We start from the raw sequence: 55,573 nt of genomic DNA, 5'->3' as shown, positions 1-55,573 counted from the left end.
CTTCCACCAAGGCGTCATGGCCGAGATCGGCGCGCCCGAGCAGCTGTTCGGCAATCCCCAGCATCCCGAAACCCAGAAGTTCCTGTCGAGCACCCGTCAATGAACCAAGACGTCACGATTGTCGGTGCGGGGGTCGTCGGCCTCTCCATCGCATTGGCCGCGCAGTCGCGCGGCCTTTGTGTCCGCGTGATCGAGCGCGAGGGGCCCGCCGCGGGCGCCTCGGCCGGCAATGCGGGCGCTTTCGCTTTTACCGACATCTTCCCGCTGGCCTCGCCCAAGATCATGCGAAAGGCGCCGAAATGGCTGCTCGATCCGCTGGGACCCTTGTCGGTGCCGCCCTCATACGCGCTGAAGATCGCGCCGTGGATGTGGAAATTCTGGCGCGCCTGTTCGCCCGCGAAAGTGCGCGCCTCGACGGTCGCGCAGACCGCGATGATGGATTATTCCAAAGCCGCGCTGGAGCCCGCTTTGGCGCGAGACGGGCTGACCCATATGCTGCGCCGCAACGGCCAGCTTGAAGTTTACGAGGGCGAAGCGGCCTTTCGCGCCTCGCTCGAGGGCTGGGATGCGCGGGCCGAACACGGCATCGCCTTCAACCATCTCATGTCGCCCGCCGAAATCGCCGAGATCCAGCCCGGCATCGCGCCGCGCTTCACCCATGCGACCTTCACGCCCGGTTGGTATTCGATCAGCGACCCCAAGGATTACACGCTGGCCCTCGCGGATCGTTTCCGCGCCAATGGTGGCGAGATCGTGATTGCCGAGGCAACCGCCTTGACCGATGACGGCGTGACCACCACGGCCGGTCACTTCAAGGGTCGCGTCGTTCTGGCGGCGGGGGCCTTTTCGCATCTTCTGGCCAAGACCCAAGGCGTCAGCATCCCGCTGGAAACCGAACGCGGCTACAACACCACCCTGCCCGCCGACGCCTTTGATCTCAAAGTGCAAATCACCTTCGGCGGTCATGGTTTCGTTGTCACGACGATGAATTCCGGCATCCGTGTCGGCGGTGCGGTCGAATTGGGCGGGCTGAAGCTGCCCCCGAACTTCAAGCGCTCCGAGGCGATGCTGACCAAGGCCGCGCAATTCCTGCCCGCGCTCAAGACGACCGGCGGCAAGCAATGGATGGGCTTTCGCCCCTCGATGCCCGACAGCCTGCCCGCGATCGGCCCCTTGCCGGGCCATCCCAACACCCTATGTGCATTCGGCCACGGCCATCTCGGCCTGACCCAATCGGCGGGGACCGCGCAGATCGTCGCGGATCTTCTGACCGGCCAAACACCCGCGATCGACCTTGCGCCCTTCTCTCCGGCGCGCTTCCGAGGCTAACATGACCCAATATATTTTTCCCTGCATCGACGGCCACACCTGCGGCAATCCCGTGCGCCTCGTCGCCGGCGGCGCCCCGCGTCTCAAAGGCGCGAACATGCTGGAACGTCGCGCGCATTTTCTGGCCGAATACGACTGGATCCGCACCGGCCTGATGTTCGAGCCGCGCGGCCACGACATGATGTCGGGCTCGATCCTCTATCCGCCGACCCGCGAGGATTGCGATGTGGCGGTGCTTTATATCGAGACCTCGGGCTGCCTGCCGATGTGCGGCCACGGCACGATCGGGACGATCACAATGGGGATCGAAAACGGCCTGATCACCCCGCGCGAGCCGGGTCGCCTGTCGATCGAAACCCCCGCCGGCAAGGTCGATATCGAATACCGGCAGGAAGGCCGCTATGTCGAGGAGGTCCGCCTGACCAACGTGCCGGGCTTCCTTTATGCCGAGGGTCTGACCGCCGAGGTCGAGGGCTTGGGCGAGATCGTGGTCGATGTGGCTTACGGCGGCAATTTCTATGCCATCGTCGAGCCGCAAAAGAACTTCCGCGACATGGCCGATTACACCGCGGGCGAGCTGATCGGCTTTTCGCCGAAGCTGCGCGCGGCGCTGAACGCCAAATACGAATTCGTCCATCCCGAATTCCCCGAGATCAACGGCCTGTCGCATATCCAATGGACCGGCGCGCCGACCGTCGAAGGGGCGCATGGCCGCAACGCGGTTTTCTATGGCGACAAGGCCATCGACCGCTCGCCCTGCGGCACCGGCACCTCGGCCCGCATGGCGCAGCTTGCCGCCAAGGGCAAACTGGCGGTCGGTGACGAATTCCACCACGAGTCCATCATCGGCTCGATCTTCAAGGGTCGTGTCGAGGCCGCGACCACCGTCGCGAACCGCCCCGCCATCATCCCCTCGATCGCGGGTTGGGCGCGCCAGACGGGTCTGAATACGATCTATATCGACACCGAGCGCGACCCCTTCGCGCATGGCTTTGTCGTCAAGTAAATGGCGCTCGGCATCCTGACGGGCGAGGCTTCGGGGGCGGTTCTGGCCTCTCCCGAAGGGCTCAGCTTCTGGGGCGGCGTCGATGCCGCCTCGGGGCGCGTGATCGACGCGCATCATCCCTGGCACGGCGAAAGCCTTGCGGGAAAAATCGTGATGATGCCGACTTCGCGCGGCTCCTGCACGGGATCGGGCGTGCTTTTGGAACTGATCCTGAACGGCAACGCCCCCGCCGCTCTGATCTTTTCCGGCCCCGAGGACGTGCTGACGCTTGGCGCGATGATCGGCGAGCGTCTCTTTGATCACGGCATCCCCGTGCTGCGCCTCTCACCCGAGGATTTCGCGCGGGTCGCAACCAAGACTGAGGCCGTGATCCACGGCGACCACCTGCGCGCGGGCGATCTTTCGGTGCCGCTGACGCGCCTGCCGATGGCCGAGCTGGCCCTGACGGCAGAAGATCACGCCAAACTTGCGGGCCGCGACGGCAAACCCGTGCAGCTCGCGATGCAGATCATCACGGCGATGGCTGCCATTCAGGGCGCGACCAGCCTGATCGATGTGGCGCAGGTCCATATCGACGGCTGCATCTATGCCAGCGACGCCAACCGCATTTTCGCCGAGCGCATGGCCGATATGGGCGCGAAAGTGGTGCTGCCGACCACGATGAACGCGATTTCCGTCGATCGCGACAATTGGGAGAAACAGGGCGTGCCGCCGAGTTTCGGCACCCCCGCCAGCCGCCTTGCCGATGCCTATGTCCGCATGGGCGCGCGGGCGAGCTTTACCTGCGCCCCCTATCTTCTGCCGAGCGCGCCGGAATACGGCGACAACATCGCCTGGGCGGAATCCAATGCGGTGATCTTCGCCAATACGGTGATCGGGGCGCGGACGGTGAAACATCCCGATTTCTTCGACCTGCTGATCGCGATGACCGGCCGCGCGCCGCGCTCGGGCGTCTATCTGGACGCTGACCGCCACCCGAGCCGCATCATCCATGTCGCAGCGCCAAAGGGGCTCGACGATTCCTTCTGGCCGATGCTCGGCTATCTCGCGGGGAAACTCGCGCCCGACCGCATCCCGCTGATCACCGGACTTGAGGGCGTGACGGCGAGCCGCGACGATCTCAAGGGAATGTGCGGCGCTTTCGGGACGACTTCTGCCGCGCCGATGCTCCATGTCGCGGGCCATACGCCCGAGGCGGGGTTAAAGCCGCGCGCCGATGCCGATCACGTCGCGGTTTCCGTCGCCGATTTCGCGGCGATCTGGCGCGAGCTGAACAATGCCCCCGACGAGATCGAGCTGGCCGCTTTCGGCAGCCCGCATTTCTCGGCCTCGGAAACCCGCGCGCTCGTCGCGTTGATGGACGGACGGCGGCCCGCGCAAGGCGTCTCGGTCGTGGTCACGGTCGGGCCGGATGTGCTTGGCGACTTACGCGCCGACGGTACGGTCGCGGCGCTGGAGGCCCTTGGCTGCAAGATCGTGTCGGATATCTGCTGGTGCTCGATCACCGAGCCGGTTTTCCCGCCCGAGGCCCGCACCCTGATCACCAATTCGGGCAAATATGCCCATTACGGCCCCGGATTGTCGGGTCGCGCCGTGCGGTTTTCCAGCCTTGAAGGCTGCGTCTTTGCCGCCTTGACCGGCCGCGCGCCCGACCTGCCTGATTGGCTTAGATGAAAGAATATCATGCGTAGTATCAAGACCATCCATGTCATTTCCGCCCATGCAGAAGGCGAGGTCGGCGATGTCATCGTCGGCGGCGTCCGCCCCCCGCCGGGCGAGACGATCTGGGAGCAGTCGCGCTGGATCGCGCGCGACAACACCTTGCGCAATTTCGTCCTGAATGAGCCGCGCGGCGGGGTTTTCCGCCATGTGAACCTGCTGGTTCCGCCGAAACACCCCGATGCGGATGCCGCCTGGATCATAATGGAGCCCGAGGATACGCCGCCGATGTCGGGATCGAATTCGATCTGCGTCTCGACCGTTCTGCTCGACGGCGGGATCATCCCGATGGTCGAGCCCGTGACCGAGATGCTGCTTGAAGCCCCGGGCGGGCTGGTCAAGGTCCGCGCCGAATGCCGCAACGGCAAGGCCGAGCGGATCTTCGTCCAGAACCTGCCGTCCTTTGCCTATAAGCTCGACCAGCCGCTCGAGGTCGAGGGGATCGGCACGCTGACCGTCGACACCTCTTTCGGCGGCGACAGTTTCGTCATGGTCGATGCCCGCGCCATGGGTTTCAACCTCACCGCCGACGAGGCCCACGACATCGCGCGGCTCGGAGCCAAGATCACCAAAGCCGCGACCGACCAGATCGGGTTCCGCCACCCGACCAACCCCGACTGGACGCATTATTCCTTCTGCCTTTTCGGCGGTCCGATCGAGAAGACGCCCGAGGGTCTGCGCGCCGGTGCGGCGGTCTCGATCCAGCCGGGCAAGGTCGACCGCTCGCCTACCGGAACGGCGCTTTCGGCACGGATGGCGGTGCTTCATGCGCGCGGCCAGATGACGACGGCGGACAGCCTGACCACGGTGTCGCTGATCGGATCGACCTTCACCGGCCGCATCGTCGAGGCGACCGAGATCGGCGGCGTGCCCGCGATCATCCCCGAAATCTCGGGGCGCGGCTGGATCACGGGGATCCACCAGCACATGCTCGACCCTTCGGATCCGTGGCCCGAGGGCTACCGCCTGACCGATACCTGGGGCGCACGCTAAGGAAAACACAAAAGGGCCGCATCGACGCGGCCCTTTTCTTTCCGATGCTTAGAGCGTCGATTTGAGGAATTCGGCGCAATCGGGCAAAGGATCCGCCGGCAGGAAACCGGGATGGTCCGCATCATAGCGGTAACGCGCGGCATAGCTGCAGGTCTGGTCCGGCTCGTCGATCAGATCGGCGGGCATGATCGGCTCGGCCCTTGCGCTGTCGTGCAGCCGGCTTGCGCCTTTGGGATAGCGTGTGGCCGAAGTCGTGACCGAAAATTCGGGGATCGCGCCTTCGACCGGCACCAGCGACAGGTCGGTCTTGAAGGCAAACTGGTCGCTGCAGGCCTCGCCGCGCCGCTCCTGATCCTCGGCATCGAAACAGGCGCGCACCGAAATGTCGCGGCTGATCGGAATGGTGCCGATATTGTTCGAGCCCGCGACCTCGCCGAGTGAGGCTTCGAAAAGATAAAGGTCGCGCGCCTCGAAAATCCCGCCGGAATAGGGCTGCTCCTCGCGGACGATGACGCCGACAAAGGCGCGTTCTTCGTCCAGACGGATCAGCTGGGGCAGAAATTCCGCCTTGGCGAGACCCTTGGGCACCTCGGGCAGATCCCAAAGATGGATCTCGCTGCGCAGGGTCCGGCTGGTCGCGAAAGGCCCGTCCTGATCGACGCCGAGGCAGAAATCCAGCGCGCTGTTGCAGTAAAGCGCGCTGTCGCTTTGCGGGGTCAGTTCCTCGATCACGGCCTGAGCCTCGGCGGCTTGGGGCACCGCGACGGCGCCGAAAACGGGCAACATCAGGGCAAGGGCGAAAAGCGGGCGTTTCACGGCAAAGATCCTGTCAAAAATGGTCCGTTCCAATCCCCGCCCCCGTCCGACGGCGGCATTGTCGAGAGCGGGTCAAAGGGGCACCATCAGTCTAGCCGACCGACCGCTTGTAGCCAATCACCGACACAAAGCCCGAGGAAGTTTCGGCGAAATTCCGGCCATCGTCGGAATTTTTCCGCCCCGCTTTCGGCGGGTTCCCTCTGGAGGCAGGATCAGGGGCGCGGCAGGCGGATTTCCGGCGCTTCGCGGCCCGCCTTCAGGCGTGATGTTGCCGGAGCCCGCTTAGTCGGCGAAGGCTTCGAGGCTTTCGGCCTCGCGCTCGGGCGTCAGGCGCTGGCCGAGATTGCTTTGCGTCAGATAATCGTCGAGGTTCTGCATCGAGCCCGAGCCGGGCAAAAGCAGCTCGCCCTCGGAGATCACCGTGATCGAGAACCGCCGGTTCCAGTCCCAGAACTCGCGGCAGGCGATCGAGATGCGCATGACGCGGTCGCGATGGGTCTCGTATTCGCGGCAGAAAATCCCGTCGCTGGTCATGAAGGACGACAGGATGTTCATCTGTCGCCCGTCGGGCAAAAGCTCGCCCTCGCCAGAGGGCAGGCGTTCGAGCACCGCGCGCTCGTCGGCAGAGGGGCCGCCCTCGTCGTCATGACCCCATTGCCACCAACCAAGCCCGATCGCCGCAATCGCAAGGCCGGTCGCGACAATCCCGAACGGCCGCGCATTCGAAGCACCCGCGGCTTTCTGTTCGCCCCCGGTTGCGGCTGCGCCAGCGTCTCGAGCTTTATCCGACGACTTATTGATCGGCATTGGTTTTTCCTGCGGCGCCGCCATGCCCCGGGTATCGGTTGGGCCGGAGGGCATCCGGTCCGGACGAAAGTACAAGGCGCAACGGCAGACTCATCTAGAACTTTGAAATCCGGTTACCATAGGCCACCTCGGGGCGCGGAGGCGACCGGCGATCAGGGGGGCGCGGCTATCTGTCGCGACCCGACGCGACCACCCCGCCGAGCCGCGCGATCCCCGCGAGGTAGCGCGCCACCGCCTGCCGGCGCGTCCGCGCAAAGCCCGTGGCCTGAGCGGGGGTGAGGGCGCGAAAATGCAGGCTCTCGTTCGGGCGCATCTGCGCCAGCGCATCGAGATCGGCATCGAGAATGGTCGCGATGCGCGGATAGCCTCCGGTCGTCTGGTGATCGGCCATGAGCACGCTCGCAACCCCGTCCCCCGCAATCTGGACCGCCCCGCGCGCCACAGGCCCCGAAGGGATGGCCAAAGCGCCTTCAGGCGTCAGATCAGGCCCCGCAAGGCGCATTCCCATCCGGTCGAAAGCGGGGGTGACGCGGAAGGGCATCGTCAAAAGCCGCGCCAAAACCGCGGGGGAAAAGCAATCCTCCTGCGGGCCGATCGTGACATGGGCCAGCCCCGAAGGGCGCGCCCAAACCGGCACGGGAAGGCGCGCGGAGGCCAGCGGATCGGGGCGCAGCTCCTCCAGCAACAGCTCCCGCCCCGCCGTCAATCTGCCGCCGCCGAAGCCCGAAAGCGAATGGGTCGAGGCGCTGCCGAGCCAAAGCGGCACCTGCAAAGTGCCGGCGAAAGCCAAATAGCACCAGCTGCCCCAAGGGCCGGGCCGAACCTCGATCCGGTCGCCAGCGCAGAGCCGGGCGCGATGCCACGACACATGGTCGCGCCCGTTGCGCCGGATGCGGAACCCGCCGCCTGCCACCGCATAATCGACGCTTCCCTCGAGGCAATCGAGCACGAGACCGCCAAGCGAAATCTCGATCCCCGTCCGGCCCGCATCCTGCCCGAGCGCGAGATTGGCCGCCTGAAAAGCCGTGCGGTCCATCGGCCCCGATTGTGGGACGCCAAAGCGCAGGAAGCCGCGCCGGCCGCCGTCCTGCACCGACACATGCGGGCCCGCCGCATGGATGCGAAGACGCGCGCTCACGACCGCTCCCCCGATGCGGTTCCCAAGGCGGAGGCGGCGATGCGGCGAAAGCGGATGCGGTCGCCGACCTCGAAGCGGAAAGGCCGCGCGGGATCGCCGGTCAGCACCGGATCGGGCGAGCGGCCGATGATCCACCATCCGGTGGGCATGGTCAGCGTGGTGATCAGGCATTGACCGGCGGCGATGATGACGCTGCCTGCGGGCACATCGCGCAGCGCCGCGGCTTTGCGCGGCAGGCTGATCGGCGCGGGCAGGCCCGACAGATAGGCGTAACCGGGCGCGAAACCATAGAGCGCGACATGGTAATCGCCCGCCAGATGGCTTTGTGCGACCGCCTCGGGTGCAAGGCCGGTCAGCCGCGCGACCTCGGCCAGATCGGGGGCATAGGGCGGATCATAGCAGACCGCGATCTCGTGGCTCCGGATGGCGCGTTGCGGCGCGTCCCGACGGGAAAGCAAGGCGCGGATCGCGGTGGCGGCGGCTGTGCAATCGCAAACCTCGGGATCGAATTCGACCATCAGGCTGGTCAGCGCGGGCACCGCCTCGCGCAGACCGGCGAAAGGTCGCGCGGTCAAGGCGGCATCAAGGGCCAGCACGCGGTGATGGGCCGCCGCCATGTCGCTCGGGTTCGGGAAATCGACCAGAAGGGCATGTTCTGCCACCGGCTTCAGGACGGGATCAATGCTCATTGGGTCGTTGTTCATGGGTCGCACTCATCGGGTCGGGCTCATCGCTTCCGGCTCACGGCTTCGGGCCGAGAAAGGGCCGGATCGCGACGCCCGCCGCCTCCAGCTTCTGCCGGATCATCGCGGCCATGGCGACCGCACCGGCGCTGTCGCCGTGAACGCAGATCGACTGCGCCTGCAAAGGGATCGGCGCGCCGTCGACCACCGGCATCAGCCCCGTTTCGAGGAAGGCCAAGAGCCGCACGGCGGCCTCGTCGGGATCGTGGATCATCGCCCCCGCCTGATTGCGCGGCACCAGCTGGCCGCTGGAGAGATAGCCGCGATCGGCGAAAATCTCGGAATGGACGGCAAGGCCCTGCGCGCGGGCCACCGTCTCGAGCGTGGTGCCCGAAATCGCCAGAACCGCGAGCCCGCCAATGCGCCCGATCGCCTTGGCACAGGCCTCGGCAACGGCGGTATCGGCGGCCGCGAGATTGGCCAAAGCGCCGTGGAGTTTGACATAGCCCACCTGCGCCCCCGCCAGCGCCGCGACGCCTTGGAGCGCGCCGATCTGGGCCGCGACAAGCCGCGCGATCTCGGGCGGGGTCATCGGAATGATGCGGCGGCCGAAGCCCTCGCGGTCGGCATAGCCGGGATGGGCGCCGATCACGACGCCTCGTCGCGCGGCTTCTGACAGGGTGCGAAACATCACCTCGGGATCACCCGCATGCCCGCCGCAAGCGATATTGGCCGAGCTGACCAGATCCAGCATCGCCCCGTCCTCGCCCATGGTCCAAGGCCCGAAGCTCTCGCCAAGATCGGCATTCAGATCAATCTCTTGCGCCATTTCCATCCCCTTTCGCATCCGGCCGGACACGATGCAGGCCACAGTATAGCCCGCATGGGCGCGCATGCAAAAGGGCCGCAAAAGCGGCCCCTTCATCCGGCATGGCGCCCGTCTTAAAAGAGCAAAAGCGCGAGGGCGAGGCTCACGCCCGAAATCCAGACCGTCGCCGCGGCGCCGAGGATCAGGGGTTTGGGCCCAAGCGCGCGGAGCTTGCGGAAATTGGTGCCGAGCCCAAGCGCGGTCAGCGCGAGCGTCAGAAGGACCGGCGTCAGCGCGACCAGCCCGTCATGGGCCACCACCGGCACCACGCCCGCGCTATTGGCCAGCATGATCACGACAAAGCCGATCAGAAAGGCCGGAACCAGCGGGGGTTTCGTCCCCGTTGCCGCGCCTTCGGGGCGGAAGCGGCTGGCCATCAAACCCATGACGATCAGGAGCGGCGCGAGCATCAAAACGCGGCAAAGCTTGATCACGACGGCGATGGTCAGCGCCTCCTCGCCGCCCTGCACGCCTGCGCCGACGACCTGCGCCACCTCGTGGATCGCGGCCCCCGACCATGCGCCGAATTGCGTGGCGTCAAGCCCGAGCGCCGGCATTGCCAGCGGGAAGCCGAACATCAAAAGCGTGCCGAAGATCGTGACGCAGGAGACCGCATAGGCCACATCCTCGTCGCGGGCATGGATCTGCGCATCCGCCGCCGCAATCGCCGACGCCCCGCAGATCGACGAGCCCGCCGCAATCAGCGCGCTCAGCGACCGCGCCACCCCGAGCCGGTCCCCCAGCCAGAGCGTGACGAAAAAGGTCGAAAAGAGCGCGGCCGCCGCAATGGCAAAGCCCGAAAAGCCCAGACTGGCCACCTGCGCAAGCGTGATCTGCAGCCCCAAAAGCGCGACCGCGAGGCGCAGCAGGGTCTTGGCGGCAAAGCGCACCCCCGCCATCGCGCTCGCGGGCAGACTTGCGAGATTGGCAAAGCCCATCCCCACCACAATCCCGAGGATCATCGGACTGAAAAGCCCCAGCCCCGGCAGGGCGCGCAGAGCATAGCCCACGGCCGCGAGCGCTCCGACCAACAGAAGGCCGGGCAGCAGTCCGGCAAGCCCCGCAGCTGCCTGCAATTTGTCCTGCGCCTTGGCGGGCGGGTCGGCGGCCGGATGGTCGGGCAGGCTGGCGGGAGAAACGCTGTGGTTGAGGAAGGCCATGATCGTCGTCTTTCGCTACTTCACGATGGAAATGGGGCGAGAGGATCAAAAGGACAAACCGAAAGGTTTTATTGTTTCCATCGGAGAAACCGATTGATAGTCGAAGCGTGGCCACATTGCGGTATTTTATCTTTTCATTTCCGCATTCTAACGCGGATGTCGCGCCGTGATCGGGAACATCCTTGACGGCGACCGGCAAAGAATTTTTTCAATCCGCGTCGACACCGAGAGGAATTTACCTCCGATGCGGCCACGAAAGGAATGTCCTTCTTCGACCTCTGCCGCCCCAGCCCGCCTTGAACCCGTCCGCGAAAAGAGCGAATCTCCGCGCGAACAAGCACAAGGAGCCGCCATGGAGCGCCCGTTCGATCCCGAACTCGAAAGCCGCCTGTTGCGCTATGCCGCGATCGACAGCCAATCCGATGCCGCCAGCGCCAGCGCGCCGAGCACGCCGATCCAGTTCGACATGCTGCATCTTCTCGAGCGCGAATTGCGCGAGATCGGGGCCTCGGATGTGCGGCTGACGGATTACGGCGTGGTGCTCGCGACCCTGCCCGCCACGATGCCGGCGACGGCTGCCGCAGGCCCCGTGATCGGCCTTGTCGCCCATGTCGATACCACGCCGCAATTCAATGCGACCGGCGTCAAACCACGGGTCATCCGCGGCTATAACGGCGGCGCGATCACCTTTCCCGACGCGCCCGATCTTGTGCTCACCCCCGAGGAATTTCCCTATCTCGCCGAGAAGCAGGGGCACGACATCATCACCGCTTCGGGGCTGACGCTGCTTGGCGCGGACGACAAGGCGGGGGTCGCGATCATCATGACCGCAGCGCGCCATCTGCTGGCAAACCCCGCGATCCCGCATCCGGAAATCCGCATCGCCTTTACCCCCGACGAGGAAATCGGGCGCGGGGTCGGGCCGGCGCTGCCGAAGGATCTCGGCGCGGATTTCGCCTATACATTCGACGGCGCGGGGCTGGGCGAGATCGAATACGAGAGCTTCTCGGCGGACGGGGCCGAAATCCGCATCACCGGCGTCTCGATCCATCCGGGGCAGGCCAAGGGCAAGCTGGTCAATGCGATCCATCTCGCCGCGAAAATCATCGCGATGCTGCCGCAGGCCAGCATGGTCCCGGAGCTGACCGAGGGGCGCGAGGGCTTTATCCACGCCACCGACATGGACGGCGGCTCGTCGGAGATGGTGATCAAGCTGATCCTGCGCGATTTCGAGCTGGACGGCCTTGCCGCCAAGGGCGCATTGGTGCGCGCGATCTGCGATGCGGTTCAGGCGACAGAGCCGCGCGCCACCATCTCTTGCGAGATCCGCCCGCAATACCGCAACATGCGTTACTGGCTCGAAAAGGACATGACGCCGGTCGAGCTGGCCCGCGCCGCCCTGCGCAAACAGGGGATCGAGCCGGTCTCGGTCCCGATCCGCGGCGGCACCGACGGCTCGCGGCTGACCGAAATGGGGGTGCCCACGCCCAACCTTTTCACGGGGATGCAGAACATCCACGGCCCGCTCGAATGGGTCTCGGTTCAGGATATGGCGGCGGCGGTGCGGCTGTGCCTTGATCTGGTACAGGAAGCCGCGACGGCGTGACGGCAGTTTCGGGATCGGCCTTGCGCTGATCCCGAACCCCTCTCAGGCGCCGGGGTCCTGTTCGTCCTTGGCCCAGAGATAGCCCACGAATGCGCCTTTGACATAGCGCAGCAGGATCAGCGTCATCACCGAGGTCAGCGCGCTCAGCACGACCAGCATCACGAAGGGGCTGAGGCGGAACCATACCCAGGTCGCCGCGATCATCGGGATCAGCAGCAGCATGATGTTGGTGATGGTGAAAAACGCCGGACCGTCGGCTGCGGGATAGCTGCCCAGAGGCTCTCCGCAATTTTCGCAGCGATCGACGATCTGGAGATAGCCGCGCATCATATGGCCCTTGCCGCATTTCGGGCAGCGGTTGGTAAAGCCGCGCAGAATGGCCTGTCGCGTGTCGCGGTGATGCTGGGGGGCGCGGCCCGCTGCGGGCTGGCCTTCGGGCGGCATTTCGTTCGGCAGGGACATTGCTGCCCTCCTTTGGATAGGGATTCGCCATGACCGCCCGGACGCGGATGCGCCGGATCGGGGCTGCCACACAGACAGTCTCTGCCTGTCGCAGGCCCCGCGCAACGCGATATTGCGCCGCAGGGAAAGGGCCGGAGGCGAAGCTGTCGCCCCGCCCCCGCGCTCCTTGCTTATTGGCCGCCCTTGGCGCGCAGCTCGACGCGGCGGATCTTGCCCGAGATGGTTTTCGGCAGCTCGGTCACGAAATGGATCCGGCGCGGGTATTTGTAGGGCGCGGTCTTTTCACGACAGAAGGCCTGGATTTCCTTGACCAGATCGTCCGAGCCCTCATAGCCCTTGATCAGGATGATATAGGCCGTCACCACCTCGCCGCGCTCGGGATCGGGCAGGCCGATCACCGCGCTTTCGGCGACGGCCTCATGTTCAAGCAGCGTGCTTTCGACCTCGAATGGGCTGATGCGGTAGCCTGACGAGGTGATCAGGTCGTCGGCGCGGCCCACGAACCAGAAATAGCCGTCCTCGTCGCGCCGCGCGGTATCGCCGGTGTAATACCAGCCGTGGCGGAAGGCTTTGCGGTCGGGGCCCTCCGGCGTGTAATAGCCCGAAAAGAGGCCCGGCGGCCAGGGATCGGTCGCGCGCATCGCGATATTGCCGACCTCGCCCGTGGCGCATTCGCGGCCCTCGTCATCGACCACGCGCATGTCGAGCCCCGGCACCGGCAGGCCGGTCGCGCCGATCTTGACGGGTTTCGAGGGGAAGTTTCCGATGATGTTGAGCGTCTCGGTCTGGCCATAGCCGTCGGCGATCAGCGTGCCGGTATGGTCCTGCCAGAAGCGGATGACCTCGGGGTTCAGCGGCTCGCCCGCGCCGAGCGAGCGGCGGATCGAAGCGAGATCATAGCCCGAAAGATCCATCTGCGCGAAAACGCGGTAAACGGTCGGCGGTGCGCAGAAGGTCGTGACGCCGAGTTTCGCGATCAGCCGCAGATGGAGATCGGCGTCGAACCCCGTGCCGTTGAACAAGATCACGGTGGTTTCGGCCAGAAACTGCGGGAAAAGCATCCCCCAAGCCGCCTTGGCCCAGCCGGTATCGGTCAGCGTCCAATGGCGGTCCGCGCGGGTCAGATCCATCCAGAACAGCGCGGTCGAGGCATGGGCGAGCGCATAGGAATAATCGCGCGGCACCATTTTCGGCATGCCGGTCGTGCCCGAGGTGAAATAGCCCATCATCACCTCGTCGCGCCTTGTGCGCGGGTGGTCCTCGGGGGCCACTTCGGGGGCGGCGGCTGCGGCCAGAACCTCGGCCGAACTCCAGCCTGCCTGTTCGGGGCCGAGCACGATGAAGACTTCGAGCGAGGGGCATTCGGCGCGGATCTGGTCGACCTTGGCGCAATGGTCGGGCGTCACGATCACGGCGCGGGCGCGGGTCGCATTGACGCGGTAGGCGATATCCTTCGCGGTGAGCTGGGTCGTGCCGGGAAGCGAGATCACGCCGCGCTTCATGCAGCCGAAAATCGCATCATACCAGCCGATCACCCGACCCGCGACGAGGACCGCGTAATCGCCCTTCTCGAGCCCCAGCCCCGACAGCATATTGGCAAAACGCGACGAGCGCGCCGAGAGGTCGCCATAGCTGTATTCCGCCACATGCTCCCCATCGCCCGAGACCGCGAGCACCGCCGTCTTGTCACGATTTTGTGCAATATCGTCAATGACATCAAAGGCGAAGTTGAAATTCTCGGGGCAGTCGAAACGGTAGTTCGCGACCGCGGTATCATAGTCGCGCGGGCTGGCCATCAGCGCCTTGACGGCGGCGCGGGCGACCGGATCCACCGCCATTCCCCGACGCCCCTGCGCGCCCCGTTCCGCTTCGCTTGCGGCATTGTTCATTGCTGTCTCCTCCCCAGAGCATTGTTGCGGGCCTTTGTCTCGCCCTGCCCCCGCGCCGGCGGCCCCGCCTCCTGAAAGGGTCGCCGAAGGGGCATCAGCCGCCCGATCCTTGGCACCATCATGCGGGGGCTCTCGGCGCGGCTCAAGCCATTCATGCGCGTTTTGTCGCGTTTTCTGCCGCTGGTCCGGCGCGGGCGATGCGCCGGACGAACGGGCTCGGGCGGGCCCTGCCAAGCGCGAAGGCCCGCCCCTTTGACGGCATCCGGCGAGCGCTCAGCGCGCCTCGTTGATCACGCGGATCTGAGTGAACTCGGCCAGTCCCTCCTCGGCGAATTCGACGCCGAGACCCGATTGCTTGGCCCCGCCAAAGGGCATGTTCGGGCCGAAATCGAGGTGTTTGTTGACCCAGACCGTGCCGCTTTCCATCTGTTCGGCGACGCGGATGTTTTCCTCGCGATCCTCGCCCCAGACCGAGCCGCCCAGCCCGAGCGGGCTGTCGTTGGCCGCACGGATCACCGCATCGACATCATCGAACCGGATCACCGGCAGGATCGGGCCGAATTGCTCTTCGTCGACAATGCGGTCCCCGTTCGAGACATCCGCGACGATGGTCGGGCGCAGGAAATAGCCCGGGCGGTCCTCGGTCGTGCCTCCGGCGATAATGCGGCCGTCCTCGCGGGCCGAGGCGATGAAATCCTTGACCTTTTCATATTGCGCGCGGTTTTGCAGCGGGCCGATGGTGGTGCCCTGTTTCATGCCGTCATCGACCACGGCGGCATCCGCCAATGCGGCCAGACGCTCGCAAACCTCGTCATAGATCGAGGCATGGACATAGGCGCGCTTGATCGCGAGACAGACCTGCCCCGCGTTCATGAAGGCCCCCGAAAACAGCCCCGGCGCGACTTTGGCCGGATCGGCGCCCGGCAAAACGATCGCGGCATCGTTGCCGCCCAGTTCAAGCGTCAGGCGCTTGATCGTGCCCGCCGCGCTCGCCATGACCTTCGCGCCGGTCGCGGTCGATCCGGTAAAGGTGATCTTGGCGACATCGGGATGCGCGCTCAGCCGCGCGCCGAGATCATTGAGGTCGCTCACGACGTTGACCACGCCCGCAGGCAGCAGGTCGGCCATGATCTCGCCCAGTTTCAGCGCGGTCAGCGGCGTCGTCGGCGAGGGTTTGATCACCACCGTATTCCCCGCCAACAGCGCCAGCGGCAGCTTGAAGGCGATGATGAGCACGGGGAAGTTCCACGGAATGATCGCGCCGACCACGCCCAACGGCTTGCGCAGCTGGCGCACGAGACGGTTGTCGTTGTCCTCGATCACCTTGACCGGCAGGTCGTAGCTCGCGAGATGGCGGATGAAGGCCGCGCTATAGGCGATCTCGGCCTGCGCCTCGGGCAGGGGTTTGCCCTGTTCCTGCGTCAGAAGGCGCGCGAAAGCATCGGCATCGGCCTCGATCCGGTCGGCGAGCGTCAGGATGAGGGCGCGGCGGGCCTCGATCGTCAACGCGGCCCATGCGGGAAAGGCCGCTTTGGCGGCGGCGACGGCGGCGTCGAGCTGTTCGGCAGAGCCGCGCGGCGCATGGGCCAGAAGCTCTTCGGTGGCGGGGTTCACGACCTCCATCTCCATCGCGCCGGCCACCAGCTTGCCGCCGATCAGCAGTTTGTACTCGGTCATCTCCGTCCTCCTCGAGCGTATGACTTGGCCCCGAAGGCGCGGCTCCTGGCCGGCGCTTTCGGGCATTTCCCGAGCAAATGACGGGAGGCCTGCCCGATTCTTGCCATTTGCGGCCACAAAAGCCGCAGGCGCGGGCGGCGGGGAAAATTGGCCGCAAATGTCATGTCGCTACGGCGGCCCGCGCCTATCATGACAAAAAAGAGTAAAAAGATAACACCGCATTAGCCGGCACATCGCGGAAAAAACGCGGTCCCCAAGCTTTCCGCGCCCTTTCGCGGGGCTGTGCTATGATGGGGTGACAGGGAGATGACGCCTGCCCCGAATGCCGCTTGCGGCGCGGGGTGGCCGATGGATTGGGTTGAGGGATGCAGACATCATGGATCCGTGCGCCGGTGGTCTCGTCGCTGCTTGGCGCGGAAGGAGAATCCTCGGCAGCCGTGCCTTTGGATTTTTTCGTCGGCCAGCTTGAAGCCAGCCGCAATGCCGCAGAAAATCCTCTGGCGCTCTGGTCGATGGGGGAAGGCATCAAGGTCGCCGCCCTCGGCTGTCTGGGCGAAGCGATTTCCGCTTCGGCCACGCTCGGCAAGGCGCTGCGCGTCTTTGCGCAGGGCTTCGGGCTGATCCAGTCCAATACCGATGTCCAGATGGAGGTCGACGAGGACGAGGTCCATATCAGCTACCGCGTCCTCGACCCCCATATCTGGCCGCGCCGCGCCGATGCGGAACTGTCGCTCGGCCTGATCCGCGGCATTTGCGAGACCTTCGCCCCCGGCCGCGACGCCTATCGCGGCGTCAGTTTCGAGCACGAGACCGCGGGCGAGCATCGCCAGTTGAGCCAGCATCTGGGCTGTCTCGCGCGGTTCGGCCAAGAGGAAAACCGCATCACCCTTGCCACTGCCGCCCTTTCGCAGCGCCGCCGCGAAACCACGCCCGACGAGGAAAAAGCCGCCCTGCGCGCGATGGAGAACGCGATGATCGCGCAGCGCCGCGAGACGCCTTTGTCCGAGCGCGTGCGCAGCGCCATCCTTGGCCAGATCGGGCGCAGCGCGATCAACCAGCAGGCGGTTGCGGTGCAGCTCGGTCTGTCGGACCGTTCGCTCAGGCGCGGACTTGCCGCCGAGGACCGGCCCTTTCACGAGATCCTCGAGGAATGCCGCCGCATTCAGGGTTTCGCGCTTCTGGTGCGCAGCGAGCGCCCGTTGAGCGAGATCGCCCTCGCGCTGGGGTATTCCGATCAGACCGCTTTCTCGCGCGCGTTTTCGCGCTGGTTCGGGGTCTCGCCGCGCGAGCTCAGGCGCAGCGGCGCGATCGAGGAAAGCGTGATCCGCTGATCGAAATCCAGCCCCCGCACCGGCCCGTTATGGGCGATGAAGATCAAAAGCCGCTCTGGGAAGCGTGTCTCCAGCGCGGCGAGGATGCGCATCGCGCCGGCCTCGTCGATCTCCGAAAAGCTCTCGTCGAAGACCATGACGGGACTCTCGGCCAGAAAGGCGCGGGCAAGCGAGATCCGCTGGCGCATCCCGCCCGACAGATCGGCTCCGGTCTCGGCGAGATCCGTGTCCAACCCCGCGCGGCTGCGCGCCCAAACGCCCAGATCGGCCTGTTCCAGCGCCTGCCATAGCGCCGCGTCGCCGGCACGAGGCGCGGCAAGGCGCAGGTTCTCGCCAAGCGTGCCGCGCATGATCCCCGGACGTTGCGGCAGATGGAGGATCAGCCCCCGCAAAGCGGCGGGGCCGAAGTCGCCGACCGCCCGCCCGTCGATTTCGGCCGCGCCGCATTCCACCGGCGCATCCCGCGTCAGCGTCGCGACAAGCCGCGTCTTGCCGATCCCCGACGGCCCGTCGAGCAGCACGCGGCTGCCGGTCCGCAGCACCGCCGATACCGGCTGATGCCGTGCCCCCGCCGCCCGCAGGCGGGTCAGCGTGATCTCCTCCATCGCGCGGGGCGGCGCGGGGCCCTCCTCGTCGCGTGCCGCGGCGAAAAGCGCATCGAGCCGCGCCACCGCGACCTTGCTGCGAGCCTGCGCATGATAAAGGCCCAAAAGGTTGCGCAAGGGCCCCTGCATCATCGCGGCATAGGCCAGATAGGCGATCAATGTGCCGAGCGGCCAGTCGCCGCGCACGACCAGCCAGCCGCCGACCAGCAGAACGCCCGCCCGCACCACCGCGCCGAGGATCTGGCTGACCGCGCCCACCGTTTCGGCCCAGAGGCGCTGCCGCATCAGTCCCGCGATCTGGCTGTGTTGCTGCTCCCCGAAATGCGCAAGTCGGGCTTGGCTCGCGCCAAGCGCCGCGAGGGTTTGGCGCAGCGACAGGGTTTCGGCGAGGGTCGAGGACAGGGCGCCGCGCTGGTCGCGGACTTCTCCGGCAAGGCTTTGGGTGCGCGGACGCGCGAGCGTCAGGAAGATCAGCTCGATCGGGGTCAAGAGCACCGGCAAAAGCACCAGCCTCCAGTCAAGCCAGGCCATGAGCGCCACGCCTCCCGCCAGCCGGAACAACGCGCCGATCGCGACCAGCACCGTATCGAAGGCGAAACGCTGGATTTCGCCGCTGTCGCCGTCGAGCCGCGCCATCGTCTCGCCCAAAGGCAGGTCCTTTCGCGCGGGATCGCGGCGGAGCGCGGCGTCGAAAGCGCGTTGGCGCAGATCGGCCAGCATATCGGCCGAGGCGCGCAGATGAACCATGCCGTTCGCGATCCCCAAGGCGACCGCGCCCAGACCCAAGGCGAAACTCAGCGCCGCATAATGGACGAGCCGGCCCATGTCGCGCGCCATGATGCCGCGGTCGATCACCAGCTTGGTCAGCATCGGCAGCGCCAGACCCAAAGCGGCCGCCAAGAGCGAAAGCGCCAGCACCGCCCCGATCCCCGGCAAGGCACGCGCCAGCACCGGTGCAAGCCAGCCGACCTCGCGCGTGCCGAAAATCACCCGCGCGAGGCGGGCGGCGAAGGCGGCGCGGCGCGGGGAAGCGGGGACGGGCTGGACAGGGCGCGGTTCGGGCATGGCCACGCTCATGGCTGCAAGATTGGCGGCGGGGAGGCCGCGAACCGTCGGCCGGCGGGCTCTTGCCGCGCCACCGCATTCGGGCTTTCGATCCGGCAGCTCTGGGGCAAACCTCCCGCCCCGCCGCGATATTCGCGCCCGCGCCAGCGCAGGCCCTTGCGCATATCGGCCAAAGCCTCCTCTGCCGTCATTCCCGCCGCAAGCCGCGCCGCGAGATGACCCGCGACCCGCGCGGCCCCCATGCTGGCACCGCCGACGCCTCCCGCTTCGGGCGAGGCATTCCACGCGCCGAAGACGCCCGTTCGCGGCTCGGACAGATCGTCCCAGCCGCAACGCGCGTCGCCCGTTGCCGCGATCACGCCCGCATAGGCCGCCGGATAGCAGGGCGCGCCCTGAGCGGGATGGGCCGCGACCAGCAAAAGCCCCGCTTCCAAGGTCAGCGCGCAGGCCGCGCGCAGGGGCGGACGGTCCTGAGCCAGGCCGAGGCTCATGCAGATCACTTCGGGACGCTCGCCCGCGGGCATGGATGCGAACCAGCGCAAGGCCGCCGCGACCCGCAAGGCGGAGGTCACGGGGCGGTCGTCGAAAATCTGGGCATGGATGATCGCGGCATCCGGACAGGCGCGGCGGATCACCGCCGCGACCGCCGTTCCGTGGCCGAGCCGGTCGGGCCGCGCCTCGACCGCGCTGCCGTCGGGCAAAAAGCCGCGGGCGCGTGCCGGATCCTGCGCCGGATCATCGGCAGGGCCACCGCTGTCGATGACGCCCACCCCGACCATGATCACTCGTCCCGATGGAAGATGCGCACGCTCGACAGCGACATCGAGGCCCCGTCCGGCAGATCGACCGCCGCTTTGCGCTCGAGCGTTTCGGCATCATAGGCCGCGATATTGCCGAGCGCGCCCGACAGGAAAATCGTCTTGTTGTCCTTGGAAACGTTGATCGAATAGTAGCTGTGGGGCAGCGGAACCCGCTTGATCGAGGCGCCCTTGGTCAGATCGAAGCTTTCGAGCACGTTGTAGACGCCATAGGCGCGGGTCTTGTCCGGGCTGACGGCGGTCGAGAAATAGAAAACATCCATCGTGCGCACATCGCGCATCACCATCTCGTCGCTTTCGAGGTCGAGCGTCAGAAGGCCGGTGCGGTAGGCCTCGGGATCGGCCGGATCCATCGCCTTTTTCGTCGTGTAGAAAGGCGTGACCATGACGCCGGAATTCTCGTGCTGGCTCCAGACATCGAGCACGTCGGGGATGTTGTAGGTCTCGGATTCCCACTGCGAAATCGTGCGCTCGTTGATCTGCTCGCCGCTCGTCGCGTCGAATGTGTACATGTTGCGGCCCATGCCGTGCAGCTTGGTGCCGTCGCGCGAAAACATCAAAAGCGTGATCTGGCGCGGCGCGGGAAAGGTCTTGATCGGGGTCAGATCCGCGGCGTTGAACAGCGTGATCTGGGTCGGCTGCACCTCGAAATGGGCGGCTTCGAGTTTGACGGGGCTTTGATAGGCCGCGACGGTCTTGCCGTCGGGCGAAAGCGCCAGACCGAACAGGTTCTTGACCCGCAAACCCGGTTGGCTGAGGTCGACGCGCGCCACCGTCTCGCCCGAAACGAGATCGACCTTGGCGATGCTTTCGGTCTTGTTGATCGAGACGAAGGCGAACTTGCCGGTCGGGTCGACGGTGGGCGTCATCGGCATCGGGCCGGCATCCGCGTCCAAGGTCACGACCTTTTCGACCGCCATTTTCTCTGTATCGACGACCACGAGCTTGTTGGGCCGTGCGGGCGCAAGGATATATTCGCGCGCCGAGACCTCGGCCCCCGCAAGCAGCGCGACAGAGGCGGCCAGCGCCGCGATTTTGCCGGATATCGTCATCGCATCAGCCTTTCGTCTCGGGGAAAACCGATTGCAGGTTGCGCCAGTCGCGCGTGAGGTTGTCGGCACCCTCGCTCCAGTCGGGATAGGTGTTGAGCGTGTCCGCGACCTGCGCGGGCCACCAGCAGGGATCGGCGCAGCCGTAAAGATCGGCCTCCATCGGCTGGCAGAGGTTGGCGACCGCGCCGAAAGCGTCGATCTCCCAACCCGGATCGAAAGAGGTCGTGCAACCGACCAGCGCGTTCATCGCGACGACCTCTTCCTCGCGGCCCTCGGCCTCGGCTTCGACAAAGGCTTTGGCCTTCGCATTGGCGGGGGTGAGATGTTTCATGCGGAAAAAGCCTCCTTGGCTGGGCCGGTTGCGGCGCGCGGGCTGGGATTGGGGCCGGAGTTGGGGCTGATGCTGGGGCCGGAGTTGGGTCGCGTCATCCGCGGTTCCAGCTGGTTGCGGAAGAAGGACGGATTGGCCTGCATGATGCGGACATAGGCCTCGAGGCCGAAGTCCACCCAGTCGCGCAACAGGTCGCAATAGTGATAGACCGGCGCGAAGGGATCGCCTTGGCGCGCATAGCTTTCGTGATAGCACCCCCCCGCGCAGATCGAGCGGATGCGGCAGGTCTTGCAGCCGAACTGGCTGCGGTCCTGCGCGCCCTCGATGAAGGCGGCGAGTTTGGGCACGTCGATACCCTTGTCGACATTGCCGTAGGTCGGCTGGTTGGAGCCGACGAAGCGGTGGCACAGATGCAGATCGCCGTCTTTGTCGACCGCCAGCATCCCCAGTCCCGCCCCGCAAGGCACCGCCTTTTTGGTGCCCTGCGCGATATCGGTCAGCAGCTGGTGCATATTGGAAAAGCCGATGTTCTCGCCACGGCAGGCGGCCTCGGTATAGCGGCGGCCAAGGGTTTTCATATCCTCGAACACCGCCTTCAGCGCATCGGTATCAAGGTTGAAAACCGCGATCGGGCCAGAGGTCGCGGGGCCGAAACCGACCTCGTGAAAGCCCAGATCGTATTTCAGGTGATCGTGGATCGCGATCACATCGGTCACGCCGCGCGTCAGCGTGACGCGCACGCCGACCGGCCGCGCGGTATAGCGCGACAGCAGCATCCGCACCTTTTGCGCCACGACATCATAAGTCCCGCGCCCGCCCACCGTCTTGCGGTTCGCGTCATGCAGCGCCTTGGGCCCGTCCATCGAAACCGTGATCGCGAAATTGTTGGCGTTGAACCAATCGACCATTTCCTCGGTCAGAAGCGTCGCATTGGTTGTCAGCGAGAAATCGACCGTCTTGCCGAATTCGGCGGCGCGCGGCACCGCATAGGCCACGACCTCGCGGATCAGCGGCATGTTCGACAAGGGCTCGCCGCCGAAAAAGACCACATTCAGGCGATCGCGGTCATAACCCTGTTTGAGCAGCAGCTCGAACGAGGCTTTCGCGGTCGCGAACTGCATCTTCTCGCCCTTGGAGGGGATCGCGAGATCTTCCTTGTAGCAATAGGTGCAGGCCAGATTGCAGCCTGTATTGACGTTCAAAATGATGGTCGAGAGCGGGATTTCCGTCACTTCGACGATCTTGCGCGGAATGTCGGGCGTCGCCGCATCGCGCAGGATATCGAGCGAGAGAAAGCTCTTGATGCAGTCGGCAAGGCTATCGGGGCTGTGCTGCGTGCCCAGCTCCTGCTGCATGATCGCCGCGCTGAACCGCTCGTGACGGCGCGACAGGTCGAAGACGTCGCGCGCGATCGGGTCCAGCTCGAACAGGCTGGTCGAGGGGACATGCATCAGCATGGCATGGCCGTCGACATCGACGCGGTGGGCGTTGTGGCGGATGAGGGTCAGGTCTCCCATTTCAATGCTCCCTTTACCGGATCGGCGCGTCGACGAAGCGCTGGACGGTCGCGTAAAGATGGGCCTCGGCACTCAGCACCTGCCCGCCTTCGCCGACTTCGGCGACGACCTTGAGGTTGCCGACGTTGTTCGTCGACATCGGACGTTCGGGGTTGGGACCTGCATCGGCGGGCATGAAGAGACCCTGCGCGTCGATCGTGCCCGCGAATTTGGTATCCTCCATCGCAAGCGCCGCCTCGTCGAAATTCTCGAGCCGCCAGCTCGCGGGCAGATAGCCGAGCGCGAGATCGTCTTCGGTGCCGGCCTGACCGTCCGCGCCGTTGATCCAGGCCATCGCCTCGAACTGGGCGGGGGTTTTCGGGATCGGGCCGCCGTTGCCGCCGATCCGCGCCAGCGTGAGCTCGGGGACGACGGTGATGCGGTCGATGCTGTCATAGGCCACAAGCGCGGCCTTCTGTACGCCCAGATCCAGCTCGATCGCGCGCGGGCTGCCGGTGGCGGTCAGGGTCAGCGTGATGCCTTCGGGCGTGGCGGCGGTTACGCTGCCGGTCACGCCCTCGGGCAGGGTAAGCCCGTCGCCGAGCGCGGGACCGGAGATGCGCACCTCGGTCGCCTCGCCGATCTTCAAACGCGGCGGGACCACCGCCAGAACCTGCGCGGCAGAGCCCGCCTTGACCGCCGAGATCCGCCCGCCGGTCACGTCATAGGTACGGTCGAACCAGCGGCCGGTGATCGAGCCGTCCTCGTTCAGGGCAAAGACCTGCCGGATCTCGGTCGTCCCGTCGCTCAGGCTCGCACGCCATTCGCCCGCGCCGATGATGCGGCCGGTGCCGGTAAAGCGGCGCTCGACTTCGCCCGAAAGCACCATCTCGACCGTATAATCGCGATCGGCCTTGGCAATGGTCAGCGTGCCCGTGTAATCGCCTTGCCCCGGTTGGCGGCCCGCCAAAATGTAGCTGCCCGACAGATCGCCGTCATAGGGTGCGGGGGCCTCGCCCATAGGATAGGTCGCGCTCAGAAAATCGTGGATCTCGGTCTGGGCGATGCCCCACCAGTCGCGGTCGCGCGCCAAAGCCTGATATTCCAGCGTCGGAAACTGGCCGAGATGGAAATTGATCAGATGCTCCCAATCCTCGGGCGTGCGGCGTTGCAGCGCGACACGCGCATAGGAATGGCAGCGCGAGCAGGTCTGGGTCATCAGCTCCGAGGGGCCCGCATCATTCGCGACCGGCTCGCGTTCGAGGATGTAGCGCAGGCCCTCGGTCTCGGCGACGCTCAGGCCGCGCGTGTCCGAGAGGTAGCGCACCACCGCCAGACGCTCCTCGTCCGAGAGCGCGACCTCATGGTTGCGCATCATCCGCACCACGGTCATGTCCCAGGCTTCGGGGGTTTTGCGCACCGCATCGATGCGGTCGATCTTGCCGTCCCCGCCCGTCGCATGGCAGGCGGCACAGGTGTTTTCCAGAACCTCTGCGCCGGTCACCGCGAAGGCCGGCAGGGCCAAAGTCGCGAAACCGAAAGCACAGCTGGAGGCAAGGGCGAGACGGGTGAGAGATGTCATCGGTCGGGCTTTCCTCTGGCTTGCGGGCGGCCCATTCCGGTTCCCGCCACTTGCTGTTTGCCTATGGGAGGCGAGGCGGGGCCGAATTTTCTTGTCATTACCGGCCAAAGTTGCGGCAATCTGACGCAGGGCTTTGCGCGGCGCGCCACTCTGGCCGCAAATGTCAGGCACAGGCGCGCGGGCTGGCCGAGGTTGGAGCGGAACGGCCACGCGGGACGGTCGGAACACGGCAGAAACGCGGACGAAGCGCGGTCGAAGCGACGGTCGAAGCGACGGGGCTCCTGCAACCGCGGGAGGCGGCAGAGATGGTGGGGGCGATGGAACAGGCGGGGGGCGATCTGGTCGTTCTGGGCGGCGGTCCGGCGGGTGCGGTGTCCGCCATCCTCGGGCTGCGCGACGGATTGCGCGTCACGCTGGTCAGCCCCGCCCCCGTTCCTTCGCGCGCCGGACGGCTCGAAGGGCTAAGCCCGCGCCTCCATCAATGGCTCGCGCGTGAAGGCCTTTTGAACGGGTTCGACGGCATTACCGGCCCCTTGCCACGCCGCGTCGATTGGGCGGGGATCAGCGGGAGCAACCGCGAATTCGTCGTCGACCGCGCCGCGCTGGACGCCCATCTTTGTGCGCTGGCCGAAGCGCGGGGCGCGCGGCGCGTGACAGGAACCGGACGGATCGTCGGCAGTGGCGAGAGTGCAAAGCGGTCGGTTCTTCTTTCCGACGGGCGCCGCGTCTTCCCCGACTGGATCATCGACGCGCGCGGCCGGAGTGCGCCGCGCATGGCCTCCGGCGCGGCCAGCCTTGGCCGCATGCCTGCGACCGTGGCGCTTTGCGGCTGGCTCGAGGGCGATGTTTCGGGGGTTGAAGCGGGGATCGCGCTTTGCGCTTTGCCTCAGGGCTGGCTCTGGCGCGTGGCCTTGCCAGACGGCAGGATCTGGGCGCAGTTTCTCGGCGATGCGGCCGACCCCGAACCCGCCCCCGCGCGCCTCGTCGCCGCAATTACTGCGGGCACAAGATGCGCGCCCGCGCCGACGCTGCGCCTTGCCGGTCCCTTGATCGCCCGCGAGGCGGCGCCGCGACTGCCCGCGCCGGTGACCGATCTGCGCTGTCTGCCGGTGGGCGATGCCTTTGCGGCAATGGATCCTTTGTCGGGGCATGGCCAGTTCTGGGCGGTATCGAGCGCGCTGGCCGCGGCCGCCGCGCGCCGCACCCTGACCGCCGATCCGGCATCAGAGGATCGCTGCCTGCGCTACCTGCGCGAACGGGCAGCGGAAACCGCATGGCGCATGGCACGGGTCGGGCGCGATTTTCTGGCGCTCGAAACGCGGTTCTCCGGCCAGCCCTTTTGGGCCGCGCGCCGCGCCTTGCCCGACAGCCTGCCCGCCCACGAAAGCCGCGAGGGCTTTGCCGTTGCGCAGGCGCTTGTCATCGATAACGGGCTGATCACCGAGCGCGAAGTGCTCAAGACCCCGTGCTCGCCCGCGGGAATAGGCTGGTTCGGCCGCCTGCCCGCACCCGAGATCTACCGTCTGGCGCAAGCAGGCCCCGAGGCTTTGCGCCAGCGTTTCGGACCGCAGGCAGAGGCGCTCTTGGCGGCCATCGAAAGCGAAAGGACGAGCCCGCACCAAAGGGTTGAAAACCCGTCCTAAATCTCCGGCGCGATCTCGAAACGCGGATCCTCGGCCCAGAGTTTCGGCGGCCATTTCGCCGGATCCGGCGTCGGGTCCTGACCGGGGCGGAAGCCGTCGAAACGCGGCTCGAACCCTTTGGATTTGACCCAATGCGCCAAGGCGTAACCCGTCCCCGAGGGCCAGCATTTGACCTCGGATGCCTTTTCCCAACGGTATTCGACCAGCTCGGGGGAAAGACGGACCTCACCCTCGACGCGCAGGTGATAGGCGACAATCACCTGATTCATCCGCAGGAATTCCCACGATCCCAGAACGCGCAATGCCTTGGTGCGCAGGCCGGTTTCCTCGAATGCCTCGCGGCAAACCCCCGCCTCGGGGGATTCGCCCGCCTCCATGAAGCCGGTGATCAGGCCGAACACACCTTCTTCCCAAAGCGCGTTGCGCGCGATCAGGACCTCGCCTTGGTCGTTCTCCAGAACCGCCGCCAGAACCGGCGTCGGATTGCCCCAATGGGTCCAGCCGCAATTGGCGCAACGCAGGCGCTCGGTCGGGCCGCTGTCCTCGTGAAGGGTGATCAGGGCCAGTTTATGGGCGCAATTGGGACAAAAACGCATCTCGAACGGGGCGGTCATGGGCGATCTCGGCAGCGAATAAAGGGGGCGGGAATGAACGGGAGGTAAAGCGGGCCCGCGACAGGATGCGGGCGCCTGCGCCGAGTTGTGACGCGAAACCGGCCGAGGTCAAGAGCCGCCCCCACTGTGCCCCCACCCGCTTTGCCCGAAGGGATCGCGGCGCGGCCCCATCCCCGAAATGCAGCGCGGGGGATGGGGGCCGGTCTTCGGCGGAGGCGCGCGGCCCCCGCAGGGTCCTTGCACGCAAAGACCCGAGCCCGACCGGCGCGCGGGGAGGCGGTGCCGGTCGGGAAAGCGGTTGCGGATCAGACGCGCTCGATCGCGATGGCGATGCCTTGGCCGACGCCGATGCACATGGTGGCCAGCGCGCGTTTTCCGCCGGTCTCCACCAGTTCGAGCGCGGCGGAGCCGGTGATGCGCGCCCCCGACATGCCGAGCGGATGGCCAAGCGCGATCGCGCCGCCGTTGCGGTTCACGCGGGCATCGTCATCGGCAATGCCCAGACGGCGCAGAGTGGCCAGACCTTGGCTCGCAAAGGCCTCGTTCAGCTCGATCACGTCGAAATCGGCCGGCGTCAGGCCCAGACGCGCCATCAGCTTTTCCGAGGCCGGCGCAGGGCCGATCCCCATGATGCGCGGCTCGACACCCGCCGTCGCCCCGCCAAGGATGCGCGCGATCGGGTTGAGCCCGTGGCGTTTGACCGCCTCGGCGCTGGCGATGATCAGCGCGGCCGCGCCGTCATTGACGCCTGACGCATTGCCCGCCGTGACGGAACCACCCTTGCGGAAAGGCGCTTTGAGACCGGCGAGAACCTCGATCGTCGTCGGGCGCGGATGTTCGTCGCGATCGACGATCTGGGGGTCGCCCTTGCGTTGGGAAATGGTGACCGGCGTGATCTCTCGCGCCAAGCGGCCATTGGCTTGGGCAGCAGCCGCCTTGTCCTGACTGCGCAGCGCGAATGCGTCCTGATCCTCGCGCGAGATTGCGAAATCCTCGGCCACGTTTTCGGCGGTTTCCGGCATGGAATCAACGCCGTATTGCGCCTTCATCAGCGGATTGACGAAGCGCCAGCCGATGGTGGTGTCGTGGATTTCCGCCGCGCGCGAAAAGGCGCTTTCGGCCTTGGGCATGACGAAAGGCGCGCGCGACATCGATTCCGCGCCGCCCGCGATCATCAGCTCGGCCTCGCCCGCCTTGATCGCGCGCGCCGCCATGATGATCGCATCCATCCCCGAGCCGCACAGCCGGTTGATCGTGGTGCCCGAAACCGAAACCGGCAGCCCCGCCAGAAGGCTCGACATCCGCGCGATGTTGCGGTTGTCCTCGCCCGCCTGATTGGCGCAACCGAAGATCACGTCGTCGACGGCCTCCCAATCAAGACCCGCGTGGCGCGCCATCAGCGCGCGCAGGGGGATCGCCCCCAGATCATCGGCGCGCACGCCCGACAAAGCCCCGCCGAAACGCCCGATCGGGGTCCGGATATAATCGCAAATGAAAACGTCGCGCATGGTCAAAGCTCCGGCACAATGAGATCGGCAACCGGCCCGTCCAGATGGAGCGGGGCGCCGGTCAGGGCTTGCAGGTCGTCGAAGGAGATCGAGGGCAGTTTCTCGCGCAGAACGAAGCGGCCGCCCTCGATGTCGATGACCGCAAGCGAGGTATAGACGCGCGTGACGCAGGCCACGCCCGTGAGGGGCAGCGTACAGGCCTTTAGCAGTTTCGGCTTGCCGTCCTTGGTGACGTGATCGGTGATCACCGCGACGCGTTTCGCGCCATGAACCAGATCCATCGCGCCGCCGACTGCAGGCACGCCTTTGGGTCCAACCGACCAATTCGCGAGGTCACCATTCTGCGCGACCTGATAGGCCCCGAGGATCGCCACATCGAGATGCCCGCCCCGCACCATCGCGAAACTGTCGGCATGATGGAAAAACGACGCGCCGGGCTTGAGCGTGATCGCCTTTTTGCCCGCGTTGATCAGATCCCAGTCCTCGGTGCCCGCCGCAGGGGCCTCGCCAAAGCCCAAAACGCCGTTTTCGGTGTGGAAAACCGCCTCGCGGCCCTTGGGCTGGAATTTCGCGACCATTTCGGGAAAGCCGATCCCGAGATTGACGTAAGCGCCGTCCTGAATGTCTTGCGCCGCGCGCCACGCGATCTGCGCATTGCCGAGTTTGATGGTCATGCCTGCACCTCCGGATAGCTGGCATTGGCGCGGTTGAGGGCCTCTTCCTGCGCGGGATCGGAGACTTCGATGATCGCATCGACGAAGATGCCCGGCGTGATGACGCTTTCGGGCTCGATCATGCCCGCCTCGACGGCGCGGCTGACCTGAACCACGGTGCGCGCGGCCGCCATCGCCATGATCGGCGCGAAATTGCGCGCGGCCATGCGGAAGGTCAGGTTGCCGTGGGCATCGCCGAGCTCTGCCTTGAGCAGCGCGAAATCGGCCTTGAGCCAGCGCTCCTGCACATAGGAACGCCCCTCGAATTCGGCGACGGGCTTGCCCTTGGCCAGATCGGTCCCGAAAGAGGTCGGCGTATAGAAAGCGGGAATGCCCGCGCCGCCTGCGCGGATACGCTCGGCCAAAGTGCCCTGCGGCACCAGTTCAAGCGCGATCTCGCCGGCCAGATATTTCGTGGTGAAGACCACCGGATCGGCCGAACGCGGGAAAGAGCAGATCATCTTGGCGACCATGCCCTGCTCGATCAGCGCGGCAATGCCGACGTGACCGTTGCCGGCGTTGTTGTTGATCACGGTCAGCGCCTTGGGGCTGCCGGTCGCGAGAAAGCGGTCGATCAGGGCATGGATCAGCTCGATCGGCGCGCCCGAGCCGCCAAATCCGCCGATCATTACCGTGGCCCCGTCAGGGATGCCGGCAACGGCCTCCTGCAGCGAGGCAATGCGCTTGTCCATTCTGTCCTCCGTCACTGTTGGCGCGATCTTGCGCCTTCCGGCGGGCAAGGCGAAGCCGGTTTGTGCGCATCTTGAACTTTGTTCAACTGGCGGGTAAATTTGTGCGCATGGTGAACAAAACCGATTTTATCGCCTCTTTGGGCAAGGGTCTGGCCGTGATCGAGGCCTTTCGCGCCGAATCGCCGCGCCTCGCGATTGCGGATGTGGCCGAGGCGACCGGCCTTGACCGCGCCACGGCGCGGCGCTGCCTGCTGACGCTGCACAGCCTCGGCTATGCCGATTACGACGGCAAATACTTCACGCTGACGCCGCGGGTTTTGCGGCTCGGCATGGGGGCTTTGGCCGCACTGCCTTTGGCGCAGATGGTGCAGCCCTGGCTCGACCAGCTGTCCGAACGGATCGGGCAATCGGTGTCGGTGTCGATCCGCGACGAGACCGAGATCGTCTATCTCGCCCGCGCGGCGCAGCGCAAAGTCATGTCGATCGGGCTTTTGCCCGGCTCGCGGCTTCCGGCACATTGCTCCTCGATGGGGCGGGTGCTGCTGGCCGCCCTGCCCGAGCCGGAAGCCCGCGCGCTGGTCGAGCGCTCGGACCTGTCGCCGCGCACGCCCTTCAGCCTGACCATGCCGGAAGAGATCTTCGCGCGGCTGCGGCAGATACGCCACGACGGTTATGCCGTCATCGATCAGGAGATCGAGCTGGGCCTGTGTTCGCTGGCGGTCCCACTTTACGACGGGCATGGCCGCGTGGTCGCGGCCCTGAACACCGGCGTCGCGAAAACGGCGGATATGCCGGCGCGACTGGTCGTCGATTATCTGCCCGCGCTACTCGGCGTGCAGGACGGGCTGCGGCGCATCATCCACTGAGCCACCGGAGCCTTCCGCGCCCGCGTGCCCCGCCACCAGATCGGCAAAGGCGCGCGCCGCGCGGGAAAAGTGGCGCTCGAGATGGCGCAGCTGCAAAAACGGGCGCGCATCGAGGGTAAAGGGCAGCGCGACCAGACGGCCCGCCTCGATCAGCGGACCCGCGACCAGACGCGGCACGACCCCCAGACAGGGGCTGTGTTCGACCGCCGAACAGACCGCCTCGTTGGTCGAAAACTCCATCATCACGCGCAGCGCGGCCGGATCGCCGCCCATGCGGCGCAGCTGGTCCTCGAAGCTCGAGCGTGTCCCCGAGCCGCTCTCGCGCATGACCCACAGCTGCGCGGCAAAGCCCTGACGCAGACGCGCGGGCGGACGGACGGCCCAGGGATGCGTGGGGGCGGCGATCAGGACGAGCTGGTCCTGCGCGACCGCCGAAACCGCGATCCGCGCGGCCTCGGGCCCGCTCAAACGGCTTTCGACCTCGCCCTCGACAAAGCCCAGATCACAGGCGCCACGCTGGACGGCATCGAGACATTGGCTGGTGTTTCCGACCGCGATGTCGAGATCGATCGCGGGATGCAAGGCTTTGTATTCCATAACGAAACGGGGCAGCCAATGGCTCGCGACCGTCTGGCTGGCAAAGATGCGCAGCGCCCCAATCCGAAGTCCCGAGAGATCGCCGAGCGTGGTTTCCGCATCCTGAACGCCTGCCAGAATCCCGCGCGCTTTCTCTTGCAGGATACGCCCCGCCTCGGTCAGCCGGATGCCGCGCCCGACGCGGTCGAACAGCGCCACCTGATGGGTGTTTTCCAGCGTCGCAATCGCGCCGCTCACCGCCGATTGCGTCAGATTGAGACGCCGCGCCGCCTCGGTGACATGTTCGAGTTCGGCGACCATCAGGAAAATGCGCAGCTGTTCAAAGGTCATCGCCCCATCCTTTTTCGCAACTGTGACCGAATTGCGGCGCGGCGCAAGCGCTCCGCGCCACCCGAATGCCATGCTGTACCGCTTGCGCATTTTGCGCTGGCCCTTTGCCCCCCGCCCCCCCATCCTGCGGCCGAAACGCCAAAAGAGGATGCGGTCATGTCTGAATTTGCAGGGAAACTGGTGGTCATTACGGGTGCGGCGCGCGGAATCGGCGCGGCGACTGCCCGCGCTTTTGCCGCCAAAGGTGCCAAACTCGGGCTGATATCGCGCGACAAGGCCGCGCTGGAGGCTTTGGCGGCCGAGACCGGCGGGCTGGCATTGCCCTGTGACGTGGCCGATGGTGCGGCGCTCGCCAAAGCGGTTGCCGAAGCCGAGGCGGCCTTCGGTCCGCTGGCGGTTCTCGTCAACAACGCCGGCATGATCGAGCCGGTCTCGCTTTTGTCCGAAACCGATCCCGAGGCTTTCGTCCGCGCGGTCTCCGTCAATTTCATCGGCGTTTTCAACGGGATGCGCGCAGCGATGCCCGGCATGATCGCGCGCGGAGAAGGCACGATCCTGACGGTGAGTTCGGGCGCGGCCCATAATCCCTACGAGGGGTGGTCGGCCTATTGTTCCTCGAAGGCGGGCGCATGGATGCTGAGCCAGAGCGCCCATCTCGAGGCGGCCTCGAAGGGGCTGCGCATCCTCTCGCTCTCGCCCGGCACGGTTGCGACCGATATGCAGCGCGTGATCAAGGCGACGGGGGTCAATCCGGTCAGCCAGCTCGAATGGTCCGATCACGTCCCGCCCGAATGGCCGGCGCAGGCGATCGTCTGGCTCTGCGGCGACGGCGGGGCGGATTATGCCGGGCGCGAGACCTCGCTGCGCGACGAGGATCTGCGCCGCAAGATCGGACTGATCTGAGGCGGAACAGCGGATGGAACGGGGGCTTCGGCCCCCTAGCCCTGCTGCTCGTTGCGCCCGATCCGCGCCAGCAGGATCACCGGCAGAATGCCCACGACGACAATCGCCAGCGCGGCAATCGAGGCCTCCTCATAGGTGCCGCGCGCGGCCTCGCCGTAAAGATGGGTGGCCAGCGTCTCGAAATTGAGCGGGCGCAGCAGCAGCGTCGCCGACAATTCCTTCATGCAATCGACGAAAACCAGCAGCCCCGCCGCCGCGATCGCCGCCTTGGACAGCGGCAGATGGACGTGGCGGAAGGTGCCCGTCAGGCTGTGGCCGAGCGTGCGCGCGGCCTGATCGTAGCTGCGCGGGATGCGGGTCAGACCCGCCTCGACCGAGCCGACCGAAATCGCGAGGAACCGCGCGAGATAGGCATAGCCCAAAGCCGCCCCCGAGCCGATCAGCAAAAGGCCGGTCGAGACGCCCAGCCATTCCCGCGCCTGCGCGTCGAGAAAGCGGTCGAAACCCGCCGTGGCGATCAGGATGCCGAGCGCCAGCACCGTCCCCGGCATGGCATAGCCGAGCGTCGAGATGCGCGAGACCGCCTGCATTCCCCGCTGCGGATAGGAGCGCGCGGCAAAGGCTACGACCAGCCCGCAGACCAGCACCGCGACCGTCGCCAACGCCGAGAGGGTGAAGGTATTGCGCGCCTCGATCAGCAATTTCCCCGAGAGGCCCGCGAACTGGAACCGCTTCCATGCCTCGACCGCGAGATAGCCGGCGGGCAGCAGAAAGCCGAAAACCACGGGCAGAAGCCCGAGGACCAGCGCCAGAGCGGCGGCTTTGCCCTTGAGCGGCTTTGGCGCGAAGCTGCGGGCACGCTGCGCGGTGATGCTGTAGCGCTGGCGCCGGCGCGCCCACCGCTCGAGCGAGACCAGCGCGATCACCAGCACGATCATCGCCAGCGCGATTTGCGCCGCGCCCGGCAGATCCGAACGCGTGACCCAGGTGGTATAGATCGACACCGTCAGCGAGCGCACGCCGAGAAATTCGGAGGCGCCGATGTCGTTGAGCGTCTCCATCAGGGCAAGGCTGACCCCGACCGCGACGGCGGGGCGCGCAAGCGGCATGGCCACGCGCCAAAAGATCGCGCGGCGGCGGATGCCCAAAGTGCGCGCGACCTCGACCAGATTGGCGGCCTGCGTCATGAACATCGCGCGGACCGGCAGGTAGACATAGGGGTAAAGCACGAGGCTGAGCAGGATGATCGCCCCGCTCATCGAGCGGATGTCGGGCAGGCGGAACTGGCGCGGGCTGTCGTAACCCAAAACCGCGCGCACCCCCGACTGCACCGGCCCAAGCGGGTGCAGCAGGTCGAGATAGGCATAGGCCACGATATAGGTCGGCACCGCCAAAGGCAGCAAAAGCGCCCATTCGAGCACCCGTTTGCCCTTGAAATCATAGGCCGTGACCAGCCATGCCGCCCCCGTCCCGATCGCGGCGACCAAAACCCCCACTCCCGCCATGAGGATCGCGGTCTGGGACAGCGCATGGGGAAGCACAAAGCGCGCGAGATGCGACCAGAGCCCCGCCGAGCCCTGAAGCGCCTGCCACAGCAGCGCCGCGACCGGCACCATGACCAGCGCCGCGATCACGAAGCTCGCAAACAGCCAAACCCTTCCGCGGCTGCGGAAGGGTTTGGAACGGGCGGCGCTGGCCGCGGAAATTTCGCTCTGAGACATCATCGCCCGAATGCAGAAAGGCGGCACCTCGCGGCACCGCCTCCGACGTTATCCGCCGTAATCAGTTGTCGAAGCCAACTTTGTCGACCAGCTCGCTGGCTTCCTTGCGGTTCTTGACGATCTCGGTCAACGGGGTGCTGTCGATCTTCAGCGTGCCGAAGGAAGCGACGATCGGGTCGATTTCGGCATTCGGGTTGACCGGATATTCGAAATTCGCCTCGCCGTAGATCTTCTGCGCCTCGTCCGATGCCAGATATTCGATCAACTGGACGGCCTGATCGCGGTTGGGTGCATTCTTGGCAACGGCCGCGCCCGAGATGTTCACATGGGTGCCGCCGTCGGCGAAGGTCGGCAGAACGACCTTGATCGCATCGCCCCATGCGCGCTGTTCGTCGCCGCCTTTGCCCGAGCGCATCAGCCCGACGTAATAGGAGTTCGCAACAGCGATATCGCAGATGCCGCCGAGGATGTCCTTGGCACCGTCGCGGTCGCCGCCACCCGCCTGACGCGCGAGATTGGCCTTGAGGCCGGTCAGCCATTCCTCGGTCTGGGCCGCGTCGTGATGCGTGAGGAAGGCCGAGATCAGGCCGGTGTTATAGGGGTGCTGGCCCGAACGGATGCAGACTTTGCCCTTCCATTTCGGATCGGCCAGCTCTTCATAGGTGATCGCGTCCAGATCGAGATCCTTGGCCGCATAGACGACGCGGGCGCGCATCGACAAAGCGAACCACTGGTTGCCCGGATCGCGCAGGTTTTCCGGAACAGCCGCGCTGAGCGCCTCGGATTCGACCGGCTGGGTCAGGCCCTTTTCGACCAGATCGACCAGATTGCCGACATCGACCGCCATCAACACATCGGCGGGCGAGCTTGCGCCTTCCGAAGCGACACGCTCCGCCAGACCATCCTTGAGGAAGACGGTATTCACCTTGACGCCGGTCTTGGTGGTGAAGGCTTCGAGCAGCGGCTCGACCAGACCCGGCTCGCGCGAGGTATAGAGGTTCAGCTCTTGCGCGGCGAGACTACCGGCGGAACCGGCCATGACGGCGCCGGCCAGAAGAAGACGCGACAGATTGCGATCGAAGATCATGAGGAAACCTCTGAGGGGATGGGTGACAATTTTACTTGGACGTGATGCTCTTATATCTTAGAGCTTTAATCAAGATTGACCGTTCTGGGACAAAATGTCGCATCCCGAAACCCGCCTGTCGCGCCCTTTGGCCAAGCGGATGCGCGGCCCGCGACGGATTGCGGCGATCAGCCTTCGGGCCGCGGCTGGGCCGGATCGGCAAAGACATGGACCTGCGCCCCGTTCAGCCGCAGGCTGACGCGCGCGCCGACCTCCATCGGGATGCGGAAATGGCTGTGCATGCGCAGGGGCGCGCCGAGCGGATGGACCTGAATGTCGATCTGCTCGCTCTCGCCGATGAAGGTTTTCCCCAGCACCCGCGCCGAAATCCCCGCCCCATCCGGCTCGATCGACAGCGCTTGCGGGCGGATGCAGGCCAAAGCGAGCGTCCCGTCCGGCAGGTCGAGATTGCCCGGAAAGGCCCCGATCGGGGTTTCGAGCATCCCCTGCGACCAGATCCCCGTCAGCCGGTTGCACGGCCCCATGAATTCGGCGGCATAGGGCGAGACGGGGTTGTCGTAGATCGCGAAAGGGCTCGCGACCTGCTCGATGGTACCCTCGCGCATCAGCACGATGAGATCGCCGACCGCCAGAGCCTCTTGCGGATCATGGGTGACGATGATCGCGGTCGCGCCAAGCGCGCGCAGGGTCTGGACGGTCTCGCGCCGGACCTTCTCGCGCAGGCCCTGATCGAGATTGGAGAAAGGCTCGTCCATCAGCAGGATCGCGGGCTTGGGCGCCATGGCGCGGGCAAGGGCCACGCGCTGCTGCTCGCCCCCCGAAAGCGAATGCGGGAAACGGCCGCGCAAATGGCCGATGCTGATGCGCTCGGCGACTTCGGCAACGCGGGCATCGCGCTCGGCGCGCGACAGGTGGCGCAGGCCGAAGGCGAGGTTGTCGTCCACGCTCAGATGCGGAAACAGCGCGTAATCCTGAAACATGAAGCCGATGGCGCGGTCTTCGGGCTCGATGAAGGTACGCGGCCCGACGATCTCCCGACCGCCCATGCGGATGCGGCCGCCATCCGGCGCATCGACCCCCGCGAGCAGGCGCAAAAGCGTCGATTTCCCAGAGCCCGATTCCCCCAGCAGGCAGGTGATCTTGCCTTCGGGCACAGCCAAGGTGATGTCGGAGAGAACCTCGCGCGCGCCGAACCGGCGCACGAGGCCGTCGATTTCCAAGGCGATGCGACCGGCTTCGGACATGTCTGCCATCCTCGTTACCCCATAGCTCCGGCCGCGACGGCCCGTCCGGTCGACCGCCTGCCGCCTGCCCTCGGGCCTGCGGCGGTGAAGCCGAGTGTTTTTGTTCCATACTGGGGAAGCATGGCCCCCGTCCAGTCACTGCTTGCCGCGCGCGCCCAAGCCTGTCGCGCCCGAAAGTCGCGCTCGCGGCAAGCCGCAAAGGTGGGTATGATGATGGCCGACGACAACCATCCGGCTTGTGCCGCCCCGCACGGAAAGAGCGACCATGCGCATCAATGACGATTTCGACCGGCCGGTTCTGGTCCAGGGCGCGGCGCTCGACTGGATCCCCAGCCCTGCGGCAGGGGTCGACAGGCGGATGCTCTTCCGGATCGGGGACGAGGTTGCCCGCGCCACCTCGATCGTGCGCTATGCCCCCGGCAGCAGCTTTCCGCGCCATATCCATTCGGGCGGCGAGGAGATCCTCGTCCTCGAAGGCACCTTTCAGGACGAGCACGGAGACTATCCGGCGGGCAGCTATTTCCGCAATCCGCCCGGCACCGGCCATGTGCCTGCGGCCGAAGACGGCTGCGTGATCTTCGTGCGGCTCTGGCAATATCGCGCGGGCGATGCGGTCCAGATCGTGCGCCAACCCGGCGAGGGCGAGGAGCTCGCGCCCCGTTCGGGCGAGACCCGCCTGCGCCGCCTCTTTGCCGACGGGGCCGAAGAGGTCCGCATCGGCGATTGGGCCGCAGGGGCCGACATCGCGATCGACAATCCGCGCGGGCTGGAATTCATCGTCATCACAGGCGGCGCCACCGTCAGAGGCGCGCTTGGCGGGAACGAGACCCTGCGCCCGCAAAGCTGGGGCCGCCTGCCCGCAGGCCAACCCCTGAGCGCGGTTGCGGGACCAGAGGGCGTCTCGATCTGGATCAAGGACGGCGCGCTGCTGCATCCCGATGTACTGACCCTGCCCGGGACCTAGGCCCCTTTCGCAGCCCCTCAAGCCCCATTGCCGCATGAAACCGCGCGCAGGATTTTGCCTGCACGCGGACGAAGTCGTTGGCGATTTCCGACCGCATTGCACCCAAGTGTTCGCAAATTGCGAACGCCGCATTTGCCCTGCGGAGACGGTGATACCACTCCTTATCACTTTAATACCGAACCGTATTATTCTAACTTGAGCTCAACGAAAGCCGCATCGACTGGCTGGAACCCGTAGCCCAAGAAAGAAAGAACGATGTCCATGTCACCCAAACTCGCGGCTGCAATCGCGGCCATCCTGTGGGGCTTCACCTATATCATCACCACCAGTTTCCTGCCGCCGAACCCGATGTTCAACGCGGCTTTGCGTGCCCTTGGCGGCGGCCTGCCGCTCTTGCTTCTGGCGCGGGACTTTCCGCCGCGCGAATGGTGGGGCCGCATCCTCGTGCTGGGGACGCTGAACAGCGCGCTGTTCTTTGCGCTTCTCTTTGTCGCCGCGATCCGCCTGCCGGGCGGGATGGCCGCAACCTTCCAGGCGCTCGGGCCGCTGTTCATGGTGCTTCTGGCATGGCCGGTTCTGGGAGCGATCCCCTCGAAAGCCAAGGTCGGCGCGGTTGCGCTGGGTGCGGTCGGCGTCTCGATGGTCGTGCTCAAGGGCAATGCCGCGCTTGACGCGATCGGGATTGCGGCGGCTTTGGGGGCGGCTCTGGCTGTCGCACTGGGCGGGACCTTGCTGCACAAATGGGGCCGTCCCAGCTCGATCATCAGCCTGACCGGCTGGCAAATGATCGTCGCCGGTGTCGAGCTGTCGATTGTCGCGGCCTTCCTTGGCGACATTCCGGCGACCATCACCGCCGCCAACCTGCTCGGCTTTGTGCTGATCGCCCTTGTCGTCACCGCTCTGGCCTTCGCCTTGTGGTTCTTTGCGATCCAATCGGCCGGAGCCGCCTCTGTCGCGCCGCTCTTGCTGATGACCCCGCTCACCGCTTTCGCGCTGGATGCGGTCTTCAACGGGGTTGTGCCCTCGGTGATCCAGTCGATCGGGGTTGCCGTCGTCATCGCAAGCCTGCTTTTGTCGCAACATATCGATCGCCGCGCCTTCCGCATCGCCCACCACCATGCGAAATCGGCACGGCAGGAGGCCCGCGAGCAGGCCAATGCAATGGCACGACCGGACGGACGGCAAGCCGGACCGGCCCCCGAACAGAAGGCTGAATTCAAATGAGCGCGGCGAAGACGCCCCGACAAACCGCAACCGGCAGCCCGACCTCCGCGCAAGCGGAGGGCGGGCCCCGGCTCAACACCCGCGGCCTCGCGCGGCGCGAGCTGATCGTCGAGACCGCGACCAACCTCTTTCTGGAGCGCGGCTATGATGCGGTCTCGATCGACGAGATCATCCGCGAAGTCGGCGGCTCGAAGACCAATATCTACAAGATGTTCGGCGGCAAAGAGGGGCTTTTCGTCGCCATTTTCCAAGGGCTTGGTGCGGAATTCGTGTCGCCCCTGCGCCAGCTCGATCTGGGCGACACCCCGCCCGCCATCGCGCTGGGGATCCTCGGGCGCACTCTGATGCGCCAGCTGACCGCGCCGCGCCATCTCGCTTTCCAGCGCATGGTTCTGGCCGCCTCGGGGCGTTTCCCCGAGATCCTGCGCGAATGGTATATCGCGGGGCCGCGCGCCAGCCGCAAAGTGATCGCGCAGGTTTTGCGCGATTTGCCCGACCCCGCGCGGCGCGCGCTGCTTTTCCACGATATGATCGCGACGGATGCCATCATTCGCGGGCTGATGGACAACCCTCCGGAATGGAGCGAAATCGAGGCGCGGATCGATCTGGCGGTGCGCGTCACCTGCGAGCCGCCGCAACAGGACGGGCAATCATGATCACCTTTCTCGCCTTGTTTCTCGCAGGTCTCTTCGGCGGGTTGCTGCTCGGCATGATCGGGGTCGGCATGGCCTTGGTGGCGGTGCCGGTGCTGACCTTCTCGCTGCCCCATCTCGGCGTGCCGCCGGATCTGGCGCCGACGGTGGCGCTGGCGACCTCGATGGGGATCGTGACCATCGGCTCGGTCAGCTCGGTCGTGACCCACAACCGGCTCGGCAATATCGACTGGTCGAGCTTTCGCATGATCGTGCCGTTCAGCCTGATCGGCGTGCTGGCGGGCTCGGTTCTGGTGACGCGGCTGCCCGCGGATATGCTCAAGCTGATCTTCGCGGCCTTCCTGATCTTTGTCGGGCTGAAGATGCTGCTTTCGCGCAAACAACGCGTGCAGGACCGTCCGGTATCGGCCGCGACCTACCGCGCGGCGGGGGCGGCAATCGGCTTTGCCGGTGCGTTGATCGGCGCGGGCGGCGGGGTCTTCATGGTGCCCTTCCTGTCGGGGCGCGGCTGGAAGATGGTGCGCGCCGTTGCCACCTCGGCCACGATCGGCCTGCCGGTGACGGTCGCGGGCGCGGTCTTTTACGCGCTGCGGCCGGTCGGGGGGGTGGATGCACCCATGCTCGGCACGCTCCATATCGAGGCGCTTCTGGGGATCGGTTTCGGCAGCCTGATCGGGGCGCCCTTCGGGGCGCGTCTGGCCAGCCGCGTGCCGGGGGCTCTGCTCAAACGGGGCTTTGCCGTGGTGCTCCTGATCCTTGCGGTCGGGCTGGTCCTCGGCTGACCGGACGCAACTGCGGCCGAAGCGGCGAAGAATACGGCGGGCTTTCGGGCCCGCCCTTTGCGTTCAGGCCAGCATGCGCTTCATGGTGTCGTCGCGCAGCACGCGGTGATGGAACACGGCCATGAAAATATGGCTCAGCACCAGCAGGCCCATGAGCCAGGCCAATTCGCCATGGAACATGTCGCCCAGCTCGACGGCGGCGGTCACCACGGTATCGGGCGTGCGGGGGGCGAACAGCTCGAAGCCGAAGGGAGAAAAGCCGCGCTCGCGTCCCCAGGCGCGGATCAGCGCCATCAGCGGCACGAGGAGCATCAGCGTATAGATCGCGGTATGGCCCGCAACAGCCGCCTTGGCCAAAAGCCCCGCCCCGTGCGAGGGCCGGTTGCGGCGGTTGATGAAGGCCCAAGCCAAACGCAGGACGATCAGCACGAAGAGCACCGTCCCGATGTTCAAGTGATAGCCCCCGAGAAACTGGCTCACGGGGTGTTCGCGACCCACGGCGACCTTGCTGATCATGCCGACGAACTGCCAGCCTATCAGCACGGCCATGCTCCAATGAAGGGCGCGGGTCACGGTGCCGAAACATCCTTGATTGTCCATTATCTGCATCTTTTTCATCCTTGCGGCCTCTGGTTGGAATCGGGTTAGCGGCCCCGACCGAAACAAAGACCAAACGGAAATATGCACGCGCCGCAGTGCGGCAATCCGCCGCGGGAGCACCGGAGGCGGGGATGCGGACGAAACCGGACTGGAAAAAGCGCGCGCGGAGGCACCTGCTTCGGGCCTAATGCCCGCCGCCGCCCCCGCCGCCGCCGATTGCCGGACGCTGCACGAAAAAGAGCAAAAACGCCAAGCCGAGGAAAAGCCCCGTCAAAAGCACGAAGAGATCGATCAGCGACATCACCATCGCCTGCACCGAAACCATCCGCGCCAGCGTCGCATAGGCCGCGCTTTCCGCCGCATCGCCCAGCCCCGCAAAGGCCTGAGTCAGCGTGGCAAGCGCCCCCGCGGCACTGTCGTTGGCGCCGTTCACACTTTCGGCAAGACGCGCGAAATGGACATCCTCGCGGTTCGACAGAATCGTATTGATGAGCGCAAGCCCCACCGCGCCGCCAAGATTGCGCGTCAGGTTGAACAGCCCCGAGGCGTTCTTGACCTGCTCGGGCGGCAGCATCCCCAGCGCGATATTCGAAACCGGCACCATGCACAGCATGAGCGAGATCCCCCGCAGCACCTGCGGCAGGAAGATCTCCCAATAGTCCCAGTCGTCGGTCAGGCCGGTCATCATCCATGCGCTCAGCGCGAAAAGCGCGAAGCCCACACCCATGACCAGCCGCAGATCGACCGATTGCACCAGCCGCCCCGCAATCGGCGCGGTCAGGAACATCGCGACGCCGGTGACCATCATCGTCTCGCCGATCTGGAGCGAATTGTGCCCCCGCACCCCCGAGAGATAGACCGGAAAGATATAGATCATGCCGTAAAGCCCGATCCCCAGCCCGAAGGAGAAGATGGAACCCATCGCGAAGTTGCGGTCGGTGAAGGCATCGAGCCGCACGATCGGCTCTTCGGCGGTAAAGGCGCGCCAGAAGAACAGAAAGCCGCCCAAAGTCATGATCGCGGTCATCATCACGATCGTCGGCTCGGCAAACCAGTCGTCGGCCGCGCCCTCCTCGAGGACATATTCCATCGTGCCGAGGAAAACCGCGAGGCCGAGAAAGCCCCACCAGTCGAAACGGCTGAGCAGGCTCAGATCCGGTTTGTCGAAATCGATCAGGAAGAAGGCGGCCAGGGTCACCACGATGCCGGGAACGACATTGATGAAAAACAGCCAGTGCCAGCTGAGGAATTCCGTCAGATAGCCGCCCAAAGTCGGCCCGATCGTCGGCGCCAGCGTCGCCACCAGCCCGATCAGCGGCGAGACGATATGCATCTTGGAGCGCGGGAAGATCGTATAGGCGCTGGCAAACACCATCGGGATCATCGCCCCGCCCAGAAAGCCCTGTAGCGTGCGCCACAAGATCATCTCGCCCATGGAATTGGACAGGCCGCAAAGCACGCTCATCACGGTGAAACCGCCTGCCGAGATCGTGAACAGCCAACGCGTCGACAGCATCCGCGACAGATAGCCCGACAGCGGGATCATGATGACTTCGGCGATCAGGTAGGAGGTCTGGATCCAGGGAATCTCGTCGCTCGACGCGCCGAGTCCCGCCTGGATTTCCGGCAACGAGGCCGAGACGATCTGGATGTCCAGAATTGCCATGAACATGCCCAGCACCATCAGAAGGAAGGTGACCAGCTTGCGCATGTCGAGATGTTCTTCGGCGGGCATCGCCACGGGCGGGGCAGCCGAAGGGACGCCGCCGGCGGTGGCCGCGCCCGATGTGGGGCCGGCCAAATCAGCCCCCCGTGGTGGTGGTGGCGGCCGGTTGCTCGGCCTTGCTCGTCGTAGCGGCGGGCTGTTCGCCCTGCGCTGCCGGCGCGGGCAGAAGCAGGCGGTTCTCGCCGGTGCGGGTATCGACCTCGACCACGACCGACATGCCCGGACGCAAAGGCAGGCGGTTGCGGTCGGCCTCGTCAAGCGTGATGCGGACCGGCACGCGCTGGACGACTTTGGTGAAATTGCCGGTCGCATTGCTTGAGGGCAGCAGGCTGAAAACCTGCCCCGTCCCCGCCGTCAGGCTTTCGACCGTGCCCGAAAGGCGCTCTTTCGGCCAGGCATCGACGCGGATCCCGACTTTCGCGCCGGGGTGGATATCGGCGATCTGGGTCTCTTTGAAATTCGCGCCGACATAGAGGTTCTGGACCGGAACCAGCGTGCCGAGACGGCTGCCCGCCGCCACGAAAGAGCCGACCTGGATCTGGCGCTCGGTCAGGATGCCGTCGAAAGGCGCGCGGATCGTGGTGAAGTCGAGATCGAGCTGGGCGCGCTCGACCTGCGTGCGCGCAACCCGCACGTCGAGGCGCGCGGTATCAAGCTGGGCGCGCAAGACGCCGAGCTGGGCCTGGGCCTGCGCGATCGTGGCCTTGGCGCTTTCGACTTCGGCGGCGGCGGATTTGGCATTGGCTTCGGCCGCATCCAGCGCGGCCTGCGTCCCTGCGGAATTGGTGCGCAGTTCGCGCGCGCGCTGATAGGCCTTTTGCGCGCCGTCGTTTTGCGCCTCGGCGGCGATCAGCAGTGCCTCGCCCTGACGCACGGTCGCTTCGGCCGCGACGATCTGCGCCTCGAGCTGGAGGCCCGCGCTTTTAGCGACTTCGAGGCTGTTTTGCGCGGCGGTCAAGGCGATCTCGTAATCGCGCGGATCGATGCGGGCGATGATCTGGCCACGGCTGACCGGCGCGTTGGGCGCAATCGCGATTTCGGTGATATAGCCGCTTTCGCGCGCCTGCAGCACCACGAGATCGGCCTGAAGATAGGCGTCGTCGGTGCTTTCGTGGAAGCGCCCGAAGGTGAACCAGCGGTAGCCCTCATAGGCCACGACCCCCAGAAGGATCAGCGCCACCAGCCCCAGAACCCGCTTGGCCTTGCCCGATTTCGCGGGAGGAGCCGCCGGCGCGGATGCCGGAGCCGGCCCGCCGTCGGGCGTCGCGGTTTCGGCTTGGGCTGACGAGGTCGGGGGTGTTGCCATGATCGGGGCCTTTCCTCTGCGCTACATGCCGCAACACGGGTCCAGAGGCTGGATCAGGGCATGATTCGACCCGCGCCAAAACGGCGCGACTCCTTGTCACAACCGCTATCATTGACCGAACGGTTCGGTCAATGTTAATTACCTTGAACCCGCAAAATTGCGGACCCGCCCCGCCACGGCCGACGCAGGAGCCCCGCATGAACACGACCTTTCCCCTCGGCTATCCCGCCGGTCCCCACAGGCCGAAACCGCAAGACCGCCCAAATCCCGCGTCGAAGGACGGGCAAATCAGCGACGGGCTTCCCGGGGACGGGCAGCCCGCGCCCGAAGACAATCCCAAGCGCCGCCAGATCCTCGACGGCGCGCGGCGGATGTTTCTGGCCAAAGGTTTCGAGGCCGCCTCGATGCAGGATGTCGCCCGCGCGGCCAAGGTCTCCAAAGGGACGCTCTACGTCTATTTCGACAGCAAGGAAGCGATGTTCGAAAGCCTCGTTCTGGCCGAGTGCAGCCGGATGCAGCAGGCCATCCGCGAGATCGGCAGCGGCGCGGGCGCGATCGGCGACGAGCTGCGCCGGATCGCGCGCCATGTCATCACCACCCTCATGAGCGGCGATGTCATGGCTTCGATGCGCATGATGATCGGCGCGGGCGAGAAATTTCCCGATCTCGCGCGCTACCTTTACACCTCGGGGCCGGAACGCTCGATCCAGTCGCTGGCCGATTATTTCGGCACCCGCGTCGCGCGCGGCGATCTCGTGATGCCCGATTGCCGCGAGGCCGCGAGCGAGTTTCTCGACATGATCATCGCGGGCCTGCAGCGACGCGCGCTGTTGATGATGCCGCCTCTGGCCGAAGACGAGCTCGATGCCTTCATCGCGCGCAGGGTGGCGCGTTTCCTCTCGCTTTATCCGCCGCAATCCGCAGGCGAAACCCGCTAAGGAAATGCGCGCAACCCATTGACGCAAAAGCCGCCGCGCGAGGATATCCCCGCGCGGCGGCCCTGTTTTGCGCTACCCCGATCAGGCGGCCGCGATGCGGAACTCCGCCATCATGCCGGTCTGGAGATGCGGCATATGGTGGCAATGGAGCATCCAGCGCGCCGCCTCTCCGGCATCGAGCGCGACGGTCACCGCAGCATTCGGCGGGACATAGACCGTATCGCGCAGCGCCCCCGCAAAGCGGTGGTTGTTGATCGCGACGACCTGGAAAACATGGCCGTGCAGATGCATCGGATGGCCCATCATCGACATGTTGTGAAAGGTCAGCTCGACCCTTTCGCCGGTGATGGCGGGCACGGGGTGATGCTCGCCCCAGACCGCGCCGTCGATCGTCCAGCGATAGGGCGACATCGAGCCGCCGAGCATGATCATCTGCGCGCGCTGGACCGCGCGCGCGGCCAGAGGCGCAGCGGCGGCAAGGCCCGCTTCCTGCTTGAGGTCGATGTCGAAAGCCGGTGCCTCGGTCTCGGCCAGAAGGTCGATCTTCGCGACCTGCGCACCGGGATTGGCGAGAATGATGCCGGTCTGCTCGCGCGCGCCTTCACGCAAGGCGAGGATCGGCCAAGCGCCGGTTTCGGCCGGAAGATCGATCTCGAGATCGAGGCGCTGCCCCATCGCCACGCCGAAGCGCGTCCCCGAAACCGGCACGATCTCGTGGCCGTCGACAGCCACCAGTCGCGCGGGTGCGCGGCCGGTCTCGATGAAAAAGACGGTGGCGGCGGCACCATTGATCACGCGCAGACGGATGCGCCCTCCGCGCTCGACGGTAACGACCTCCGGGTCGGAGAGAATGCGGTCGTTGGCGAGATAGGCGTCCCAGTTATAGTCGTTGAGATCCATCTCCATGCCCGACATATCCATGCCGCCCATATCCATGCCCGACATGTCCATGTTGCCGTGGCCCATCGCGGCGTGGTCCATGCCCGACATCGCCGTTCCGGCCATTCCGCCCGAAACCGCGCCCGAAGCCGCCCCATGCCCCATCGCGGAATGATCCATCCCCGTTTGCGCCTCGGGCGCTGTGGCGGTCGTCGCGCCGGTCATCGCCCCGTGGTTCATCGCCCCGTGATCCATCGACCCGTGATCCATTCCGCCCTGACCGGAGGCAGGCGGGGCTTCGGCCCCATGCGAGCCGCCATGGCCTTCAAGGATCGTCGCCATGATCTCCTCGGGCGTGCTGAACGAGAAATCATGGAGGAACATCACCACCTCCTGCCGGTCGGCGGCGACATCCTCGGGGCGGCGCACGATCAGGGGCGCGGCCAGAAGCTGCATCTCCTGCATCGGAATATGGCTGTGCATCCAATGCGTACCGGGCTGCGGCGCGAAGTCATAGCTGCGCATCTCCCCCGGTGCGAGGACCGGCGCAGGCAGATCCGGCACGCCGTCCTGCGCATTGGGCGGGATCTGGCCATGCCAATGGATCAGCGTGCCGACATCGAGCTTGTTCGTCAGATCGACGCGGAAGCGCTGGCCGGGATCGAGGACCAGCCCCTGACCCGAGGGGCCGGAGAGCCCGTAGACGGTGGCGGCACGCCCGCCGATATCAAGCGTGCGGCTTTGCGCGGAAAGCGCAATCGCTGGGGAACCTTGGGCGAAGCCGCGCAAAGGCATCTGGCCGGCCGCAAAGGCGGCGGCGGTTGCGGTCATGAAACCGCGACGGGAAAATCTGGTCATAAGACCTCCTCGGGGCAAAGCCCCCTTTGAAAATCAAACATTGCGGCACCAAAGCGGCCGCCGGACGTCAAAGGGTGGCCGCGATCGGCGGGCGCTGGTCGACGGGAGGTGCGCCCGCAAGCGGCAAAGCGGGGCTTTGGCGCAAATAGGGCTCGCGACGCGCATCGCCGAGCCCCGCAATCCGCCCCGCAAAGGGCAAGGCGCCAAGGCCGGTGCAGACGAAACCGCACAGCGCCGAGGCCGAAAGGCAACCCGCCCCAGTGGCGCTTCCGCCTTCGCAGGATGCAACTGTCGCGCCGTGATGGAGGCTCTGGTCTGCGGAATTTTCGGGCGCATGAGCTGCCCCGTGATGCGCGGCGGCGGGCTGCGGAACGGCCTGATGCGCACCGTGATGTGTGTCGCTTGCAAGCATGGCGCTGCCGTGCACCTGCGCCGCGAAGAGGGCGAGGGTCAGGGCGACCAGCGTCAGCATGGTCATGGCGAGGGCAGGCATCCGGCGCAGCATGGTGCAAGGATAAGGCCTCGCGGTCCGACTGTCATCGCCCCGCGCGCGCCCCTCACGCGAGCGTCATCGCGCAAGGGCAGAATTGTGCCGATCCGGCGCGGAAAACCTTTCCGAACCAAAGACGGCCGCATCTGTCGCGCCGGTCGAAACCGCGCTAGGAACAGGCACCGCCCCAGCGATGAAGGTCGATATGCCCGCGCCCGATATGCCTGCCACCGATACGGCCTCCCCAGCAGTGCCCGCACCCGGTATTTTCTGGCTCACGCGCGACTTCCGCTTCGACGACAACCCCGCCCTGCTCGCCGCTTTGGCCGAGGGGCCCTTGGCCGTGCATTTCTTCCTCGACCGGCTGACGTTGGCGCAGGGCGCGGCCAGCCGTTGGCGGCTCGAGCGGGCTTTGCGGGCCTTTGACGCCGAGCTGCGCCGCAGGACCGGCGGGACCGGCATCACGCTGTGGCAAGGCGAGCCCGAGGCCGTTTTTCCCGCGCTCCTGCAGTCGGCGGGCGCGCGCAGCATCCACCAATCCGACTGGCCCGCCCCCGAGATGCGCGCGCTTCAGACCCGCGTGCGCAACGCCGTGCAGAGAGTCGGGGGCGAGCTTGTGCTGCATGCGGGCCATCTCCTTGTCCATCCGCGCCTTTTGCGGACGCAGCAGGGCGCGGGTTTCAAGGTCTATACCCCCTTCGCCCGCGCGCTCCGCCGCATCGGCCCCGACCGCCCCGCGCCCGATGCGCCGCAAAGGATCACCGCGCAGGCTTGCGCTTTTGCCCCCGCTCCCGCCGCCGGCATCCCCGCCCCCTTGCCCGCAATCCCCGATCTCGCCCCAGATCTGCACCGCGGCCGCGCGGCGCTTGAAACCTTCGCTTTGCCCGCCGGAGAGGCCGCGGCCCATGCCCGCTTCGGGGCCTTTCTCGATCAAGCCGCAGGCTATGGCGATCTGCGCGACCGCCCCGATCTTGAGGCGACCTCGGGCCTCTCGGAGCATCTCGCGCTCGGCGAGATCAGCCCGCGCCGGATCTGGGCCCGCGCCCGCCTTGCCGCCGAGGCCGATCCCGCCCGCGCCGCGGGGATCGGGAGCTTCCTGTCCGAGGTGATCTGGCGCGAATTCGCATGGCATCTCCTGATCGAGAGCCCCGATCTCGCGACCCGCTGCTGGCGCCCCGAATGGGAGGCCTTTCCCTGGCGCGAGACCCCCCGCGATCTGGCCGACTGGCGGCAGGCCCGAACCGGTGTCGCGCTGGTCGATGCCGGTCTGCGCGAGATGTGGCTGAGCGGGCGGATGCACAACCGTGTGCGCATGGTTGTCGCAAGCTGGCTGACAAAACATCTGCTGATCGACTGGCGCGCGGGCCTTGCCCATTTCGCCGATTGTCTGACCGATTGGGATCCCGCCGCCAATGCGATGAACTGGCAATGGGTCGCGGGCTGCGGCCCCGATGCCTCGCCTTTCTTCCGGATTTTCAACCCCGAAAAGCAGGCGCGCCAGTTCGACCCCGAGGGACGCTACCGCGCACGCTGGCTGGAAGGTTACGGCTTGCCCGCCCCCGACGGCCCCGAGGCCCGCGCCTATCGCGAGGCGATCCCGCGCGCATGGCTCGAACGCGACCCCCGCGACCCCGCGACGGCCGCCGTCGCCGGTTGGCAGGGTCAGGAGACGGGCCAAGGCGCGGCGGCTTTGGCCGGGCATCTCGCCCAAGGCCGCGCCCGCGCGCTGGCCGCTTACGAGGCTTTCCGCGAGCGGCCCTCGCAGGCCCAAGACCGCCCGTGATCCGCCCGACTGTCTTTGAAACCACATCTTTTCGTGAAAGATTGCGGGCAGACGAGCGACACCAGAATGAGCCGTGAATGCACATCGCCACCCCCTTTCCCCGCAGCTCGCCGTTGTGCGCGGAGCCGCTTGCCGCGCCTCGGCCCAAGCCCGAAGCACCGGATGCGCGCATTCTGGCCCGGTTGTCGCGCCGCAATGTCGACGTGGTGCCAAAGGGCGCCGGCCCCGAGAGAAGCCCCGCAACCATCTGAACTTATTGACATCAATGACGCGCGCCCCAAGCTGACAGCAGCGCGGCCCCGACCGGAAGACAGACAGCCCATGCCGGAAGCAACGCCGATCCCGCCCCGCAATCCACCCGCTCCGCCGCGCGGTTCGGTGGCCGAGGTTTTCTCGGTTTTCCTCAAACTCGGACTCACGAGTTTTGGAGGGCCGGTCGCCCATCTGGGCTATTTCCGCGCCGAGCTGGTCGAGAAACGCGGCTGGCTCGACGATCGCGCCTATGCCGATCTGGTCGCGCTCTGCCAGTTCCTGCCCGGCCCCGCCTCGAGCCAGACCGGCTTTGCCTTGGGGCTGATGCGGGCGGGATGGCTGGGGGCGCTGGCGGCTTTCGCGGCCTTCACCCTGCCCTCGGCGCTGGTGATGGTGGCACTGGCTTTGGGCGCGGCGCGGATTGCGGGGCCGGTGGGGAGCGGCGCGATCCACGGGCTCAAGATCGTGGCGGTGGCGATCGTCGCGCAGGCCGTCTGGGGCATGGCGCGCAGTCTGACGCCCGACCGCGAGCGCGCGCTGATCGCGCTGGCCGCCGTCGCGATGATCGCTTTCGCGCCGGGGGCATGGGGCATGATCGGCGCGATCCTTCTGGGCGGCGCGCTTGGCTATATGCGCGGACCCTTCGGGGAGCCGATGCCCCCCGAGGCGGGCCGCATGGCCTTGGCCTTTCCCGTTTCCCGTCGCGCGGGCCTGGGCGCTTTGGCCGGTTTCGGCGCGCTTTTGCTGGCGCTTCCGCTGCTTGCGCCTCTTGCGCAGGGATGGGCCTTGTTCGACGCCTTTTACCGCGCGGGCGCGCTGGTTTTTGGTGGCGGCCATGTCGTCTTGCCGCTTTTGCAGGCCGAAACCGTCGCGCGCGGCTGGATCACCCCCGAGAGCTTTCTTGCGGGCTATGGCGCGGCCCAAGCCATGCCGGGCCCGCTTTTCACCTTTGCCGCCTATCTGGGCGCGGCGCTTGTGCCCGCGCCCCACGGCATAGCCGGCGCGGCAATCGCGCTGGTTGCGGTGTTTCTGCCGGGCTTTCTCCTGCTGACCGCGGCCCTGCCCTTCTGGCAGGATCTGCGCAGAACCCCTGCCGCGCAGGCCGTGATGCAGGGGGCGAATGCGGCGGTGGTCGGGATCCTCGGCGCGGCGCTTTATACGCCGGTGGCGACAAGCGCCTTGGGCGATCTGCGCGATTTCGCGCTGGCGCTCGCCTGCTTCCTGTTGCTGGTGCAATGGAAGGCCGCGCCTTGGGTCGTGGTCCTTGTCGGCGCGGGCGGCGGCATCCTGCTCGGTCTTCCGGCCTGAGCGGTCCCGGGCAGCCGCGCCGCAGCTAGATCCGCGCCGCAAACCACGCGGCGGCGTGATCCGCGAACCGGCGCGCGATGCCGCCTGCATGGACTCCCTCGCGCGAGGCGAGCACGACATTGAGGGGCCGCAGCGGATCGGTGAGCGCGATGGTGCGGACCGCGCCGCCGTCATAGGTCTGGTCCGAAGGCGGGCGCATCACCAAAAGCGTGAAGCCGAAGCCCGCCGCAACCGCGCTGCGCACCGATTCCATCGAGGTCGAGGCATAGGCCACCGGCGGGGCGATCCCGCCCTCGGCCAGAAGATCCTGAAAATAGCTGCTGCTGCCGGGTGCGTCGAAAAGCACATAGGGCTCCTGCGCCAGATCGCGGAGAGAGACCGCCTCGCGGCCCGCCAGCGGATGGTCGCGCGCCACGACGACCATCGGGCGCAAGGCGGCCAGCGGCTGGAAAACCAGCCCCTGCGCATCCGCGCCCTGATCATAGGTCAGCGCGAAGTCGAGTTTGCGCTCGCGCAGGCGCTCGGCCAAAGCCGACAGCGAGGCCTCTTGCGGATGCAGGCGAACCTCGGGCGCGATGGCGCGGAAACTGCGGATCAGCCCCGCCGCGTAAAAGGGCGCGAGCGTCCAGAAAATCCCCAGCCGGATCTCGCCGCGCAGTCCCGAGGCCAGAGCCGTCGCCTCGCGTTCGACCTGCATGGCGCGGGCCTCGAGCGCCTCGACCTCGGCCAGAAACAGCCGCCCCTGCATGGTCAGGGTCAGGCCGCGGGCGTGGTGGCGCTCGAAAAGGGCCATGCCGGTCACATCCTCGAGCTTCTCGATGGCCTGCGCGACCGAGGGCTGCGAGATATTGAGAACCCGCGCCGCCTGCGCGATCCCGCCCTGTTCGGCGACCGCGCGGAAATAGGCACATTGGCGGAGGGTGAACCTGACCATATTTTACCTTCTTAATTCTTAGGTTATTTGAATTTTGATATTTCTTGGCGCTCGGTCAAGCTGGTTCCAACAGAAGTGCTGCCGAAGCGCCGCCCCGCGCATCCGGCCCGCCCAGCCAAGGAGACAGCAATGTCACAAGCCAGCCCCCTCGCCGAACTGCTTGCCGCCGCCGCCCGCCCGATGGTCGATGCCCGCGCCATGCCGCCTTCGGTCTATACCAGCACCGATTTTCTCGATCTCGAACTTTCCGAGATTTTCGGCAAGGAATGGGTCTGCGTCGGCCATGCGAGCGGCCTGCCCAATGTCGGCGATTACCTGACCTTCGATCTGGCCGGACAGCCCATCGTCGTGATCCGCGACCGCGAGCAGGGCATCCGCGCCTTTTCCAACGTCTGCCTGCACCGCATGTCGACGCTGGTCGAAGGCACGGGCAACAAGCGCGTCCTCGTCTGCCCCTATCACGCCTGGACCTACGGGCTGGACGGCCAGCTGCGCGGCGCGCCCTTCATGGCAGAGACGACGGGTTTCTGTAAGGAAAACTACAAGCTGCCCGCCATCCGCTGCGAGGAATGGAAGGGCTGGATCTATGTCACCCTCGACAACGACCGCCCGAGCCTTGCCTCGGGGCTGGGCGAGCTTGACGCGATGATCGCGCCCTACGAGGTTGAAAACTATCAGGAATGCTTCCGCGAGACCCATGTCTGGGACACGAACTGGAAGGTTCTGGCCGAGAATTTCATGGAGAGCTACCACCTGCCGGTCTGCCATGCCGATACCGTCGGCGGCCATTCCAAGCTGGAGGAAATGGACTGCCCCCCCGGCCTCAAGGCCTTCAACTATCACTGGATCACCAAAGAGGCGTCCCTGCCGATGGGCAACGCCCATCCCGACAACACCCGCCTGACCGGCCATTGGCGCAAAACCACCGCGCTGATCACGCTTTACCCCAGCCATCTGATCACGCTGACGCCGGGCTATTTCTGGTATCTCTCGCTCCATCCCAAAGGGCCGGGTCAGGTCGCGATCACCTTTGGCGGCGGCCTCTCGCCGGAATTCATGGCCGATCCCAAGGCCGGTGAATTTGTTGCCACGCTCAAGACCCTGCTCGACGAGGTGAACCTCGAAGATCGCGGCTGCACCGAGAAAGTCTATCGCGGGCTGAGCGCCGACAAGGCCGTGCCGGGCCATCTGTCCTATCTCGAACGCCCGATTTACGACTTCATGCAATATATCGCGGAACGCACCGCCGGTTTCGAGCGCAGCTTCGCGCAGGCGGCCGAATGAGTGCAGCAGGCGCAAGGCCGTGCAGCGGGGCGCGGGCCGGATGGTGAGGATCATCTGGCGCGAAGCCTCGGGGCGCGAGATAGCGGCGGATGTCGCCCCCGGCACCACCCTCATGCGCGCCGCGCTCGAGCAGGGGGTGGGCGGGATCCGCGGCGAATGCGGCGGCAATCTCGCCTGTGCGACTTGCCACGTCCTGCCCGATCCGGCATGGATCGCACGGCTCGGCCCGCCCTCCGCCCCCGAGGACGACCTGCTCGATTTCCTCGACGACGAGCGGCGGCCCGAAAGCCGTCTGAGCTGCCAGATCACCGCCTCGGAGGCGCTCGACGGGCTGATCCTGACCGTCCCCGCGCCGTGATCCCCCTTTGGCCGGACCTTGCCGGCGAACGCCGCCCCTTCGTGCAGGGGGCGGCGCCTCCCGCGTTTTCCGTCTGCCCGAAACGGCGGCTTTTGCCGCTTCATCGGGCAAGGCGCGATCATCGGGCTTCCCGAGGCACAGATTAGGCTGAACCGAAGCAGGCCGACGGAAATCTTTAATTTACCTGAAATTCGCCGCTCCCGATGATCACCCATCAACCTCTTTCAAGCGTCGTCACAGCGAGAAGCCACCGGATGAACAGCCAGACCCTAGCCCCGCAGACGAGCACCGCACGTTTGATCGCCGATTCCCCTGTCACGTCCGGACCCGCGCCCGTTGCCGATCCCTATGTCGTCTTCGACCGCGTGCAGAAGAGCTACGACGGCCAGTCGCTGGTGGTGAAGGATCTGAACCTGACGATCGGCAAGGGCGAGTTTCTGACCATGCTCGGGCCTTCGGGTTCGGGCAAAACCACCTGCCTGATGATGCTGGCGGGCTTCGAGACCGCAACCTCGGGCGAGATCCGCCTCGACGGCAAAAACATCAACGACGTGCCGCCCCACAAGCGCGGGATCGGCATGGTCTTCCAGAATTACGCGCTGTTTCCCCATATGACGATCGGCGAGAATCTGGCCTTCCCGCTTGAGGTGCGCGCTCTGGGAAAATCCGAGCGCGAGGAAAAGATCTCCCGCGCCCTCGACATGGTGCAGATGGGGCAGTTCCGCAACCGCCGCCCCTCGCAGCTGTCGGGCGGCCAGCAGCAGCGTATCGCGCTTGCCCGCGCGCTGGTTTTCGACCCCAAGCTGGTCCTGATGGACGAGCCGCTCGGCGCGCTCGACAAGCAGTTGCGCGAACATATGCAGTTCGAAATCAAGGCTTTGCACGACCGTCTCGGCATTACGGTGGTCTATGTCACCCATGATCAGGGTGAAGCTTTGACCATGTCGGACCGCGTCGCGGTCTTCAACGACGGGCGAATCCAGCAGCTCGCCCCGCCCGCCGAGCTCTACGAGCGGCCCCACAACAGCTTCGTCGCGGGCTTCATCGGCGAGAACAACAAGCTGCCCGGCCGGATTGAAAGGCTCGAGAACGGCAAAGCGCTCGTGCGGCTCGCGACCGGCGAGCTGATCGACGCCACCGCCGTCAACATCCGCGAAAAGGGTCAGGAGACGCTGGTCTCGATCCGCCCCGAACGCGTCGAATTCAAGCCCGAGATGATGCCGCGCGACGCCCACCGCATCAGCGCGACCGTGCGCGATGTCGTCTATATGGGCGATATCCTGCGTGCGCGGCTCTGCGTCGCCGGATCGGATGATTTCGTCATGAAATACCGCAATACGCTTGGCCAGCGCCGCCTGACGGCAGGCGAGACGATCGAGATCGGCTGGCACCCCGAAGATGCCCGCGCGCTGGATCCGGTCTGAGCCTCTCCGACACCGACACCGGACCCGCCGCACGACCGCATGACCCCACAAGGCAACCACAAAAACCAAGACAGGGAACACGGACATGAAGAAGCTTCTTTTGCAAGCCAGCGCCCTTTGCGCATTGACCTATCCGGCCCATGCCGAATTGACCGTCATGAGCTGGGGTGGTGCCTACGAGCGCGCACAGGTCGAGGCCTATAACAAGCCTTTCACCGCCGAGACCGGCATTGCGGTCAAGATGATCTCCTCGGACAACCCCGCCGCGCCGATCAAATCCATGGTCGATGCGGGCAATGTCACCGTCGATGTCGCCGATCTCGAATTCACCGATGCGGTGCGGCTTTGCGACGAAGGCGTGCTCGAGGAAATCGACCCCGCCTCGCTGCCCGCAGCCCCCGACGGCACGCCCGCCGTCGACGATTTCCTGCCCGAGGCCGTGACCGATTGCGCGATTGCCTCGATGGTTTTCGCGACCGTCTACGGCTATGACACCACGAAATTCCCCGATGCCAAGCCCGCGACGATTGCCGATCTTTTCGATACGGCGAAATTCCCGGGCAAGCGCGGCCTGCGCAAAGGTGCCAAGATCAACCTCGAACTGGCGCTGATGGCTGACGGCGTGCCGGCGGCCGAAGTCTACGAGACGCTGGCCACCCCCGAAGGCGTCGACCGCGCTTTCGCCAAGCTCGACCAGATCAAATCCGATATCGTCTGGTGGGAAGCGGGCGCGCAGCCGCCCCAGCTTCTGGCCGATGGCGAGGTGGTGATGTCGACCGGCTACAACGGGCGGCTCTTCTCGGCGATGGTTTCCGAGGGCAAGCCCTTTGCCATCGTCTGGGACGGCCAGGTGCAGGAATACGACCTCTTCGCCGTTCCGAAAGGCGCGCCGAACAAGGACGAGGCGCTGGAATACATCAAATTCGCCACCAGCACCAAGCCGCTTGCCGACCAGAGCAAATGGATCGCCTACGGCCCGCCGCGCCGCTCCTCGCAGTCGCTCGTCGGCCTGTTCGAGGACGGCAAGACCGAAATGGCCCCGCATATGCCGACCAATCCGGCCAATATGGGGAATGCCCTCGTGTCGTCCTATGACTACTGGGTCGACCACGAAACCGAGATGACCGAGCGTTTCAACGTCTGGCTCTCGAAGTAAGCACACCCTCCCCGCCTGCGCTTTGCCGCGCGGGCGGGGCTCTTGCCCGACCGCTCACCCGCCCATCCGCCGGCCCCTGCGCCCGTGCCGCGGCCCGAACGGCCGGTTCCGGCCTCTCCGCCCCACCCGTCACGACACCCCAATTGACGCGAAACAGGCCGGATCAGAACGGGCCTGCGGCAGCGAAATCCGGCGGCGACACCCGCCGCCCCTGCCCCCGCGCGTCCCCGAGAATGAAGGAAAGCTATGGCCCATGCGCTTGATCCCCATGCGGAGTCCGCCTCGTCCGGCGGGCCGCTCCGC

The 55,573-nt window shown here is 66.2% G+C and carries 51 protein-coding genes (1 of these 51 cut by a window edge); 22 read left to right on the top strand and 29 right to left on the bottom strand.

Going from position 1 to position 55,573, the window contains the following annotated elements; translation table 11 throughout:
- The 5 genes in view from ACFFUC_RS16265 to ACFFUC_RS16245 are tightly spaced (at most 9 nt apart) and all read left to right on the top strand, a layout consistent with a single transcriptional unit that may run on beyond the window.
- On the top strand, positions 1–103 hold the end of the coding sequence (locus ACFFUC_RS16265; RefSeq protein WP_377687910.1) for an amino acid ABC transporter ATP-binding protein. The gene continues 623 nt to the left of window position 1, outside the view; the window shows 103 of its 726 coding nt (coding positions 624–726); the start codon falls outside the window, past its left edge; it ends in the stop codon at positions 101–103.
- Positions 100–1,329, top strand: coding sequence for an NAD(P)/FAD-dependent oxidoreductase (locus tag ACFFUC_RS16260; protein ID WP_377687909.1), 1,230 nt, complete (start codon positions 100–102; stop codon positions 1,327–1,329). The genes ACFFUC_RS16265 and ACFFUC_RS16260 overlap by 4 nt, the downstream gene beginning before the upstream one ends.
- A 1-nt stretch (position 1,330) precedes the next feature.
- Complete coding sequence (locus tag ACFFUC_RS16255; RefSeq protein WP_377687908.1) at positions 1,331–2,335, top strand: 4-hydroxyproline epimerase; 1,005 nt, start codon at positions 1,331–1,333, stop codon at positions 2,333–2,335.
- Positions 2,336–4,009 carry a cis-3-hydroxy-L-proline dehydratase gene (gene lhpI, locus ACFFUC_RS16250; RefSeq protein ID WP_377687907.1) on the top strand — a complete coding sequence of 558 codons (1,674 nt, stop codon included), beginning with the start codon at positions 2,336–2,338 and terminating at the stop codon, positions 4,007–4,009.
- A gap of 9 nt (positions 4,010–4,018) precedes the next feature.
- A complete protein-coding gene (locus tag ACFFUC_RS16245; RefSeq protein WP_377687906.1) occupies positions 4,019–5,047 on the top strand; it encodes a trans-3-hydroxy-L-proline dehydratase in 1,029 nt (342 codons plus the stop codon).
- 48 nt (positions 5,048–5,095) lie between these two features.
- Here ACFFUC_RS16245 and ACFFUC_RS16240 read toward each other — a convergent pair whose 3' ends face one another.
- From ACFFUC_RS16240 to ACFFUC_RS16215, 6 genes are all read right to left on the bottom strand, one after another.
- Complete coding sequence (locus tag ACFFUC_RS16240) at positions 5,096–5,863, bottom strand: hypothetical protein (protein ID WP_377687905.1); 768 nt, start codon at positions 5,861–5,863, stop codon at positions 5,096–5,098.
- Positions 5,864–6,145: 282 nt separating this feature from the next.
- Positions 6,146–6,670 (bottom strand): hypothetical protein, encoded by a 525-nt coding sequence (locus tag ACFFUC_RS16235; RefSeq protein WP_377687903.1) that lies wholly within the window; start codon positions 6,668–6,670, stop codon positions 6,146–6,148.
- Positions 6,671–6,836: 166 nt separating this feature from the next.
- Positions 6,837–7,808: a 5-oxoprolinase subunit C family protein gene (locus ACFFUC_RS16230; RefSeq protein WP_377687902.1), complete on the bottom strand. Its 972-nt coding sequence runs from the start codon at positions 7,806–7,808 to the stop codon at positions 6,837–6,839.
- Positions 7,805–8,512: a 5-oxoprolinase subunit B family protein gene (locus ACFFUC_RS16225; protein WP_377687901.1), complete on the bottom strand. Its 708-nt coding sequence runs from the start codon at positions 8,510–8,512 to the stop codon at positions 7,805–7,807. Before ACFFUC_RS16225 ends, ACFFUC_RS16230 begins: the two co-directional genes overlap by 4 nt.
- A gap of 37 nt (positions 8,513–8,549) precedes the next feature.
- Positions 8,550–9,320, bottom strand: a complete 771-nt coding sequence (locus ACFFUC_RS16220; protein WP_377687900.1) for a LamB/YcsF family protein — start codon at positions 9,318–9,320, stop codon at positions 8,550–8,552.
- 113 nt (positions 9,321–9,433) lie between these two features.
- Positions 9,434–10,519: a YeiH family protein gene (locus ACFFUC_RS16215; protein ID WP_377687899.1), complete on the bottom strand. Its 1,086-nt coding sequence runs from the start codon at positions 10,517–10,519 to the stop codon at positions 9,434–9,436.
- Positions 10,520–10,871: 352 nt separating this feature from the next.
- Here ACFFUC_RS16215 and pepT point away from each other — a divergent pair, with 352 nt between their 5' ends.
- Positions 10,872–12,125: a peptidase T gene (gene pepT, locus ACFFUC_RS16210; protein WP_377687898.1), complete on the top strand. Its 1,254-nt coding sequence runs from the start codon at positions 10,872–10,874 to the stop codon at positions 12,123–12,125.
- 42 nt (positions 12,126–12,167) lie between these two features.
- Here the strand turns inward: pepT and ACFFUC_RS16205 are convergent, their stop codons facing one another.
- From ACFFUC_RS16205 to ACFFUC_RS16195, 3 genes are all read right to left on the bottom strand, one after another.
- Positions 12,168–12,587 carry a DUF983 domain-containing protein gene (locus ACFFUC_RS16205; RefSeq protein WP_377687897.1) on the bottom strand — a complete coding sequence of 140 codons (420 nt, stop codon included), beginning with the start codon at positions 12,585–12,587 and terminating at the stop codon, positions 12,168–12,170.
- A 170-nt stretch (positions 12,588–12,757) separates the two neighbouring features.
- On the bottom strand, positions 12,758–14,476 hold the full coding sequence (locus ACFFUC_RS16200) for an acetate--CoA ligase (protein WP_377687896.1): 1,719 nt from the start codon (positions 14,474–14,476) through the stop codon (positions 12,758–12,760).
- A 273-nt stretch (positions 14,477–14,749) separates the two neighbouring features.
- Positions 14,750–16,153 (bottom strand): aldehyde dehydrogenase family protein, encoded by a 1,404-nt coding sequence (locus ACFFUC_RS16195; protein WP_377687895.1) that lies wholly within the window; start codon positions 16,151–16,153, stop codon positions 14,750–14,752.
- A gap of 365 nt (positions 16,154–16,518) precedes the next feature.
- On the opposite strand from ACFFUC_RS16195, the gene qhpR reads away from it, so the two are divergent.
- Entirely contained in the window at positions 16,519–17,484 is a 966-nt protein-coding gene (gene qhpR, locus ACFFUC_RS16190; RefSeq protein ID WP_377687894.1) for an AraC-like transcriptional regulator QhpR, read from the top strand.
- On the opposite strand, the gene ACFFUC_RS16185 is transcribed toward qhpR, so the two are convergent.
- From ACFFUC_RS16185 to peaA, 6 genes are read right to left on the bottom strand one after another with little or no spacing between them, the layout of a single operon-like run.
- Entirely contained in the window at positions 17,388–19,154 is a 1,767-nt protein-coding gene (locus tag ACFFUC_RS16185; protein ID WP_377687893.1) for an ABC transporter transmembrane domain-containing protein, read from the bottom strand. The two genes, qhpR and ACFFUC_RS16185, sit on opposite strands and share 97 nt — an antisense overlap.
- Before the next feature lie 8 nt (positions 19,155–19,162).
- Entirely contained in the window at positions 19,163–19,933 is a 771-nt protein-coding gene (gene qhpE / locus ACFFUC_RS16180) for a subtilisin-like serine protease QhpE (protein WP_377687892.1), read from the bottom strand.
- Positions 19,934–19,935: 2 nt separating this feature from the next.
- A complete protein-coding gene (gene peaD, locus ACFFUC_RS16175; protein ID WP_377687890.1) occupies positions 19,936–21,024 on the bottom strand; it encodes a quinohemoprotein amine dehydrogenase subunit beta in 1,089 nt (362 codons plus the stop codon).
- 4 nt (positions 21,025–21,028) lie between these two features.
- Entirely contained in the window at positions 21,029–21,355 is a 327-nt protein-coding gene (gene qhpC / locus ACFFUC_RS16170; RefSeq protein ID WP_377687889.1) for a quinohemoprotein amine dehydrogenase subunit gamma, read from the bottom strand.
- The gene (peaB, locus tag ACFFUC_RS16165) at positions 21,352–22,872 is read right to left on the bottom strand and encodes a quinohemoprotein amine dehydrogenase maturation protein (protein WP_377687888.1); all 1,521 of its coding nucleotides are present in this window, start codon (positions 22,870–22,872) and stop codon (positions 21,352–21,354) included. The genes qhpC and peaB overlap by 4 nt, the downstream gene beginning before the upstream one ends.
- Before the next feature lie 13 nt (positions 22,873–22,885).
- Positions 22,886–24,433, bottom strand: a complete 1,548-nt coding sequence (gene peaA / locus ACFFUC_RS16160; RefSeq protein WP_377687887.1) for a quinohemoprotein amine dehydrogenase subunit alpha — start codon at positions 24,431–24,433, stop codon at positions 22,886–22,888.
- Positions 24,434–24,738: 305 nt separating this feature from the next.
- On the opposite strand from peaA, the gene qhpG reads away from it, so the two are divergent.
- Positions 24,739–26,076 carry a flavin-dependent monooxygenase QhpG gene (gene qhpG, locus ACFFUC_RS16155; RefSeq protein WP_377687885.1) on the top strand — a complete coding sequence of 446 codons (1,338 nt, stop codon included), beginning with the start codon at positions 24,739–24,741 and terminating at the stop codon, positions 26,074–26,076.
- On the opposite strand, the gene ACFFUC_RS16150 is transcribed toward qhpG, so the two are convergent.
- The 4 genes from ACFFUC_RS16150 to ACFFUC_RS16135 all read right to left on the bottom strand — a co-directional run bounded on the left by ACFFUC_RS16150 (position 26,073) and on the right by ACFFUC_RS16135 (position 29,603).
- Positions 26,073–26,690 carry an NUDIX domain-containing protein gene (locus tag ACFFUC_RS16150; RefSeq protein WP_377687883.1) on the bottom strand — a complete coding sequence of 206 codons (618 nt, stop codon included), beginning with the start codon at positions 26,688–26,690 and terminating at the stop codon, positions 26,073–26,075. The genes qhpG and ACFFUC_RS16150 overlap by 4 nt on opposite strands.
- A gap of 305 nt (positions 26,691–26,995) precedes the next feature.
- Positions 26,996–28,198, bottom strand: coding sequence for a 3-oxoadipyl-CoA thiolase (pcaF, locus tag ACFFUC_RS16145; protein WP_377687882.1), 1,203 nt, complete (start codon positions 28,196–28,198; stop codon positions 26,996–26,998).
- 2 nt (positions 28,199–28,200) lie between these two features.
- Entirely contained in the window at positions 28,201–28,872 is a 672-nt protein-coding gene (locus ACFFUC_RS16140; RefSeq protein ID WP_377687881.1) for a 3-oxoacid CoA-transferase subunit B, read from the bottom strand.
- Positions 28,869–29,603, bottom strand: a complete 735-nt coding sequence (locus tag ACFFUC_RS16135; RefSeq protein WP_377687880.1) for a 3-oxoacid CoA-transferase subunit A — start codon at positions 29,601–29,603, stop codon at positions 28,869–28,871. Before ACFFUC_RS16135 ends, ACFFUC_RS16140 begins: the two co-directional genes overlap by 4 nt.
- Positions 29,604–29,710: 107 nt before the next feature.
- Here ACFFUC_RS16135 and ACFFUC_RS16130 point away from each other — a divergent pair, with 107 nt between their 5' ends.
- Positions 29,711–30,469 (top strand): IclR family transcriptional regulator domain-containing protein, encoded by a 759-nt coding sequence (locus ACFFUC_RS16130; RefSeq protein ID WP_377687879.1) that lies wholly within the window; start codon positions 29,711–29,713, stop codon positions 30,467–30,469.
- Here the strand turns inward: ACFFUC_RS16130 and ACFFUC_RS16125 are convergent.
- Complete coding sequence (locus ACFFUC_RS16125) at positions 30,428–31,396, bottom strand: LysR family transcriptional regulator (RefSeq protein WP_377687878.1); 969 nt, start codon at positions 31,394–31,396, stop codon at positions 30,428–30,430. The genes ACFFUC_RS16130 and ACFFUC_RS16125 overlap by 42 nt on opposite strands.
- Before the next feature lie 156 nt (positions 31,397–31,552).
- On the opposite strand from ACFFUC_RS16125, the gene ACFFUC_RS16120 reads away from it, so the two are divergent.
- Complete coding sequence (locus ACFFUC_RS16120; RefSeq protein ID WP_377687877.1) at positions 31,553–32,299, top strand: SDR family oxidoreductase; 747 nt, start codon at positions 31,553–31,555, stop codon at positions 32,297–32,299.
- A gap of 35 nt (positions 32,300–32,334) precedes the next feature.
- On the opposite strand, the gene ACFFUC_RS16115 is transcribed toward ACFFUC_RS16120, so the two are convergent.
- The 3 genes from ACFFUC_RS16115 to ACFFUC_RS16105 all read right to left on the bottom strand — a co-directional run bounded on the left by ACFFUC_RS16115 (position 32,335) and on the right by ACFFUC_RS16105 (position 36,351).
- The gene (locus tag ACFFUC_RS16115; RefSeq protein ID WP_377687875.1) at positions 32,335–34,020 is read right to left on the bottom strand and encodes an ABC transporter permease; all 1,686 of its coding nucleotides are present in this window, start codon (positions 34,018–34,020) and stop codon (positions 32,335–32,337) included.
- Positions 34,021–34,081: 61 nt separating this feature from the next.
- A complete protein-coding gene (locus ACFFUC_RS16110; protein WP_377687874.1) occupies positions 34,082–35,107 on the bottom strand; it encodes a Fe(3+) ABC transporter substrate-binding protein in 1,026 nt (341 codons plus the stop codon).
- A 167-nt stretch (positions 35,108–35,274) separates the two neighbouring features.
- Positions 35,275–36,351 (bottom strand): ABC transporter ATP-binding protein, encoded by a 1,077-nt coding sequence (locus ACFFUC_RS16105; RefSeq protein WP_377687873.1) that lies wholly within the window; start codon positions 36,349–36,351, stop codon positions 35,275–35,277.
- A 265-nt stretch (positions 36,352–36,616) separates the two neighbouring features.
- Between ACFFUC_RS16105 and ACFFUC_RS16100 the strand changes: the two genes are divergently transcribed.
- The 4 genes from ACFFUC_RS16100 (at position 36,617) to ACFFUC_RS16085 (ending at position 39,974) form a co-directional block, all read left to right on the top strand.
- Entirely contained in the window at positions 36,617–37,315 is a 699-nt protein-coding gene (locus ACFFUC_RS16100) for a cupin domain-containing protein (protein WP_377687872.1), read from the top strand.
- Between the two features lie 255 nt (positions 37,316–37,570).
- On the top strand, positions 37,571–38,539 hold the full coding sequence (locus tag ACFFUC_RS16095; RefSeq protein WP_377687871.1) for a DMT family transporter: 969 nt from the start codon (positions 37,571–37,573) through the stop codon (positions 38,537–38,539).
- Positions 38,536–39,195 (top strand): TetR/AcrR family transcriptional regulator, encoded by a 660-nt coding sequence (locus ACFFUC_RS16090; RefSeq protein WP_377687870.1) that lies wholly within the window; start codon positions 38,536–38,538, stop codon positions 39,193–39,195. The genes ACFFUC_RS16095 and ACFFUC_RS16090 overlap by 4 nt, the downstream gene beginning before the upstream one ends.
- Positions 39,192–39,974 carry a sulfite exporter TauE/SafE family protein gene (locus tag ACFFUC_RS16085; protein ID WP_377687869.1) on the top strand — a complete coding sequence of 261 codons (783 nt, stop codon included), beginning with the start codon at positions 39,192–39,194 and terminating at the stop codon, positions 39,972–39,974. The genes ACFFUC_RS16090 and ACFFUC_RS16085 overlap by 4 nt, the downstream gene beginning before the upstream one ends.
- A 63-nt stretch (positions 39,975–40,037) precedes the next feature.
- On the opposite strand, the gene ACFFUC_RS16080 is transcribed toward ACFFUC_RS16085, so the two are convergent.
- From ACFFUC_RS16080 to ACFFUC_RS16070, 3 genes are all read right to left on the bottom strand, one after another.
- Positions 40,038–40,574, bottom strand: coding sequence for a cytochrome b (locus ACFFUC_RS16080; protein ID WP_377687868.1), 537 nt, complete (start codon positions 40,572–40,574; stop codon positions 40,038–40,040).
- Between the two features lie 184 nt (positions 40,575–40,758).
- Entirely contained in the window at positions 40,759–42,375 is a 1,617-nt protein-coding gene (locus tag ACFFUC_RS16075; RefSeq protein WP_377687866.1) for a DHA2 family efflux MFS transporter permease subunit, read from the bottom strand.
- A 1-nt stretch (position 42,376) separates the two neighbouring features.
- Positions 42,377–43,606 (bottom strand): HlyD family secretion protein, encoded by a 1,230-nt coding sequence (locus ACFFUC_RS16070; protein WP_377687865.1) that lies wholly within the window; start codon positions 43,604–43,606, stop codon positions 42,377–42,379.
- Between the two features lie 197 nt (positions 43,607–43,803).
- Between ACFFUC_RS16070 and ACFFUC_RS16065 the strand changes: the two genes are divergently transcribed.
- On the top strand, positions 43,804–44,544 hold the full coding sequence (locus ACFFUC_RS16065) for a TetR/AcrR family transcriptional regulator (protein WP_377687864.1): 741 nt from the start codon (positions 43,804–43,806) through the stop codon (positions 44,542–44,544).
- A gap of 81 nt (positions 44,545–44,625) precedes the next feature.
- Here the strand turns inward: ACFFUC_RS16065 and ACFFUC_RS16060 are convergent, their stop codons facing one another.
- Together ACFFUC_RS16060 and ACFFUC_RS16055 are read right to left on the bottom strand one after the other, a co-directional pair.
- A complete protein-coding gene (locus ACFFUC_RS16060; RefSeq protein WP_377687863.1) occupies positions 44,626–46,281 on the bottom strand; it encodes a multicopper oxidase family protein in 1,656 nt (551 codons plus the stop codon).
- A 67-nt stretch (positions 46,282–46,348) separates the two neighbouring features.
- Positions 46,349–46,774, bottom strand: a complete 426-nt coding sequence (locus ACFFUC_RS16055) for a hypothetical protein (RefSeq protein WP_377687861.1) — start codon at positions 46,772–46,774, stop codon at positions 46,349–46,351.
- Positions 46,775–46,964: 190 nt separating this feature from the next.
- Between ACFFUC_RS16055 and ACFFUC_RS16050 the strand changes: the two genes are divergently transcribed.
- The 3 genes from ACFFUC_RS16050 to chrA all read left to right on the top strand — a co-directional run bounded on the left by ACFFUC_RS16050 (position 46,965) and on the right by chrA (position 50,114).
- On the top strand, positions 46,965–48,554 hold the full coding sequence (locus ACFFUC_RS16050; RefSeq protein ID WP_377687860.1) for a cryptochrome/photolyase family protein: 1,590 nt from the start codon (positions 46,965–46,967) through the stop codon (positions 48,552–48,554).
- Positions 48,555–48,631: 77 nt separating this feature from the next.
- Positions 48,632–48,805 (top strand): hypothetical protein, encoded by a 174-nt coding sequence (locus ACFFUC_RS16045; RefSeq protein ID WP_377687859.1) that lies wholly within the window; start codon positions 48,632–48,634, stop codon positions 48,803–48,805.
- Between the two features lie 70 nt (positions 48,806–48,875).
- Entirely contained in the window at positions 48,876–50,114 is a 1,239-nt protein-coding gene (gene chrA, locus ACFFUC_RS16040) for a chromate efflux transporter (RefSeq protein ID WP_377687858.1), read from the top strand.
- A 25-nt stretch (positions 50,115–50,139) separates the two neighbouring features.
- On the opposite strand, the gene ACFFUC_RS16035 is transcribed toward chrA, so the two are convergent.
- Positions 50,140–51,048, bottom strand: a complete 909-nt coding sequence (locus ACFFUC_RS16035) for a LysR family transcriptional regulator (protein ID WP_377687857.1) — start codon at positions 51,046–51,048, stop codon at positions 50,140–50,142.
- A gap of 129 nt (positions 51,049–51,177) precedes the next feature.
- Here ACFFUC_RS16035 and ACFFUC_RS16030 point away from each other — a divergent pair, with 129 nt between their 5' ends.
- The 4 genes from ACFFUC_RS16030 to ACFFUC_RS16015 all read left to right on the top strand — a co-directional run bounded on the left by ACFFUC_RS16030 (position 51,178) and on the right by ACFFUC_RS16015 (position 55,270).
- Positions 51,178–52,332 carry an aromatic ring-hydroxylating oxygenase subunit alpha gene (locus ACFFUC_RS16030; RefSeq protein WP_377687856.1) on the top strand — a complete coding sequence of 385 codons (1,155 nt, stop codon included), beginning with the start codon at positions 51,178–51,180 and terminating at the stop codon, positions 52,330–52,332.
- 40 nt (positions 52,333–52,372) lie between these two features.
- Complete coding sequence (locus ACFFUC_RS16025) at positions 52,373–52,690, top strand: 2Fe-2S iron-sulfur cluster-binding protein (protein ID WP_377687855.1); 318 nt, start codon at positions 52,373–52,375, stop codon at positions 52,688–52,690.
- Positions 52,691–52,944: 254 nt separating this feature from the next.
- Complete coding sequence (locus ACFFUC_RS16020) at positions 52,945–54,114, top strand: ABC transporter ATP-binding protein (RefSeq protein ID WP_377687854.1); 1,170 nt, start codon at positions 52,945–52,947, stop codon at positions 54,112–54,114.
- Between the two features lie 85 nt (positions 54,115–54,199).
- Positions 54,200–55,270, top strand: a complete 1,071-nt coding sequence (locus ACFFUC_RS16015) for an ABC transporter substrate-binding protein (protein WP_377687853.1) — start codon at positions 54,200–54,202, stop codon at positions 55,268–55,270.
- Positions 55,271–55,573: the final 303 nt, after the last annotated feature.

It is taken from the genome of Paracoccus cavernae (genome assembly GCF_042430175.1).
In the GTDB taxonomy this organism is placed as follows: Bacteria; Pseudomonadota; Alphaproteobacteria; order Rhodobacterales; family Rhodobacteraceae; genus Paracoccus; species Paracoccus cavernae.
This window is presented reverse-complemented; position numbering and strand designations above follow the sequence as displayed.

Coding starts and splice junctions, on each gene's coding strand:
- ACFFUC_RS16260 (WP_377687909.1), top strand. CDS start 100: ATGAACCAAGACGTCACGATTGTCGGTGCGGGGGTCGTCGGCCTCTCC.
- ACFFUC_RS16255 (WP_377687908.1), top strand. CDS start 1,331: ATGACCCAATATATTTTTCCCTGCATCGACGGCCACACCTGCGGCAAT.
- lhpI (WP_377687907.1), top strand. CDS start 2,336: ATGGCGCTCGGCATCCTGACGGGCGAGGCTTCGGGGGCGGTTCTGGCC.
- ACFFUC_RS16245 (WP_377687906.1), top strand. CDS start 4,019: ATGCGTAGTATCAAGACCATCCATGTCATTTCCGCCCATGCAGAAGGC.
- ACFFUC_RS16235 (WP_377687903.1), bottom strand. CDS start 6,670: ATGCCGATCAATAAGTCGTCGGATAAAGCTCGAGACGCTGGCGCAGCC.
- ACFFUC_RS16225 (WP_377687901.1), bottom strand. CDS start 8,512: ATGAACAACGACCCAATGAGCATTGATCCCGTCCTGAAGCCGGTGGCA.
- ACFFUC_RS16220 (WP_377687900.1), bottom strand. CDS start 9,320: ATGGCGCAAGAGATTGATCTGAATGCCGATCTTGGCGAGAGCTTCGGG.
- ACFFUC_RS16215 (WP_377687899.1), bottom strand. CDS start 10,519: ATGGCCTTCCTCAACCACAGCGTTTCTCCCGCCAGCCTGCCCGACCAT.
- pepT (WP_377687898.1), top strand. CDS start 10,872: ATGGAGCGCCCGTTCGATCCCGAACTCGAAAGCCGCCTGTTGCGCTAT.
- ACFFUC_RS16205 (WP_377687897.1), bottom strand. CDS start 12,587: ATGTCCCTGCCGAACGAAATGCCGCCCGAAGGCCAGCCCGCAGCGGGC.
- ACFFUC_RS16200 (WP_377687896.1), bottom strand. CDS start 14,476: ATGAACAATGCCGCAAGCGAAGCGGAACGGGGCGCGCAGGGGCGTCGG.
- ACFFUC_RS16195 (WP_377687895.1), bottom strand. CDS start 16,153: ATGACCGAGTACAAACTGCTGATCGGCGGCAAGCTGGTGGCCGGCGCG.
- qhpR (WP_377687894.1), top strand. CDS start 16,519: ATGCAGACATCATGGATCCGTGCGCCGGTGGTCTCGTCGCTGCTTGGC.
- ACFFUC_RS16185 (WP_377687893.1), bottom strand. CDS start 19,154: ATGCCCGAACCGCGCCCTGTCCAGCCCGTCCCCGCTTCCCCGCGCCGC.
- qhpE (WP_377687892.1), bottom strand. CDS start 19,933: ATGGTCGGGGTGGGCGTCATCGACAGCGGTGGCCCTGCCGATGATCCG.
- peaD (WP_377687890.1), bottom strand. CDS start 21,024: ATGACGATATCCGGCAAAATCGCGGCGCTGGCCGCCTCTGTCGCGCTG.
- qhpC (WP_377687889.1), bottom strand. CDS start 21,355: ATGAAACATCTCACCCCCGCCAATGCGAAGGCCAAAGCCTTTGTCGAA.
- peaB (WP_377687888.1), bottom strand. CDS start 22,872: ATGGGAGACCTGACCCTCATCCGCCACAACGCCCACCGCGTCGATGTC.
- peaA (WP_377687887.1), bottom strand. CDS start 24,433: ATGACATCTCTCACCCGTCTCGCCCTTGCCTCCAGCTGTGCTTTCGGT.
- qhpG (WP_377687885.1), top strand. CDS start 24,739: ATGGTGGGGGCGATGGAACAGGCGGGGGGCGATCTGGTCGTTCTGGGC.
- ACFFUC_RS16150 (WP_377687883.1), bottom strand. CDS start 26,690: ATGACCGCCCCGTTCGAGATGCGTTTTTGTCCCAATTGCGCCCATAAA.
- pcaF (WP_377687882.1), bottom strand. CDS start 28,198: ATGCGCGACGTTTTCATTTGCGATTATATCCGGACCCCGATCGGGCGT.
- ACFFUC_RS16140 (WP_377687881.1), bottom strand. CDS start 28,872: ATGACCATCAAACTCGGCAATGCGCAGATCGCGTGGCGCGCGGCGCAA.
- ACFFUC_RS16135 (WP_377687880.1), bottom strand. CDS start 29,603: ATGGACAAGCGCATTGCCTCGCTGCAGGAGGCCGTTGCCGGCATCCCT.
- ACFFUC_RS16130 (WP_377687879.1), top strand. CDS start 29,711: ATGGTGAACAAAACCGATTTTATCGCCTCTTTGGGCAAGGGTCTGGCC.
- ACFFUC_RS16125 (WP_377687878.1), bottom strand. CDS start 31,396: ATGACCTTTGAACAGCTGCGCATTTTCCTGATGGTCGCCGAACTCGAA.
- ACFFUC_RS16120 (WP_377687877.1), top strand. CDS start 31,553: ATGTCTGAATTTGCAGGGAAACTGGTGGTCATTACGGGTGCGGCGCGC.
- ACFFUC_RS16115 (WP_377687875.1), bottom strand. CDS start 34,020: ATGTCTCAGAGCGAAATTTCCGCGGCCAGCGCCGCCCGTTCCAAACCC.
- ACFFUC_RS16110 (WP_377687874.1), bottom strand. CDS start 35,107: ATGATCTTCGATCGCAATCTGTCGCGTCTTCTTCTGGCCGGCGCCGTC.
- ACFFUC_RS16105 (WP_377687873.1), bottom strand. CDS start 36,351: ATGTCCGAAGCCGGTCGCATCGCCTTGGAAATCGACGGCCTCGTGCGC.
- ACFFUC_RS16100 (WP_377687872.1), top strand. CDS start 36,617: ATGCGCATCAATGACGATTTCGACCGGCCGGTTCTGGTCCAGGGCGCG.
- ACFFUC_RS16095 (WP_377687871.1), top strand. CDS start 37,571: ATGTCCATGTCACCCAAACTCGCGGCTGCAATCGCGGCCATCCTGTGG.
- ACFFUC_RS16090 (WP_377687870.1), top strand. CDS start 38,536: ATGAGCGCGGCGAAGACGCCCCGACAAACCGCAACCGGCAGCCCGACC.
- ACFFUC_RS16085 (WP_377687869.1), top strand. CDS start 39,192: ATGATCACCTTTCTCGCCTTGTTTCTCGCAGGTCTCTTCGGCGGGTTG.
- ACFFUC_RS16080 (WP_377687868.1), bottom strand. CDS start 40,574: ATGGACAATCAAGGATGTTTCGGCACCGTGACCCGCGCCCTTCATTGG.
- ACFFUC_RS16070 (WP_377687865.1), bottom strand. CDS start 43,606: ATGGCAACACCCCCGACCTCGTCAGCCCAAGCCGAAACCGCGACGCCC.
- ACFFUC_RS16065 (WP_377687864.1), top strand. CDS start 43,804: ATGAACACGACCTTTCCCCTCGGCTATCCCGCCGGTCCCCACAGGCCG.
- ACFFUC_RS16060 (WP_377687863.1), bottom strand. CDS start 46,281: ATGACCAGATTTTCCCGTCGCGGTTTCATGACCGCAACCGCCGCCGCC.
- ACFFUC_RS16055 (WP_377687861.1), bottom strand. CDS start 46,774: ATGCCTGCCCTCGCCATGACCATGCTGACGCTGGTCGCCCTGACCCTC.
- ACFFUC_RS16050 (WP_377687860.1), top strand. CDS start 46,965: ATGAAGGTCGATATGCCCGCGCCCGATATGCCTGCCACCGATACGGCC.
- ACFFUC_RS16045 (WP_377687859.1), top strand. CDS start 48,632: ATGCACATCGCCACCCCCTTTCCCCGCAGCTCGCCGTTGTGCGCGGAG.
- chrA (WP_377687858.1), top strand. CDS start 48,876: ATGCCGGAAGCAACGCCGATCCCGCCCCGCAATCCACCCGCTCCGCCG.
- ACFFUC_RS16035 (WP_377687857.1), bottom strand. CDS start 51,048: ATGGTCAGGTTCACCCTCCGCCAATGTGCCTATTTCCGCGCGGTCGCC.
- ACFFUC_RS16030 (WP_377687856.1), top strand. CDS start 51,178: ATGTCACAAGCCAGCCCCCTCGCCGAACTGCTTGCCGCCGCCGCCCGC.
- ACFFUC_RS16025 (WP_377687855.1), top strand. CDS start 52,373: ATGGTGAGGATCATCTGGCGCGAAGCCTCGGGGCGCGAGATAGCGGCG.
- ACFFUC_RS16020 (WP_377687854.1), top strand. CDS start 52,945: ATGAACAGCCAGACCCTAGCCCCGCAGACGAGCACCGCACGTTTGATC.
- ACFFUC_RS16015 (WP_377687853.1), top strand. CDS start 54,200: ATGAAGAAGCTTCTTTTGCAAGCCAGCGCCCTTTGCGCATTGACCTAT.